The 50,683-nt window shown below is 59.3% G+C and carries 44 protein-coding genes and 6 pseudogenes (1 of these 50 running past the window's edge); 22 read left to right on the forward strand and 28 right to left on the reverse strand.

The annotated features are described in order from the left end of the window. The 5 genes from AACY08_RS21550 to AACY08_RS21570 form a co-directional block, all read right to left on the reverse strand. On the reverse strand, positions 1-688 hold the 5' portion of the coding sequence (locus AACY08_RS21550) for a hypothetical protein (protein WP_339471319.1). The gene continues 848 nt to the left of window position 1, outside the view; the window shows 688 of its 1,536 coding nt (coding positions 1-688); the start codon lies at positions 686-688; the stop codon falls past the left edge of the window. A 42-nt stretch (positions 689-730) separates the two neighbouring features. Beyond that, a complete protein-coding gene (locus AACY08_RS21555; protein WP_339471320.1) occupies positions 731-1,126 on the reverse strand; it encodes an InvB/SpaK family type III secretion system chaperone in 396 nt (131 codons plus the stop codon). A 146-nt stretch (positions 1,127-1,272) separates the two neighbouring features. Beyond that, positions 1,273-3,330, reverse strand: a complete 2,058-nt coding sequence (locus tag AACY08_RS21560) for a methyl-accepting chemotaxis protein (protein ID WP_339471321.1) — start codon at positions 3,328-3,330, stop codon at positions 1,273-1,275. Positions 3,331-3,611: 281 nt separating this feature from the next. Further along, positions 3,612-4,307, reverse strand: a complete 696-nt coding sequence (locus AACY08_RS21565; RefSeq protein WP_339471322.1) for a tRNA (adenine(22)-N(1))-methyltransferase — start codon at positions 4,305-4,307, stop codon at positions 3,612-3,614. Further along, a complete protein-coding gene (locus AACY08_RS21570; RefSeq protein ID WP_339471323.1) occupies positions 4,304-5,023 on the reverse strand; it encodes a FadR/GntR family transcriptional regulator in 720 nt (239 codons plus the stop codon). The genes AACY08_RS21565 and AACY08_RS21570 overlap by 4 nt, the downstream gene beginning before the upstream one ends. 337 nt (positions 5,024-5,360) lie before the next feature. Here AACY08_RS21570 and AACY08_RS21575 point away from each other — a divergent pair, with 337 nt between their 5' ends. Together AACY08_RS21575 and gudD are read left to right on the forward strand one after the other, a co-directional pair. Next, complete coding sequence (locus AACY08_RS21575) at positions 5,361-6,716, forward strand: MFS transporter (protein ID WP_339471324.1); 1,356 nt, start codon at positions 5,361-5,363, stop codon at positions 6,714-6,716. A 19-nt stretch (positions 6,717-6,735) separates the two neighbouring features. After that, positions 6,736-8,061: a glucarate dehydratase gene (gene gudD / locus AACY08_RS21580; protein ID WP_339471325.1), complete on the forward strand. Its 1,326-nt coding sequence runs from the start codon at positions 6,736-6,738 to the stop codon at positions 8,059-8,061. Positions 8,062-8,146: 85 nt separating this feature from the next. Here the strand turns inward: gudD and AACY08_RS21585 are convergent, their stop codons facing one another. Further along, the gene (locus AACY08_RS21585) at positions 8,147-8,515 is read right to left on the reverse strand and encodes an addiction module antidote protein (protein ID WP_339471326.1); all 369 of its coding nucleotides are present in this window, start codon (positions 8,513-8,515) and stop codon (positions 8,147-8,149) included. A gap of 251 nt (positions 8,516-8,766) precedes the next feature. Between AACY08_RS21585 and AACY08_RS21590 the strand changes: the two genes are divergently transcribed. Then, positions 8,767-10,788 (forward strand): FIST N-terminal domain-containing protein, encoded by a 2,022-nt coding sequence (locus tag AACY08_RS21590; RefSeq protein ID WP_339471327.1) that lies wholly within the window; start codon positions 8,767-8,769, stop codon positions 10,786-10,788. Between the two features lie 91 nt (positions 10,789-10,879). Here the strand turns inward: AACY08_RS21590 and AACY08_RS21595 are convergent, their stop codons facing one another. Continuing rightward, complete coding sequence (locus AACY08_RS21595; RefSeq protein WP_339471328.1) at positions 10,880-12,235, reverse strand: hypothetical protein; 1,356 nt, start codon at positions 12,233-12,235, stop codon at positions 10,880-10,882. Positions 12,236-12,347: 112 nt separating this feature from the next. After that, the gene (locus AACY08_RS21600; RefSeq protein WP_339471329.1) at positions 12,348-12,854 is read right to left on the reverse strand and encodes a hypothetical protein; all 507 of its coding nucleotides are present in this window, start codon (positions 12,852-12,854) and stop codon (positions 12,348-12,350) included. Between the two features lie 246 nt (positions 12,855-13,100). On the opposite strand from AACY08_RS21600, the gene AACY08_RS21605 reads away from it, so the two are divergent. From AACY08_RS21605 to AACY08_RS21615, 3 genes are all read left to right on the forward strand, one after another. Next, a complete protein-coding gene (locus AACY08_RS21605) occupies positions 13,101-14,135 on the forward strand; it encodes an alpha/beta hydrolase family protein (protein ID WP_339471330.1) in 1,035 nt (344 codons plus the stop codon). Between the two features lie 103 nt (positions 14,136-14,238). Then, positions 14,239-14,757 carry a DUF2569 domain-containing protein gene (locus AACY08_RS21610; RefSeq protein WP_339471331.1) on the forward strand — a complete coding sequence of 173 codons (519 nt, stop codon included), beginning with the start codon at positions 14,239-14,241 and terminating at the stop codon, positions 14,755-14,757. 54 nt (positions 14,758-14,811) lie between these two features. Next, on the forward strand, positions 14,812-16,206 hold the full coding sequence (locus AACY08_RS21615) for an aminotransferase-like domain-containing protein (RefSeq protein WP_339471332.1): 1,395 nt from the start codon (positions 14,812-14,814) through the stop codon (positions 16,204-16,206). Here the strand turns inward: AACY08_RS21615 and panB are convergent. Further along, positions 16,194-17,009 carry a 3-methyl-2-oxobutanoate hydroxymethyltransferase gene (gene panB / locus AACY08_RS21620; RefSeq protein WP_339471333.1) on the reverse strand — a complete coding sequence of 272 codons (816 nt, stop codon included), beginning with the start codon at positions 17,007-17,009 and terminating at the stop codon, positions 16,194-16,196. The two genes, AACY08_RS21615 and panB, sit on opposite strands and share 13 nt — an antisense overlap. A 150-nt stretch (positions 17,010-17,159) precedes the next feature. On the opposite strand from panB, the gene AACY08_RS21625 reads away from it, so the two are divergent. Continuing rightward, entirely contained in the window at positions 17,160-17,321 is a 162-nt protein-coding gene (locus AACY08_RS21625; RefSeq protein ID WP_339471334.1) for a DUF2986 domain-containing protein, read from the forward strand. Between the two features lie 232 nt (positions 17,322-17,553). On the opposite strand, the gene AACY08_RS21630 is transcribed toward AACY08_RS21625, so the two are convergent. From AACY08_RS21630 to AACY08_RS21665, 8 genes and pseudogenes are all read right to left on the reverse strand, one after another. Continuing rightward, the gene (locus tag AACY08_RS21630) at positions 17,554-18,351 is read right to left on the reverse strand and encodes a DNA/RNA non-specific endonuclease (protein WP_339471335.1); all 798 of its coding nucleotides are present in this window, start codon (positions 18,349-18,351) and stop codon (positions 17,554-17,556) included. A 133-nt stretch (positions 18,352-18,484) separates the two neighbouring features. After that, on the reverse strand, positions 18,485-19,504 hold the full coding sequence (locus AACY08_RS21635) for a sensor histidine kinase (protein WP_339471336.1): 1,020 nt from the start codon (positions 19,502-19,504) through the stop codon (positions 18,485-18,487). Positions 19,505-19,512: 8 nt separating this feature from the next. Further along, positions 19,513-20,820, reverse strand: a pseudogene (locus AACY08_RS21640) (RAD55 family ATPase). Continuing rightward, a complete protein-coding gene (locus tag AACY08_RS21645; RefSeq protein ID WP_339471338.1) occupies positions 20,817-21,251 on the reverse strand; it encodes a hypothetical protein in 435 nt (144 codons plus the stop codon). Before AACY08_RS21645 ends, AACY08_RS21640 begins: the two are co-directional and overlap by 4 nt. 167 nt (positions 21,252-21,418) lie before the next feature. Continuing rightward, a pseudogene (locus tag AACY08_RS21650) lies at positions 21,419-21,642 on the reverse strand (LysR family transcriptional regulator); the annotation flags it as partial. Positions 21,643-21,798: 156 nt separating this feature from the next. After that, entirely contained in the window at positions 21,799-22,257 is a 459-nt protein-coding gene (locus tag AACY08_RS21655; RefSeq protein ID WP_339471339.1) for an Hsp20 family protein, read from the reverse strand. 233 nt (positions 22,258-22,490) lie between these two features. Then, positions 22,491-23,359 (reverse strand): annotated as a pseudogene (locus AACY08_RS21660) (glutamine synthetase family protein); the annotation flags it as partial. An 84-nt stretch (positions 23,360-23,443) separates the two neighbouring features. Continuing rightward, positions 23,444-24,334 carry a LysR family transcriptional regulator gene (locus AACY08_RS21665; RefSeq protein ID WP_065873293.1) on the reverse strand — a complete coding sequence of 297 codons (891 nt, stop codon included), beginning with the start codon at positions 24,332-24,334 and terminating at the stop codon, positions 23,444-23,446. A 165-nt stretch (positions 24,335-24,499) separates the two neighbouring features. On the opposite strand from AACY08_RS21665, the gene AACY08_RS21670 reads away from it, so the two are divergent. The 6 genes and pseudogenes from AACY08_RS21670 to AACY08_RS30620 all read left to right on the forward strand — a co-directional run bounded on the left by AACY08_RS21670 (position 24,500) and on the right by AACY08_RS30620 (position 31,443). Further along, positions 24,500-25,582 carry a 4-oxalomesaconate tautomerase gene (locus AACY08_RS21670; protein WP_339471340.1) on the forward strand — a complete coding sequence of 361 codons (1,083 nt, stop codon included), beginning with the start codon at positions 24,500-24,502 and terminating at the stop codon, positions 25,580-25,582. A 43-nt stretch (positions 25,583-25,625) separates the two neighbouring features. Then, entirely contained in the window at positions 25,626-26,939 is a 1,314-nt protein-coding gene (locus AACY08_RS21675; protein ID WP_339471341.1) for a dicarboxylate/amino acid:cation symporter, read from the forward strand. Positions 26,940-27,068: 129 nt separating this feature from the next. After that, entirely contained in the window at positions 27,069-28,373 is a 1,305-nt protein-coding gene (locus tag AACY08_RS21680; protein WP_339471342.1) for a CitMHS family transporter, read from the forward strand. 95 nt (positions 28,374-28,468) lie between these two features. Continuing rightward, positions 28,469-29,713 carry an OprD family porin gene (locus AACY08_RS21685; protein WP_445262039.1) on the forward strand — a complete coding sequence of 415 codons (1,245 nt, stop codon included), beginning with the start codon at positions 28,469-28,471 and terminating at the stop codon, positions 29,711-29,713. A 59-nt stretch (positions 29,714-29,772) separates the two neighbouring features. Then, positions 29,773-30,585: pseudogene (locus AACY08_RS30615) on the forward strand (cache domain-containing protein); the annotation flags it as partial. A 102-nt stretch (positions 30,586-30,687) separates the two neighbouring features. Then, on the forward strand, positions 30,688-31,443 hold the full coding sequence (locus AACY08_RS30620; RefSeq protein ID WP_445262040.1) for a methyl-accepting chemotaxis protein: 756 nt from the start codon (positions 30,688-30,690) through the stop codon (positions 31,441-31,443). Between the two features lie 528 nt (positions 31,444-31,971). On the opposite strand, the gene glyA is transcribed toward AACY08_RS30620, so the two are convergent. From glyA to serC, 5 genes are all read right to left on the reverse strand, one after another. Then, positions 31,972-33,237, reverse strand: coding sequence for a serine hydroxymethyltransferase (gene glyA / locus AACY08_RS21695; RefSeq protein ID WP_305394087.1), 1,266 nt, complete (start codon positions 33,235-33,237; stop codon positions 31,972-31,974). Positions 33,238-33,263: 26 nt separating this feature from the next. After that, on the reverse strand, positions 33,264-34,445 hold the full coding sequence (locus AACY08_RS21700; RefSeq protein WP_339471345.1) for an aspartate aminotransferase family protein: 1,182 nt from the start codon (positions 34,443-34,445) through the stop codon (positions 33,264-33,266). Between the two features lie 29 nt (positions 34,446-34,474). Continuing rightward, positions 34,475-35,314 (reverse strand): YggS family pyridoxal phosphate-dependent enzyme, encoded by an 840-nt coding sequence (locus tag AACY08_RS21705; protein ID WP_339439585.1) that lies wholly within the window; start codon positions 35,312-35,314, stop codon positions 34,475-34,477. Further along, positions 35,314-36,546, reverse strand: coding sequence for a benzoate/H(+) symporter BenE family transporter (locus AACY08_RS21710; RefSeq protein ID WP_339471346.1), 1,233 nt, complete (start codon positions 36,544-36,546; stop codon positions 35,314-35,316). Before AACY08_RS21710 ends, AACY08_RS21705 begins: the two co-directional genes overlap by 1 nt. Before the next feature lie 127 nt (positions 36,547-36,673). Next, positions 36,674-37,756, reverse strand: coding sequence for a 3-phosphoserine/phosphohydroxythreonine transaminase (serC, locus tag AACY08_RS21715; protein ID WP_339471347.1), 1,083 nt, complete (start codon positions 37,754-37,756; stop codon positions 36,674-36,676). A 136-nt stretch (positions 37,757-37,892) separates the two neighbouring features. Here serC and pdxR point away from each other — a divergent pair, with 136 nt between their 5' ends. Then, positions 37,893-39,389, forward strand: a complete 1,497-nt coding sequence (pdxR, locus tag AACY08_RS21720; RefSeq protein ID WP_339471348.1) for a MocR-like pyridoxine biosynthesis transcription factor PdxR — start codon at positions 37,893-37,895, stop codon at positions 39,387-39,389. Between the two features lie 10 nt (positions 39,390-39,399). Here pdxR and AACY08_RS21725 read toward each other — a convergent pair whose 3' ends face one another. Further along, positions 39,400-40,698 carry a serine hydroxymethyltransferase gene (locus AACY08_RS21725; RefSeq protein WP_339427438.1) on the reverse strand — a complete coding sequence of 433 codons (1,299 nt, stop codon included), beginning with the start codon at positions 40,696-40,698 and terminating at the stop codon, positions 39,400-39,402. 239 nt (positions 40,699-40,937) lie between these two features. On the opposite strand from AACY08_RS21725, the gene AACY08_RS21730 reads away from it, so the two are divergent. The 5 genes from AACY08_RS21730 to AACY08_RS21750 all read left to right on the forward strand — a co-directional run bounded on the left by AACY08_RS21730 (position 40,938) and on the right by AACY08_RS21750 (position 45,487). Beyond that, positions 40,938-42,155 (forward strand): MFS transporter, encoded by a 1,218-nt coding sequence (locus AACY08_RS21730; RefSeq protein WP_339471349.1) that lies wholly within the window; start codon positions 40,938-40,940, stop codon positions 42,153-42,155. A gap of 155 nt (positions 42,156-42,310) precedes the next feature. Beyond that, positions 42,311-43,273 carry an AurF N-oxygenase family protein gene (locus tag AACY08_RS21735; protein ID WP_339471350.1) on the forward strand — a complete coding sequence of 321 codons (963 nt, stop codon included), beginning with the start codon at positions 42,311-42,313 and terminating at the stop codon, positions 43,271-43,273. Beyond that, complete coding sequence (locus tag AACY08_RS21740; RefSeq protein WP_339471351.1) at positions 43,270-44,322, forward strand: 2Fe-2S iron-sulfur cluster-binding protein; 1,053 nt, start codon at positions 43,270-43,272, stop codon at positions 44,320-44,322. Before AACY08_RS21735 ends, AACY08_RS21740 begins: the two co-directional genes overlap by 4 nt. 36 nt (positions 44,323-44,358) lie before the next feature. Further along, positions 44,359-45,060: a glutamine amidotransferase gene (locus AACY08_RS21745; protein ID WP_339471352.1), complete on the forward strand. Its 702-nt coding sequence runs from the start codon at positions 44,359-44,361 to the stop codon at positions 45,058-45,060. Between the two features lie 70 nt (positions 45,061-45,130). Next, positions 45,131-45,487, forward strand: a complete 357-nt coding sequence (locus AACY08_RS21750; RefSeq protein ID WP_065880860.1) for an antibiotic biosynthesis monooxygenase family protein — start codon at positions 45,131-45,133, stop codon at positions 45,485-45,487. A 164-nt stretch (positions 45,488-45,651) separates the two neighbouring features. On the opposite strand, the gene AACY08_RS21755 is transcribed toward AACY08_RS21750, so the two are convergent. From AACY08_RS21755 to AACY08_RS21765, 3 genes and pseudogenes are all read right to left on the reverse strand, one after another. Next, a complete protein-coding gene (locus tag AACY08_RS21755; protein WP_065874196.1) occupies positions 45,652-45,894 on the reverse strand; it encodes a hypothetical protein in 243 nt (80 codons plus the stop codon). A 12-nt stretch (positions 45,895-45,906) separates the two neighbouring features. Further along, the gene (locus AACY08_RS21760; protein WP_131699819.1) at positions 45,907-46,386 is read right to left on the reverse strand and encodes a hypothetical protein; all 480 of its coding nucleotides are present in this window, start codon (positions 46,384-46,386) and stop codon (positions 45,907-45,909) included. A 55-nt stretch (positions 46,387-46,441) separates the two neighbouring features. Beyond that, a pseudogene (locus AACY08_RS21765) lies at positions 46,442-46,578 on the reverse strand (GNAT family N-acetyltransferase); the annotation flags it as partial. Between the two features lie 382 nt (positions 46,579-46,960). On the opposite strand from AACY08_RS21765, the gene AACY08_RS21770 reads away from it, so the two are divergent. The 3 genes and pseudogenes from AACY08_RS21770 to AACY08_RS21780 all read left to right on the forward strand — a co-directional run. Further along, positions 46,961-48,097: a hypothetical protein gene (locus AACY08_RS21770; RefSeq protein ID WP_339471353.1), complete on the forward strand. Its 1,137-nt coding sequence runs from the start codon at positions 46,961-46,963 to the stop codon at positions 48,095-48,097. A gap of 130 nt (positions 48,098-48,227) precedes the next feature. Then, positions 48,228-48,614, forward strand: coding sequence for a hypothetical protein (locus AACY08_RS21775; RefSeq protein ID WP_339416436.1), 387 nt, complete (start codon positions 48,228-48,230; stop codon positions 48,612-48,614). A 75-nt stretch (positions 48,615-48,689) separates the two neighbouring features. Next, positions 48,690-49,419 (forward strand): annotated as a pseudogene (locus AACY08_RS21780) (IS3 family transposase); the annotation flags it as partial. A 255-nt stretch (positions 49,420-49,674) separates the two neighbouring features. Here AACY08_RS21780 and AACY08_RS21785 read toward each other — a convergent pair. Continuing rightward, positions 49,675-50,007 carry a hypothetical protein gene (locus AACY08_RS21785; protein ID WP_339471354.1) on the reverse strand — a complete coding sequence of 111 codons (333 nt, stop codon included), beginning with the start codon at positions 50,005-50,007 and terminating at the stop codon, positions 49,675-49,677. A 121-nt stretch (positions 50,008-50,128) separates the two neighbouring features. Beyond that, entirely contained in the window at positions 50,129-50,548 is a 420-nt protein-coding gene (locus tag AACY08_RS21790) for a hypothetical protein (RefSeq protein ID WP_339471355.1), read from the reverse strand. Between the last annotated feature and the right edge of the window lie 135 nt (positions 50,549-50,683).

Raw genomic sequence — 50,683 nt, forward strand, 5'->3', positions numbered from 1 at the left:
GGGTGTCAAAACTTTCATTGCGCCACGCGGCTTCATACTTATCAAATAGCGGTGCAGGAATGAAATGCTGTTTAAGAAAGTCGACTTGACGATCGGAGATGTCTGAAAACTTCTGGTATTTCTCCGGACTGCTGAAATAGTCTTGCAAGGCATACTTGGCGTAATAGCTCTCAAATGCTCGCCTGACCGGATCGTTTACCATGGCGAGCCTCATCGCCCCCTCGGCGCCCTGCGTTCCTTGATCGCTGACGAGTTTGGCCAGCTCAGCCCTACGTGCCTCCGGGTGCTTGATGAGCTGGAGCGCAGCCAGGATTTTTTGGGTTTGCGTTTCAACAGGTCCTGCAATCCTGAAGCGATTCAAACCCAGGCTCAACGCACCATCCTTAATGGATGCTTTGCCGGGCAAGATATAATCTTGAGAGTATTTTTCCACAATATCACTGTCTATAACGGCATTGTAGACAGCGCCATTTCTGACTTGCGCCCCCTCCACCAGAAAATGAACCGGATATTCCTCGTCTCCATTTTTTATAGTCAACGACGGCAACGTGTTGGAGGACACATCAATCGCCCTGTTCTTAATGCAGTCATAGTTTTTAATGAATTCAGTTTTTCCCAGTCCGTTACCTTCACTTTTTTGACCCACAGCCGTTCGTTGCACAGGTACCGCGCCCGCTTCAATGCCCATGACGTATCACTCATATAAAAGAGGTGGAATGCTGCTGAGTACTTAATTGAGCTTGTTATCGATTGACACCATCAAACTGTAGAATCCATCCAACGCGCCCTGCAACTTCTCAGGCGAGACAATGCAATCTACGACCAACAACGCTTTGACTTCATGGCCGTGCTGTCCTTTTCCGAAGACTGCCTGCCCCGTCACTACCCATGGCAATGCATGTTGCAGTAGACCGAGTAATTCCCGTGCATGAAAATCAATAGCGAAGTGCCTTTTCAACTGACTCCACATCCACACCCTGTCATTTTCAACAGTAATGATAATGGGATTAATCGTTTTGAAGTTAATTTCAATAGACGAATGAATATCGAAAGCACCAATGTGCTCCTTGGAAATTCCGATATTCAGCAGAGTCGCACGCAAAGTACTCGAGATATCAAAGTTCATACCTATAACCCCGTGGGATCGAAGGGCGTTGTTGTTGGCCGTGTTCCTTGGAGACCTGGATGCTGGCGTCACTCATCGGGTGCGCCAGGGTTCGGACAATAAGTGGTCAGTCGCTACGAAAGGGTTCCGCTAGCCAGCGTCGGCGCTTACGCCAATCGAAACCGTGCAGTGTTGTCACTCAGTGCCTGGCTGCCCTTGCTCAGCGTGTCGGCCGCCTGGTTCACCGCGCGCGCGCCGTCGAGCAGGCGCCCGGCGGCCTGGTCGACCTGCTGGATATTGCCGCTCACTTCATCCGCCGTCGTGGCCTGCTCCTCCACTGCCGTGGCGATTTGCGCCAAGGTGTCGGTAACGTTCTGCACCGCGCCCGCGATCTCGCCCAATCGAACGCCAAGCCCGGTGACCGATTGCGCATCCGTCAGCGCTTGTTCGCAGGCGGCGCCCATCAGCGTGACTGCCTGACTGACCGTCGCGCGCAGGCTGTCCACAGTGCCGGCGATCTGTGCGGTCGAGGCCTGGGTGCGTTGTGACAGACTGCGCACTTCATCAGCGACCACGGCAAACCCCCGGCCCTGCTCGCCGGCGCGGGCGGCTTCGATGGCGGCGTTGAGTGCCAGCAGGTTGGTCTGTTCGGCGATGCCCCGAATGGTATCGACCACCGATTGAATCTGCTGGCCCTGCTGGTTGACTTGCTCCAGCGCATTGGCGGTGTCAGTCAGGCGTTGATTGAGCTGCTGGATGCTGGCCGTGGTGCGCTGGCTGTCGCGACTACTGTCCTCGGCAATGCGCCGGGTTTGTTGGGCGCTGCTCGAGGCTTGTTCGCAACTGCGGGCAACGCCCACGGAGGTGGCGGCCAATTGGGTAGCAGCGGCGGCAATCTGGCTGATCTGGTGTTGCTGGTCTTCGACCTCGTTGAGGGTACTGCCCGATTGCGAGTTGAGGGTCTGTACCGCAGAGCCAAGCTGCTGGGTTTCGTGATTGACGCCTAGCAGACTGGTGCGCAATTGCACCACTGCGACGTTCAAGGCAGCGCTGATCGCGGCGAGCTCGTCGCGCCCCTCAACGGCCACTTCCACACACAGATTGCCGTCTCGCAAGGATTCGGCCAAGGTGGTGATACCGCTGGCGCTGCGTCGGATCGAGGCTTGCAGGCAAATGAACAGATACAACGCTGCCAACGCCAGCAGGCTGAAGGTCGCCGCCAACGGGATAAACTGCTGCATGGAACGCGTGTGGTAATAGCTCAAGCGCGCATCCAGCGAGGTCAGCGACTGGTTACGCAGTGCGGCCAAACCGTCGAGCATGCCGTCGACACTGGTTACGAAGGCCGCCGTGTCGAGCTTGATGGTGCCGCCGAACACGCCGTCGTCGAGCACTTTGAGTTCGTTGTCCAGCCGTTGCAGGCTGTTGTCGTACTGCGTGGTCCAGGGCTCTAGACCCACGTATTGCTTGGCTCTAAGGGGGGCAGCGGCCTTAACCAACTGGTCCCGTGCATCGCCGATGCGGCTGCGCAGGTCACGCATCTGCAAACGGCTTTGCAGGGTGAACTGCCCCGAGGCGATGGATGACTGACCCACACTGGCCATGCGGCCGATTCGCTCAATCAGGTCAGGCGTTTGCTGGGTGGAAATCTGCATCAACAGGTAGGTTTCCAACCACGGGTCGAGGATCAAGCCGGTATCCTGGGTGATCTGCTCGCGCAGGGTTTGCATCGCGGTCAGGGCCAAGGTGAAACGGTCGTAGCCGTCCGGCCACCAGCCTACGGTGCGCAGGGATTGGGAATCCATGCCCTTGACTGTGGCCTGTAAGGCTTCGAAGCGGGCCAGGATATCGGCGCTGGCGTTCTGGGACTTTAGTGAATCGCCCAACGCTTGCAGGCTTTGCAGGATCACTGGGAAATGCGCATCCACCTTGTCCATCGCCGCCTTCGCCGCCGGCGTCGGAGCGTGCAGGATATCTGCCGCTTTCCACCGCGCGGCCAGGTTGCGCTGGGCCGTCAATTGGTCATCCAACGCGTCCAAGGCTTTTAATTGCCGAACGCCGGACTGCTCGCTCGAGATCACGGTTAATTTGTCGCGATAGTCCGAGCCAATCGTCCATAGGCTACCCGCCAGGGGCAGCATGAACAGCAAGAACAGGATCTGGAACTTGCGCGCAAAGCCGAAACGACCCAGCAGGCGGATACCCGGTGATAAAAGGCTGTGCATGTCCGACCACTCTCCAAAAACGACCCACGCGGTGCACCGCTGGGTGAAGCCTTGAAATGACTAACGGCAAAATGCCATGTCATTGATTGGAAAGCCACAAGCAAAAAATGGGCCTATGAGGGAACGCCCCGAAATAGGCGGGCTCGCACCAAATAAACAACGAGAAACGCACGAAAATGGGGCAGAAACACTCACCCCCAGAGCGCCCCTGTAACTAATGGCGCAAACACCCGGCACAACCCCCATCCCTGTGGGGGCTGGAAAATTTGAATGAAGGTGTGTCAAGCCAGTAGCGCGGCAATCCACCTGGCCTGCTGGGAAATCTCCTGCCGCGTCTCTTCAGGCACCGCCTGCCGCGCGCGCTCCAGGCTGGCCAGGGTCTTTTGCTTTTGATGCAACATGCGCTGCCACTTGGCCAGGAACGCCGGACTGCGCGCCTGCATCTGCAGCGGGCCGAAGTACAGCTGTTCGGCGCTATAAGCCACCGGCCCAGCGCGCTCGGCGACGATGATTTCGTAGTAGAAGCGGTTCTCCCACAGCAGCTCTTCACTGAGGATGGAATAACCGTTATCCATCAGCCATTGGCGCACGGGTTGCTCGCCGCCGTTGGGTTGCAGGATCAGCCGTTCCTGGCCACTCAGGTAAGACTTGCCGTTTTCGAGAATGTCGCGAATCGTCTCGCCACCCATGCCGCAAACGCTGATCGCGGTGACGCCGTCACGGGGTTCAATGGCGGCCAAGCCATCGGCCAGGCGCACCGTAATCTGCTGCTCCAGGCCATTGGAGCGCACGGTGCGCTGCGCCGCATGGAATGGCGTAGCAGCCACCTCCCCCGCTACCGCCGCCACGATCAAACCACGGCGCATCAAGGCCACCGGCAAATAGCCGTGGTCGGAGCCAATGTCCGCCAGGCGCGCGCCAGTCGGTACGTTCGCCCCCACGCGTTCCAGGCGCATGGATAAAGTGTGTTCGTTCAACGGCCCCGCTCCCCCGAAAAACGATCCCGACTGTTGGTCAGGTGCAGCACCATGGCGGCGCGTGAGGCGTCAGGGTCCTGGCGTTTGATCGCGTTGAAGATCGCCTCGTGCTCCAGATTCGCCAGTTGCCCCAATTGGGCAAAGTCGGCGCCGCCACGCTCGTCACCCTTGAGTTGGGTGCGCGGGATCATCGCGTTCCCCAGGTGCAGCATGATCTCGGTAAAAAACGTGTTGCCGGTGGCCTCGGCGATCAGTTGGTGAAAGCGTTTGTCTTCTTCCACACAAGTGTCGTTGTTGGCCAGGGACGCCTGGTAATCGTCGAGCGCCTGGCGCATGTGGGCCAGTTGAGCGTCGGTTCGACGCACCGCTGCCAGCGCTGCGGCCTGTACCTCCAAGCCCAGACGCAGCTCGAGCATATTGCGCACGCTGGCCACCGTGTCCACATGCAGGCGCAAACCCTGCTGGGCGTGCAGCGCCAATACAAAGGTGCCGATGCCGTGACGGGTTTCCACCAGGCCAGACGCCTGCAGTTTCGAGAGCGCTTCGCGCACGACGGTTCGGCTCACGCCATGCTCAAGCACGATGGTGGATTCCGATGGCAATTTCTCACCGGGCTTCAACTGGCCAAGCAGGATGCGCTGGGTCAGCGCATCGACCACGCCTTGGGCAAGGTTGGTGGGGCGTCTTCGCGGGGGGGTTCCACTTTCAATGGGCATTGCTACAAGTCCACGGGGCTGAGCTGGAGGGAGCTTAACACCCCGCCCGGCGACGGGCCCGGGTTGATTAAAAAAACCATCAGCTTGTATGACAACCAATCATCACGCTCACGATTTTCACTCGAGCCATTGCGACTCTCCCAAACAATCAGACCGTTCAAAACCTGCATAAAACCTAGTAAAAACTATACATAAAACCAAAAATCTGATCTACGCAGGGTGTTATAGGCACAAAAAAACGCACCAACGCATTGCGATCTCGCGAAACCTACTTGTATGATGTCTATCAACAAGACACGCAAACCCGCATAAAAATAATCAGGGGGAGTTTTGAATTGTGAACAATTCAAGCCATGCATCTGCCGCACCAGAAAGCGATTCGGTCCTCGCACGCGCCGTGAGCAAAGTGAAGGGCCATGTGCTCCCACTGTTCGTGATCATGTTCATCCTCAACTACATCGACCGGGTCAATATCGGCTTTGTGCGCACGCACATGGAGCATGACCTGGGCATTGGCGCCGCCGCCTATGGATTCGGCGCCGGACTGTTCTTCATCGGCTACGCCCTGTTCGAAGTGCCCTCCAATATGCTGCTGCAGAAGGTCGGGGCGCGAATCTGGCTGACCCGCATCATGTTCACCTGGGGCATCGTCGCGACGATGATGGCGTTCATCCAGAACGAAACCCACTTCTACATCCTGCGCTTCCTGCTGGGCGTGGCCGAAGCCGGCTTCTTCCCTGGGGTGATCTACTACTTCACCCGCTGGCTGCCCGGCGTGGAGCGTGGTAAAGCCATCGCGATTTTCCTCAGCGGCTCGGCGGTCGCCTCACTGATTTCCGGTCCTCTCTCAGGCGCACTGTTGCAGATCGAAGGGTTTGGCTTCCACGGCTGGCAGTGGATGTTTGCCATTGAAGGCCTGGCCTCGGTGGCGCTGGGGTTCTTTGTGTGGTTCTGGCTGGACTCCAAACCCCACGACGCCAAATGGATGACCCGCGAAGAACAGGACGCATTGGTCAATGCCATCGACCAGGAACAGCGCGAACGTGAAGCCCTCACCACCGTCAAACCGACCCTCGGCACGTTGCTGAAAGACCGCCAGATCCTGCTGTTTTGCGCGCTGTATTTCTGCATTCAACTGACGATCTACGCGGCGACATTCTGGCTGCCGAGCATCATCAAAAAGATGGGCGACTTGAGTGATATACAGGTCGGCCTCTTCAACTCGATTCCATGGCTGATCTCGATCATCGCCATGTACACCTTCGCCTCGCTGTCGGGCAAGTTCAAGTTCCAGCAGGCCTGGGTGGCGGCGGCGCTGTTGATTGCCGCCGCAGGCATGTTCATGTCCACCATCGGCGGGCCGATCTTTGCCTTTGTGGCGATCTGCTTTGCGGCCATCGGCTTCAAGTCGGCGTCGTCGCTGTTTTGGCCGATTCCCCAGGGTTACCTGGATGCGCGCATTGCCGCCGCGGTGATCGCGCTGATCAACTCGATCGGTAACCTGGGCGGTTTCGTTGCACCGACCACCTTTGGCTTTCTGGAACAGACCACCGGTTCGATCCAGGGCGGCCTCTATGGCCTGGCCGGCACCTCGGTGCTCGCTGCGATCCTGGTGTTTTTTGCCAAGACGTCGCCCTCCGCCGTGCTGGCGCCAACTGTGCCTACGGGCGCCGCCCTCAGCAAACCTCTTTGAGCCCATTTAGGAACTTGCCATGAACACTCCCGTCGTTACCCACTTCCAGGTCATTCCCGTCGCCGGCCACGACAGCATGCTGCTCAACCTCAGCGGCGCCCATGGGCCTTACTTCACGCGCAATATCGTCATTCTCAAAGACAGCGCCGGCAATACCGGCGTGGGCGAAGTACCCGGTGGCGAGCGCATCCGCGAGACCCTGGAAGACGCCCGCAGCCTGGTGATCGGCCAGCCCATTGGTCAGTACCAGCGCGTGCTCAACAAGATGCGCAGCACCTTTGCTTGCCGCGACGCGGCCGGGCGCGGCCTGCAGACGTTTGACCTGCGCATTACGATCCACGCCGTCACCGCCATGGAAGCCGCGCTGCTCGACCTGCTGGGTCAATTCCTCGATGTCCCGGTGGCCGCCTTACTCGGCGAAGGGCAGCAGCGCGATGCCGTGAAAATGCTCGGTTACCTGTTCTACGTCGGCGACCGCAGCGCTACCAACCTCGCTTACCGCAACGAGGCCGACAGCGACGATGAATGGTTCCGCCTGCGCCACGAAAAAGCCCTGACGGCCGACGCCGTGGTGCGCCTCGCTGAGGCTGCCAACGCCAAATACGGCTTCAACGACTTCAAGCTCAAAGGCGGCGTGCTCAGTGGCGATGCCGAAATCGAAGCCGTCACGGCCTTGGCCGAACGTTTCCCGGATGCCCGCATCACCCTAGACCCGAATGGCGCCTGGTCATTGAAAGAAGCCATCCGCCTGTGCCGAGACCAGCACCACGTACTGGCCTATGCCGAAGACCCCTGCGGTGCCGAAAACGGCTACTCAGGCCGCGAAGTCATGGCCGAATTCCGCCGCGCCACGGGGCTGAAAACCGCCACTAACATGATCGCCACCGACTGGCGCGAAATGGGCCACGCCATCCAGCTGCAATCCGTCGATATTCCTCTTGCCGACCCACACTTCTGGACGATGCAGGGTTCGGTGCGCGTCGCACAGATGTGCCATGAATGGGGCCTGACTTGGGGCTCGCACTCCAACAACCACTTCGATATTTCCCTGGCGATGTTCACCCAGGTAGCCGCCGCCGCGCCGGGCGACATTACCGCCATCGACACCCATTGGATCTGGCAGGACGGTCAACGCCTGACCAAGGCGCCACTGAAAATCGAAGGCGGCTACGTGAAAGTGCCGAGCAAGCCAGGCCTGGGTGTAGAGATCGATATGGACGCCGTGGCCAAGGCCCATGAAGTGTACAAAGGCATGGGCCTCGGGGCGCGGGATGACAGCGTGGCGATGCAATTCCTGATTCCGGGATGGCGCTTCAACAACAAACAGCCGTGCCTGGTGCGGTAAGGCCAAAAACACGCAAACAAATATGGGAGCTGGCTTGCCTGCTCCCACACTCGAACTGCTTCGTGCTGAAGTGCGCGTTTTCGTATTAAAGTTTGCGGACGACTGCCGGTGTTTTTTGGATCGCAATCGGCTGCACAGTCAGCTCAACCCCTAACGCCATCATCAGCTTCTGGATCGTCTCATAGCGCGTTTTTGATCCGCCTTTCAGCGTTTTGTAAAGACTCTCGCGATTAACCCCCGCCGCCTCGGCCACCTTGTTCACGCCCTGGGCTTTGGTGACCTCCGCAAGTGCCTTCATCAGTACCTGTGGGTCTTGAGACTTCATGCTTTGCGCCAGATACGCACTGATGGTGTCCGGGCTGTCGAGGAAGCGCGAAGCTTCATAGACGCGGGTACCGGACGTATCAAGATCGAGGATCGGCATATCCTCGGGTTTGAATTTCGATTCGCTCATTTCATCGACCTCTCAGGGCATCAAGAATCTCTTTCGCCCGCTTCTCCGTGCGTCACCCACTCATCAAGATCTACAGGGCTAGTCATAGGCTTCCGCAAGGCCCCTGCCGTAGCTCGCGCGCATCCCGCGCCGGCCAAATGCGGCCATCTGTCGCATCCCGCCAACCTCCCCTCCTGCCCTCACCCCTCCCGCCGATAACCTTATTAACCGCATGCCAATACCCTGCGCCCCCTCCCGATTGAGCCCCCACCATGAACCCACTCGCCCTTCTCAAAAAAGCCCGGCCCGACCGTCAAGGCACCACCACGCTCACCTGCACCGCCAACGAACTGGAGCCGTCCTTAGCCACCCTGCGCATCAGCCCGACGCTCATCACCGGCTTCATCTCCCCGCACCTGGACATCGACCAAATCGCCGCCAAGCTCAAACGGCGCTTTCCCCAAAGCACCATCAGCCTGTGCACCACTGCCGGCGAGTTGTGCAACGCAGCCAAGACGCTTTACTGCACCACTGGCGAACGCTGGGACCGGATTGTGCTGCAGTTGTTCGACGACAGCGTGATCGCTGCCGCCGAGGTGGTGATGGTGCCGTTGGAGTGTGAGGACATTCGCAGTGGCGGCAAGCGCCTGGGGATGCAGGAGCGGATTGCCAAGCTGGTAAGCAATATCAAAGGGGTGCAGGTGCATACGCAGATCGATCATCGCGATACGTTGGCCTATGTCGTGTTTGACGGGTTGTCGGCGTCGGAGTCGTTTTTCATGGAGGCGCTGTATGAGTCCGGGCGTTTTCCGTGTTTATTCGTGGGCGGGTCGGCCGGGGGCAAGTCGGACTTCCAGAAGACGCTGATTCACGACGGCCAGCGCAGTTATCAGAACCATGCGCAGATTGTGTTCCTGAAGACGGCAGCCCAAGTGCGCTTTGGCGTGTTCAAGAGCCAGAATTTCAAGCCGGCGGATTTGACCTTCAGTGTGCTGACCGCGTCGGTAGAGGACCGCACGATTGACCAGGTGATCGACAGCAGCGGCAACATCAAGAACATGGTGCAAGCGCTGTGCGATGCGTTCAACTGCACGCCCCAGGCGCTGGAATCGAAGCTGGCGGACTACTCGTTTGCCATCCGCGTGGGCAGTGAGTTGTTCGTGCGCTCCATCGCGCGCATCGACTATGAGCAGCAGATCGTGCAGCTGTTTTGCGACGTGGCACCCGGTGAAGAGTTGGTGATGGTGCGGCGTACGCCGTTGCGTGAGGCAACGCGTTTGGACTACGAGCAATTTTTGCGCGGCAAGGGTGGCCAGCCGGTGGCGGGTATTCTAAATGACTGCATTTTGCGCCGGCTGAACAACGGCGCCGAACTGGGCAGCATGGCCGGCACGTTTGGGGATGTGCCGCTGGCGGGGTTTTCGACCTTTGGTGAAATCCTGGGGCTGAACCTGAACCAGACGCTGACCGCGATTTTCTTCTTTCGGGTGGCCAAAGGCGTCAGTTTCAATGACGAGTACGTCGACAATTTCATCGCCCATTATGGCGAGTTCAAGGCGTTTTTCCTGCGCCGGCAGGTGAAGAAACTGGCGGGCTTGAACCATGTGGTGGTCAAGCAAATTAACGCGTTCAAGAACAAAGACTTCACCGACACCCTGAATACCCGTGGGCTGGACCGCAATATCCTGCCGGTGTTCGAAGGCCTGGCAGACTTGGGCCAAGTGTTGGCGCAAGCCGAGCGGCAGCAGGAGGACATTGCTTCGCAGCTCAAGCATTACTCGGGTGAGTTGCATGCGTCGATGGATGATCTGGTGGGCACCATTGACCGGCAGAACAGCGTGTCTGCCCAGGCTGGAGCGACGGTGGAGGGGCTGTCGAGCCAGGCAGATATCGCAGTGGAAGGTGCACGCACGCTGGCGGGTTCAAGTTTGCGTATCCAGTCGATTGTGCAGGTGATCCAGCAAATCGCCGGGCAGACCAACCTGCTGGCGCTCAACGCCGCCATCGAGGCGGCGCGCGCGGGCGACCTGGGCCGGGGCTTTGCGGTGGTGGCGGACGAAGTGCGCAAACTGGCGGAGATCACGCGTAAGAATGCGGCGGAGATTAGTGTGGATATCGACCTGCTGTCGAGCGAGATCCAGCGCGTTGCCCAGCAGATTGAGGACCAGTCCACCGGGGTGGGCGCGCTGCGCGAAATGCTCGATGCACTGGAGGCGTCAAGCCGTGCGACTGAGGGGACAGCGCAACGCACGAAGACCCTTGCGGATACGTTGACTGGGCTTACGCACGCGTAAGCCTTAAGCGGAAGGCGCGGGGGTCTGAGTCGGCTGGGCTGCAATGCGCATGAGCAAAATGCGCTTGCAGTGCCTGGTGGACAGTGGCGCTTCAGGGTTTGAAGTTTTTCATCAGTTTGAACAGATGGCCGGGCCAGATCCAACGTGTTGTTGGCTGCTCGCGGGTGTCTGCCAGGGCGTCGAGCAAGGTGTTGTTGGGCGCTTCGCCAGCAGGAATATTCAAGGGCGAGCGCTGTTGCACTTGATCGCTTAGAGGATCAGTGGGCTTGTACAGCCTACCGGTGGACTTATCCATCAAATAGCCAGCGGTCTTGCCGTGCTCGGTGAGGTGCCAGACACCATTCACGGTTTCGGTAAGTGCTTTGAAGGGCGGGAGCCTTATGTTCTTGTCCGTGGTTTTAACGACATGGTCCTCGCGCTTGGCTCTTTTGAAGGTGGCGAACTCGCTGCCCAGTGGAGGTTGATCAGCGCCTTCACTGGAGAATTTTTTTACCATCCGCTCCAGGAAGGGTATGCCCCCAATATTGGAGAACGTTCCCTGGCTCGGACTCAGGATGTATCGTAAAAACCCCTGGTCGAGACGGGTACTGTTGATCGCCGAACCCTCCAGGATTCTTGACGCGTCTGCGGCGTCCTCTGGCTTGTAGTCGCACGTCACCTGGAACCCGTCCCAGTCATAGCGAACGTTGCTCCCCGCGAGTTGAAGGCCGTCGCTGTAATGACGGTAGGTGCCGAGTTCTATGGCCACTCGATCTACGAAATACAGGTCCGCACCTTCCGCTTTTGCATAGGCGTACATATCCGAGATCAAGGCACGGTCATCACGGTTGAGGAAATCGGCGTGGTTTTGAGTGCCGTTGTAGACAGTGGCGGGTGGCTTGGCAACGGGGGGTTCATTGCCGTTGTACAAGCGCGAAATCATGAGGTCGCGGCCGTTAACGGAAGCTGGGGCCGACTGGGTGGCGACCTTGGGCGCCGTTGATGCCAGCGCTTCCCACGCTGCACGTCGTTCATTGACGGTGAAGGAGCCGCCGTCATCCCCGGCAATCAGGCTGAGCTGATTGCGCGCGAGTTCTTTAAACGGGTTGCTGTCCGTACCGTTGACGAAACCAGTGGCGTGCCGCGCCCGTGCCAGGAGCTCTGGGGTTTCGGTGCTGGGAGTTTCCGTATCGTGCTGAGCTTTATTGGCGAGGTAATGGTCACCCGTAATCGAATGGAGTGGGTTGGCGCTCATCTGGCCGGCCCGGGTTTCAGCCCGTGTTGCAGCTTCGCTCAGCTGACGAGCCAGGATTGAGACGGTGCTGCTAGTAACGTCACGGATCGTAGCTGAAGCCACAGCCGTCTGATCGTTAGCGTGTGGAACCGTAGACAACGGAACGGCACTGACGGAACTACTTGTTGTCATGCGCCCGTAGGATGCGGATGCCTGAGGTTGAACAGTGATCATGGATGTTCTCCCAGCCCAGGAGGAAGCCGAAGCTACCCGGCATTAAATATACGTTGGTTATCTATTTAAAAATAAACTCGAAGCAACTTAATCCCCAGCAGCTTCCACTGAGTTAGTACCTGTATTTAAATACCACTGAGTCTACACCCGCAGGCCGAGTATAGCGGGGCGTCCCCCCGTATACATCATGATAGATTCTGACACGCGAGCCATTACCGAAAGACTGAACATTGAAGTCCGACAGTGTTCCGGAAGAGTTTGGAAGAATTTTCCTGCAGTCCTCTTGAGAACTGAAGGGGCGCGAGTAGCACAACTTCACATCCTCCATGATACTTTCAGGATAGTAAGTCGTATTCCATTGCACTTCCACTAACTGCTTGGGATCAGCGAGGGTCCCGGTTGGGAAATCAGAGCTCACAACACTGAAACTTGCAAACCCTACACCGGGACTGGTATCGGAATTGGATAACACGAGCACAGGGCCGGGCGCCTCAGACTTAGGAATAGACCTTTCCTGCGCCTGCACTCCTTCGTTAATGAAAATCACCAAAGCAGCAACCAATGCGAGCAGATATTTGCTTGGGCCTGAACGACGAACAAACACAATCGCGCTTTCCATAATCATCACCATAGCGTCAGGCGTTAACACATAACGTTCAAATCAATCCAACCGTAAGATTTACGCCCCCACCATTGCACGATTAATTAACCGAATAAAGCCACCCACTTCCTAAAATAACGAAGGATAACGCCGTCATACTTAAACGTAGGAATACGTCAGAAACTTCCTGGTCCAGCCTCCCCTCTATTAAAACTCCTTGTTTCAAGGCATGATGCGGCCCTCATATCAAGGATGATAAAAACTGTGAAAACCACCCTCACCGCGCTGCTACTGATTATCCTGGCGGCGCCTGTATTCGCCGAAACCCCACGTATCGGCTTCAAAAACGTCACCGTCCCGGATACGCAGCGCCCATTGCAAATGGTCGTCTGGTACCCCACCGCCGCCGCCACTAAACCCGAGCTGATCCGTGACGACGCAGTGTTCTTCGGCGCCCTCGCGGTGCCCGACGCGCCTGCGCAAAGCGGCGAACACCCGCTGGTGGTGCTCTCCCATGGTTACGGCGGTAACTGGGGCAACCAGGTGTGGCTGGCCAGCGCCTTGGCCCATCAGGGTTACATCGTGGCGGCGGTCAACCATCCCGGCACCACCAGCAAGGACCGCAGCCCGCAGGCTGCCGCACAGTTATGGCAACGGCCCAAAGACCTGAGCCGGGCCATCGATGCGGTGATCGCTCAGCCTAAGCAGTTCGGCGCGGTGGCGAAAAACCGGATCGCCGTGGTGGGTCACTCTATTGGGGGATGGACGGCCATGGAAATTGCCGGTGCACGCTTCGACCCGGACCTCTTCGCCCGCGACTGCAATGCACACCCGAAGTTGGGCGGCTGCATCGGCTACCAGCAGATCAAACCGGCCGAGACACCGGCTGCGAAGGCCCAACTGGCCGCCGCCCTGCGCGACCCACGCGTCGGCGCCGTGGTGACATTGGACCTGGGCCTGTCGCGCGGCTTCACCGACGCCAGCCTGGCCGCACTGCCGGTGCCGGCACTGGTAATTGCGGGGGGCGTGCCAACGGAGGATATGGACCCCAACCTGGAGTCCGCCGATATGGTCAAGCGGTTGCCTAAAGCCTCGACACACTACGTAGAGATCGCCGACGCCACTCACTTCAGCTTTATGTCGACCTGCAAGCCGGGCGGTATGGCGTTGATCGAAGAGGACTCGCCAGGCGATGGCATGATTTGCCGCGATGGTGAAGGGGCTCGCCCCAGGGCGGTGATTCAGCAACAGGTGATTGGGTTGATTACTGAATTCCTGGGAAAGTCTTTCCGAAATTGAAACAGGGATAAAACCTAGAAGATTATCAATGCAGTGAGCGCACCACGTTACCTTATGCACCACTGCTATACGATCATTTGAACACTTACTTATAGAGCGTGACATGCAAGAAAGCAGAAATTTAAAGGGACTACGAGGTTGGCTTATATTAGTTGGAATAGGCCTGTTTGCAACAGCTTTCCGCCTGACCAAGATGCTTCTCGAAGTGCATTACCCTATCTTCGCAGAGGGTACATTTACCGCTGTCACCACGCAGGCATCACCCTTGTATAACCCGCTGTGGGGGCCGATCCTGATTTCAGAAACACTTATCAACGCACTCATGGCTGCTACCTACGCTTATTTGATCTACCTGTTCTGCACAAAGCACTACTTGTTCCCCAAGGTTTATATAGCCGCAGTCGTTGTATCGGCTATTTTCATTCCTCTTGATGCATGGGCATGCTCGCTTGTTCTGGCGGATCAACCCATATTCGACTTCAACACAGCGAAAGAAATGGTACGTGCATTGATTGGCTTGTGTGTATGGGTGCCCTATATGCTTGTCTCTAAACGGGTCAAGGCCACGTTTGTAGAGCGCCGGCCAGAGAGCGGCGACACGCTCACGGCTGCCAACCTTTAACAGGGCACCCTGCTCGTGTTCTCTGCAATGGCGAGTCATGCGGCGCAAAGGGTTATGGATACACCTAAAAACGCCCCGTTCGCCTATCAAGCGGTGTACCGCTACCTCGTCGAGTTGATTGAGGCAAGCCCTTCGCAAGGCGACCACAAGTTGCCGTCGCTGCGCCAGTTGGCGCAGCGCCTCGGCGTATCGGTGTCGACCACCAAGTACGCCTACGCGCTCCTTGAGGATGAAGGACGGGTATACGCCAGGCCCAAGTTCGGTTACTTCACCCGTCTGCAGCCGACGGCTGTCTCAACTGAGCGCGCACCCAGCCTGCTCGATCAGGTCTTTGCCAATGCCCGCCAGCCGGGCATGCTGGCCCTGAGCAGCGACGCACCGGCCATGCTGATGTCGCTGGAAAACCCACTGCTGATGATTGAGCGGGAGATGGCCCGCCAATACCCGCGCTCACTGACACCGTTGTACCTGCCCTTTGGCGAACCGGAGCTGCGCGCTGCATTGGCCGAGCGCTACACCTGCTCCACTGACAACTACTGGCAGGCCGATCAGGTCTATGTCGGCGCGGACCTGCACAGCGTGCTGGCGTTGTCGCTGAACGCCCTGGGCTTGGCGGGCACAGTGGCGTTGGTGGAGTCTCCGTGCTCGTGGGCGATCCTGCGCCAGCTTAAAGCCGCGAACATCCGCGTGATCGAACTGCACCTTGACGCCGACGGGCGCTTCGACCTGCCTGCGCTTAATCAACTGCTCAAGCACGCACCCATTCGCCTGGCGGTGCTGTCATCCACCGTGAACATTCCCCACGGCAGCCGCATGCCGGCTGAGGATAAACAGCAGATCTGCCAATGGCTGGCGGAGCGGGATATCTGGTTGTTCGAAAACGACACCTACGGCGAGTTGTATTTCGCGCCCCGGCCGGCCCGCTATCGCGACGTTGCCGACCCGCAGAAACTGCTGGTGTTTTCGACCTTCGACAAGGTGATCGGCTCGGAGGCACCCTACGGCTATGTGCTGTGCCGTGGGTGTGGGGCGCAGTTGCAGCAGGCGTTCCTGGCGCGGGCATTTCGTCTGTCGCCGATCCGCCAGAAGGCGATTGCCAAGCTATTCACTTCCAAGCGCATCGACCCGCATCTGCACACGCTGCGGGCCTTGTTGCAGGACTGTATGACCCAGCTGAAAGGCCTGCTGGACGAACACGGCAAGGGTGCCTTTGAAGTGCAGATCCCGCAGGGTGGCGCGTGTTTTTGGCTGGAAGCCACGCGTCTGGTCGACATGCAGCGCGTGTTCGATTGCCTGCTGACAGAACGCATCGTCATCGCCCCCGGCGAACTGTTCAGCCAGCAAGGTGCCTGGAAACAGCATGTGCGCCTGAGCTTTACCCTCGATTGGAGCAAAGACATCGCCCAGGCCGTGGAGCAACTGGCCCGGGCAATTCGTCAAAGTCCGTAGCAGTGCCGCGCCTCAGGGAAACGACCGTGACGCACGTCTTCGGCAAACCGTTCGCAGGCATCGCGGATCACCGCGCCCACGTCCGCGTATTGTTTGACGAAACGCGGCATCTGCTCGCCGCCCAGGCCCAGCACATCCTCAGTCACCAGCACCTGGCCGTCGCAGGCCGGTGAAGCGCCGATGCCGATGGTGGGCATTGCCGAGTCGAGGGTGATCTGCCGGGCCACGCCCTCTGCCACCCCTTCGAGCAACAGGCTGAACGCACCCGACTGCAGATTGGCCCGTGCATCCTCGGCAATCCGCGCGCCGGTTTCGGCGGTGAGCCCCTGAGCCTTGAAGCCGCCCATCACGTTGACGAACTGCGGCATCAGCCCCACATGCGCCATCACCGGAACACCGCGCGCCACCAGAAACTCGACGGTGCCGGCTAACGCCTGGTTGGCTTCCAGCTTGACGGCGTCGCAGCCGGTGCGCGCCAGCACCTGGGCGCAATTGCGGAAGGCCTGTTCATTGGATTCCTGATAACTGCCAAACGGCATGTCGGCAATCACACAGGCCAAGCGCGTGCTATCGACCACGGCCCGTGTGTGGCCGATGATTTCTTCAAGTTGCATGCTCAAGGTCGAGGGGCGGCCGTACCCGACCATGGCCGTGGAATCACCGACCAGGATGAAATCGACCAAAGGATCGATCAGCTTGGCGATGGCGCTGGAGTAAGCCGTCAGGGAGACGATTTTCTGCTGGCCCTTCATGGCGACCAGTTGCGGGACGGTCATGCGTTTGGTGCGGGTGTGGATGCTCATCAGTGTCGTCCGTTGTGCGCTGGAGGACCCGATTATTGGCAAAAGGGAGGGCGATTCAATACACAGATTGGCGCTAAAAAGCGACTCAGGGAATGGCGTCGGTTTTTAAGCTGGTATCATCCCGAGCCTGTACAGCCCGGGTAGAAAGACATGAACCGCCAGAAAAAACTGAAGCAGCTCTTCAAGGCCAAGGCCAAAAAGGCCAGCGCCAAATTGGCGCCGAAGAGAAAGGATACGTACGTCAGCAAGGCAGACCGGGAAAAGCTGGCGGCTGAAGCGGCTCAAGAGCCAAGTACTTCCCAGGACAGCTGACTCAGCAACCGCTCAACGCCCAGGCGATCGAAAACTCAACCAATACCGCCAATCCCCCTGTGGGAGCTGTCGAGCTTTAGCGAGGCTGCGAAAGCGGTGGGCCAGGCGAGAAAGGGGCTGGCAATGCCGCCGCCTTCCCAGCCTCGCAGGGGCTCGACAGCTCCCACATGTGATCTCTGCTGCGGTGGGTGCTGCGCTCGCCGTGCCGGTCAGGAGAGTGGTGATGCGTCGGTCAACCCCTCCCCACCGACCCTGACACCGGAAGATTCCCCAGCAACTTGAGGCCGGTGCTCTTCACAAAGGTGTCGTAGTCCATCGGTTTCTGGAGGCGCGTCTCAGCGTTGGGTAGCACATACGCCCAGGCTCGCTTGCTTGAGGCGTCGTACACCAATTTAAACAGCCGCGTCGGCACCCAGACGTGGTTGTCGCCGATGGTGCCGTGGCCCGGGTCGAACAGCGGACCGGTGAATACATACACATCGCCGCCAGCACGCTTGGCAAACTTGCGCACGTCGGCCTCGACCTTGCTCCAGATCTTGCGGTTGTTGGTGGGGTCTTGCGGCACCATGTTCGACAGTGCGAAGGATTGGGCCATCGCGTGGGCATCCGGTGCGTCGGCGGCCGGGGCCTGGTGGCCGCGGTCCACAGCCGGGTGCTGGCTGCGGTAGTCACTCAACTCAGCACGCCCAGCCTTGGGGATGCGTGGGTCGGGGTAGAACTGGTTGGTACGCTCCTCGCCTTTCGCCTCTTTCAACTGCGCAGCATTCAGGCGTTCGACCACCACCAGCGGCGTCTTGCTGGTTTGCGAGTACAGCACTGCAAACGTGTCGGAACACAGCGCCAGAGGTGTCATTGACGCAGGGATGGTGGCGGTTTTGATCGGCGTATTGGCAGGGAAAAGATCAGCGCAACCATCAAATGAAGCGCGTTGCTCGGTGGGGGTGTAGGGGTTTGCCAGGTTGCGGGCTTCTACAGCGGTAGAGAGCAAAACAAGGGCAGACAGCCCGACTGCAATGTTGCGTAGGTACATGCTCTAGATCTTATGCTGAGGGTAAAACGGACGACAGGTTCCGAGGCACGGAACCTACAGGCGCACGACCACAGACAATCGTGCGGGGTGTATGGACCCTCATAAATCACTTTGGTGCCGCGCGCTCGCCCCGTTACGCCGTCAGGGGCAGCATCACCACAAATTCGCTGCCCTTGCCATGCCCATCACTCTTTCCCGAGACCGTACCGCCGTGGGCTTCGACCAGTTCGCGCACGACGGTCAAGCCAATGCCCAGGCCGGCGCTGTTGAAACCGATGGCGTGGGCGTCTTGCACATAAGGATCAAAAATGAACGGCAGGGCCTTGGCGGTCACGCCGATGCCATTATCGCAAATGCAGATCCTCAGTTGATCGGCCTCCACGGTGACCACCATCGAGATTCTGCCACCGGCCTGGGTGTACTTGGCCGCGTTGCCCAGCAAGTTGTGCAGGATCTGCGCGAGCCGCACGGGGTCACCGCTCATGATCAGGCTAGCGTCGGGAAACGCCACGTCGAACTGCTGATTTCGCGCGATCATCACCGGGCTGCACGCGTCGACTACGGCATTCAAGATGCGCAGCATGTCCACCTCGCGACACTGGATGCGCAGCTTACCGGTGCTGGCGCGCGAGACATCCAGCAGGTCGTCGACCAGTTCGGAAATATGCTGGACCTGGCCTTCGATCAACTCACGCATGCGCGGCAGTTGGTCGCTGGGCAGCCTGACCATGCGCTCGGCAATCAGGCTGATAGGCGTCAGCGGGTTACGCAGTTCATGGGCGACCATCGCCAGGATGCTTTTCTGCTGGCCCAGTGCAAGCTCGGCCGTGGCCTGAAGGTCCTGGGCACTGAGTGCAGCGATCACCAATTGCGCATTCGCCTCGCGCAGCTCCTGGAACAGCAGCAGCTCCTCGACCTGAGGCGCCGCGATCGCGTCGGATTGCGTCAGGAGTATTGCCAGCACCAGTTGCTGATTGGCTTCGATCAGTTGCTCGACGTGCTGGGCGTCTTCCAGACGATTATTCGCGTCACTCAGTTGATCCTGCAGCGCAGCCAATACCGCGCGGGCTTCAACGGTTTTGCGGCCGAGCAGGAAGAGTTCGTGGGCAGCATTGGCTACCTTACGTTCCTCCTCTCCAGCGCGGTCACTCATGAGTCAGCTCAAACATTGTCACGCCCTGTATGCCGGGTCGTCGGGCGACCGCCAAGAAGCCCCTCCTGATCGGGAAGCATCTCGCCGATCTGCAGGCCATCGTCAGTGATGTGGTATTGGCGTAACTCATCGCAGTGGGCACTGGCACGCAGTTTGACCACGGCCATGATGCGCAGCAGGCGGCTACGCACTTCAATGTAGCGCTGCACGATGATCGCATCGGTCAGGAACGCCGTGCCGTAGGGGCTGAAGCGCAGGTCGGTGTAGCGGTCTTCCAATTCCGAAGTCATCAACACGCTGACGCCGACGCGGGTCAACGCCGTGGCCATGCGCGACAACGACTCACGAAAGTCCGCCCGAAAGGTCGGCGCCAGGGCCAACTCGAAGCCCGACAACGAATCGATAACCACCCGCGTGGCGTTCATGCGCCTGATTTCACCGAGCAACTGCTGGACGATTTCGTCAATCGACAGGTCCGGCGCCCGGCTGTCCACCAGACTGACTTTGCCACATTTGATCAGGTCGATCAGTGTGGCGTTTTGCGAGCGGTTGGGCCGTTGCTCGAACACCGCAATAACACCGGTTTCGCCATTGCGCGCACCCTCGGCCAGAAACGTCGCCGCCAGAATGCTTTTGCCCGACCCCGAAGGCCCCGCAACCAACAGTGAGTAGCCCCGGCAAGGTCGGTTGGCCGCGCATCTTCATGATTTCCATCTTGCGCACCATCGAATCGCGCTCGACGCTCTGACGCAACCAGATCAGCCCATCGGCCACGGTGAAGATCGGATTGGTGTCGGTTTCGGTGAAATATTCGCCAATCAGGAAGGTGGTCCCTGCCAGGTCGTCATCAACATGCCCAACTGCTGAACGAACTGCGGGAGGTTGTTGTTGGGGTTGGTCTGAGTCTGGCTGGCCAGCACCACCGAACGGAAGGAATCGACAAACACCAGCGACGGCGAATGTGCCTCCACTTCGCTGACAATGCGCCGCAGCACTTCATCCAGATTACCGGCCAGGGTGTCATCGGCCAGGTTGATATAGCGGATCGATTGGTTGATCACATCAGTGTCGAAAAAGTCGAACTGCTGCTGATAACGCAGCATCTTCAGCGGCGGCTCGCCCAGCACGGTAAAAAACAGCGCGGGGCGTTCAGGGGTCGCAAGGGCAAACATCATTTGATGCGCCAGCGTGGTCTTGCCGCAGCCAGGTGGGCCGGCGATCAGGTTGAACGAAAATTCCGGCAATCCTCCGCCCAGCACCTCGTCCAGACCTGGCACACCGGTAGCCAGGCGGTTGATAGTTACTTTGGAGCTCATGGCGAATTTTCCTGCAAAGGGGTGTCGCTCAAAGAAGGTTCCCACACGTTGCGCAGTAACTGGGCGGTCAGCGAGGGCCCGATCAGCGAGGTCAGCAACGTGTAAAAGTTGATCAGCAGCACCTCACCGAAAAACAGCGCATCGGCTTCGCTTTGCTCGATCAATACAGTTTTGAGGCCGATCAGGTCCGGCGTGACCTGTACACGTTCGTACGTGCCGGCCAGCCGAGTGTGCTTCGAGGCGCTGAGGAGCAGGCTGCGGCGCAAGAGCGCCACAACCCCTTGCTGCCCGATGATGGGCGTGAGTGCTGCGTCCATGTCCTGCAATATCGAAATGATCGCCTCGGCGATGCCTGCGATATCAGCGGTGGGACCAACACGGTACGCCAGAGACGCTACGATCTGGCGGCTCTCTTCGCTTAGCGTGGACATGACGGGCTAATATCTGATGAATTGAGGTGCCAGCCAACACCCTATGGCGGTCGACCGAAGGTTTAATGAGCCATGGCCTCTCTATGGGCCCGTCGCCCTGGCTTAAAACCATGATCACGTGCCGCCCACGCGATCACCAGCGCTACGCCGATCAATACCAGCCACCCCACCAGACTGCTGTTTGCCAGCGCCTGCTCGACAATAAATGTGTAGGTCTGAAACAACACCGCCCCATGCGTGTGGCCAGGGTCAAGCCGCCCAGTACATCGTCAGAGCAACTGTAGCCCGCCTCCCCCGCATATTCCTGCGCCTTGCCGTCCACTTGGAATAGCCACGCGATGCGGCGACCATTGCTCGGCAGTTCGTACTGGATGCACTCATTGTTGGGCATAGGTGGTGGGAATGCTGATGCGCAGCAGCGCCCGACGGCACGGATTGGGCACCCATCACTTCCTGCTGAGATGAACCGAGCACTCGGAACACGCCCGCAGGCTAAAGTGAACCCAGGAATAAAGGCGCTCCGTGGAGCGCCTTTACTCTATTCACGTTACTGCTCGCTGATGGACTTAACATCAGCCTTGGCAGCACCACCAATCGCGATGCGCTTAGGCTTGGCTTCCTCCGGTACAACCCTGAGCAAATCAATGCTCAGCAAACCATTGGCGAGCTGTGCGCCCTGCACTTCAATGTGGTCGACTAGGCGAAACGACAAACGGAACGCGCGCTGGGCGATACCCTGGTGCAGATAGGTGATGCCTTCATTGTGTTCGCGCTTGCCGCCGGCGACGGTCAACACGCCTTTTTCCACCTGGATCTCCAGGTCATCCTCCACTAAGCCTGCGGCCGCGATGACGATCCGGTAATGATCATCACCGTGCTTTTCGACGTTGTGGGGTGGGTAGGTGGTACCGGCCTCGCTGCGAAGCGCCGATTCAAAAAGGTCGTTGAAACGGTCAAAACCGACAGAGTGGCGCAACAGTGGGGCCAAGGAAAGAGTAGTAGCCATTACAAAATCTCCTGAGTTTTCTCCAAGTGATTTGATACGCGACCCGGATTCGGCATCGCGTAAAGCCTAAGTAGGTTCAGGAGGAAATTTTTCAAGCATCGCCTATAAATTTTTTTACGGGCCCATCAGAGCGCTCCCCGCCATCCGTCACGAAGCAAAACCGCGGCAAGCTGGATGAGTTGAGCACGATGGCCGTCAGCGGTCCATTTCCAGGCAGGCTGACGGGCTAATATTCATGCGTGAGTGAGGTAGCAGCGCCAGTACCCTCTGCGACTTCAGCATTGAGTTGACGGAACTCGCGCCACTTGATAGCCAGAAACAGGTTCAGGAATTCAGCTCCCAGCGCCTCGCGTGCCCACGTTGAACGGTGCAATGCGTGCAACGCTGTAAGCCAGTCGGCGGGTAGAAAATCGGTCGCCTGTTCATAGCCATCGCCCTCAACCGCCGCGCCAGGGTCGCTTTGATGAGTGATGCCGTAGCGAATGCCCGCGAGTACTGCGGCCGCGGCGAGATAGGGGCTGGCATGGGGGCAAAATATTGCCAGCGAGTCAAACAAGGTTGCCATCATCCCCCCAATGGAGTGACGCAACAGCGGTGCGCCCTGTGGGTCTGCGCTCGCGTACAGATTGTGACCCTGCTCGTCGGCCAGGCTGACGTGCAAATGCATACCGCTACCCGACTGATCGCTGAACGGTTTGGTCATGAAGCACGCTTGCAGCCCATGTTTGTTGGCCACGCCTTTGACCCAGCGTTTGTAACGTACGCCTTCATCAATAGCGTGGAGTGCGTCGAAACGATGCTCCCGCGTCAAGTCGACCTGGCCCGCAGCGTACTCGGATATCGCCGTACGCACGGGTAACCCCTGTAGCGCGCAAGCCGCGTAAAGGTCATCAAGAAACGGTTGAAGCTGCTCGAGTTCGTATACGCCATAAACCTGAGGTGCAACAGGGCGTACGCCATTGGCCTGCAACGCCGGCTGCGGTCGACCGTTGACGTCGCGCTGTTGGTCCAGCAAGTAAAACTCCAATTCAACGGCCATTACCGGATGGAATCCATCGGCTTCCAGCCGTTCGATGGTGTTCGCCAGTACATGGCGAGGGTCGTGCTGTCGCGGCGAATTTGGCTCAGCAACAGTTATCTGGCAACGCTGGATCTGGTGCCGCAAGGATTGAGCTCGCGATATGCGTCATTGCGGCCATTGTTCAAGCAGTATTGAAACAAACTTTTCTGCCGCGGGAGAAAGTGATGCGCCGCGGCGGTAAACCAGACCCAGGGAGCGGTTCACTATCGGCTCAATCAACGGCACGCTGACCAAGGTGGGGTGATCATGCGCCGGCATGGCCAGGCTCGGCATCGCCGACACCCCCAGCCCGGCTTCCACCAGACCCAGCGAGGTCGAGAGGTGCTGGACCTCGTAGAACCATTGTGGACGCCAACTCAAGCCTGACAACGCGTGATCAAGCAACATGCGATTCCCGCTCAGGCGGCCCACCCCAATAAGACGGTAATCACTGAGCTCAGACCATGTGACAGCACTGCGTCCAGCGAGCTCATGATCACGCCGGCAGGCCAAAACAAAAGGTTCTATGACAAGGGGCACGAACTCAATATCAGGATGCTGCCCACTCATCATGTTGATACCGAAATCAGCCTCCCCTCGCAGTACCGCTTCAAGCCCCTCGTTTGCACTCAAGTCCAGCAGGCGGATGCGAATTTGCGGATAGCGCTCGTTGTACAGACGGATCACCGACGGTAGGAAATAGAATGCGGCCGTCGGGATGCACGCCAGGGTGACTCGGCCAATCTGGCGCTGTGCAAGTTCGCGGATATTGAGAATCGACTCATCGAAATCATCCAGCAATCGGCGCGCCTTAGGCAGGAAGTCCCGACCGACGCTCGTGAGGCTGACCTTGCGCGTGGTGCGATCCAGCAATGCGGTGCCCAGCCCCTCTTCGAGTTTTTTGATGCGACGACTGAGTGCGGGCTGGGACAGGTGAAGCGCATCGGCAGCTTCGTGAAAGCTGCCAAGTTCGGCGATCTTCACGAAAGATCGGATATCGTTAAGCTCATAATCCATGTCTTGCCTCACCAACAGAAGAAGTCGACCAATAATTTAAAGCAAATCCATCATTCGTCAAACGCAATAATTGCGTCAATTTTTGCATTGGAAACATTTTTTATTCTTTGAGACTCTTGCACCAAGAGCATCAATTACGTCAATTGATCAACAAGAGTCAGAGTCATGCAAAGAATTCCCTGTGTGCTGATGCGCGGTGGTACCTCCAAGGGGCCGGTGTTTCTCGACTGGGATCTGCCGGCCGTAATCACGGAACGCGACGAGCTACTGATCAACGTGATGGGCTCCGGCCATGAACTGGAGATCGATGGTATTGGCGGTGGCAGCCCGCAAACCAGCAAGGTCGCGATTGTCAGCCCTTCCCTGCACCCGGACGCGGACGTCGATTACCTGTTCGTCCAGGTGATGGTTTCGCAGCGCCGGGTCGACAGCGCACCCAACTGCGGCAACATGCTGTGTGCCGTCGGCCCGTTCGCCATCGAGCAGGGCTTGGTCAAAGGTACGCCGGGGCGCACTCGCGTGCGCATTCGCAATGTGAACACCGGGACCTTTATCCATTCCGAGGTATGCACACCGGATGGCAAAGTCAGTTACGAGGGCGACACCGCGATCGACGGTGTGCCGGGTACTGCGGCGCCGGTGCAACTGACGTTCCTTGATGCAGCCGGCAGCAAGACCGGCAAACTCTTCCCCACTGGCAACACGCAAGATGTGATCGATGGAATTGCGGTCACGTGCATCGACATGGCAATGCCCATGGTGCTGATCGAAGCCAGCCAACTGGGCAAGCGTGGCGATGAAAGCCCGGCAGAACTGGACGCCGATAAAGACTTCCTGCGGCGCCTAGAGTCATTGCGACTTCAGGCAGGCCTGGCGATGGGCCTGGGTGATGTCAGCGACAAAGTGATTCCAAAGCCGGTGCTGGTCTCGCCCGCCAACGCTGGCGGTACGCTCCAGGTTCGCTATTTCATGCCACACAACTGCCACCGCGCCCTGGCCATTACCGGCTCGATTGGTTTGGCCACCGCATGCGTTATAGAAGGCAGCATTGTCGCGCAGATGCTCGGCGGGATCAGTACGCCGCGCCTTGAAGCGGTGCGTATCGAGCACCCAAGCGGCGCAATTGATGTCGTATTGTCATACACCGGCGTCAAGGGTGAGACAATCCAAGCTTCAGTCGTACGCACCGCACGCAGGCTTTTCTCCGGCTACGTCTATGCCACGGACTCTCAACGCCTCGCCGGATAGCTCCGGCGATCGTTGGCATTTTTGCATCCGCACAATTCTAAAAATGGGTGATGCCATGAAAGTTGTTAAATCGCTCTACTTCCAGATTCTCTGCGCCGTGGTGCTGGGTATCGTCGTCGGACACTTCTGGGCCCAGCAGGCCATCGCGCTCAAACCGCTGGGTGATGCATTCATCAAACTCATCAAGATGATGATCGCTCCAGTGGTGTTCTGCACCATCGTCACCGGCATCGCCGGGATGAGCGACAAACGCTCGCTTGGGCGCCTGCTCAGCAAAACCATGCTGCTGTTCTTCGTATTGACGGTGATCAGCCTGGTGATCGGCCTGGTGGCGGTATATGTGTTCCAGCCGGGCGCCGGCATGAACATCGATCCCAGCCAACTGAGCACCAAGGGACTGACCCAGTACACGGAATCGGCCGCGAAACTTGGGGTTGTAGAGTTTTTCATGCACATCATCCCTGAAACCTTTATCGGTGCCTTCAGTAAAGGTGAAGTGCTGCCGGTGCTGTTTATCGCGGTGTTGTCCGGCTTTGCCTTGTCGTCGCTGGGCGAGCGTGGCAAACCGGTACTCGACGTACTCGAATCCGCCTCGCACATGGTCTTCAAGATTTTCTCTTATCTGATGCGCTTTGCACCGATCGGCGCTTTTGGGGCCCTGGCGTTCACCGTCGGCCAGTACGGCATCACCTCGCTGGGTTCGCTGGCAAAGCTGATCATGACCCTGTACATCGCCTGCGGCTTCTTCGTCTTCGTGGTACTGGGCAGCATTTGCCGTGCGAACGGCTTCAGCCTGTGGAAACTGCTGCGCTACTTTCGCGAAGAATTCCTGGTGGTACTCGGAACCTCCTCCACGGAACCTGTCATGCCGCGCATGCTGGAGAAACTCGAAGCACTGGGTTGCAAGAAAGGCGTCGTGGGCCTGGTACTGCCCACCGGCTACTCGTTCAACCTTGACGGTACGGCCATCTACCTGTCGTTGGCGGCGATTTTCATTGCCCAGGCCTGCAACATTGACCTGAGCCTGATGCAAATCATCACCATGCTGGCAATCATGCTGCTGTCCTCCAAAGGCGCCGCCGGCGTTACCGGCAGCGGGTTCGTGGCGCTGGCCTCGACCCTGACGGTCATTCACGACATCCCGCTGGCCGGCCTGGCGTTGCTGATCGGCGTTGACCGCTTCATGTCTGAAGCCCGGGCCCTGACCAGCCTGGCCAGCAACGCGGTTGCGACAGTGGTTATTTCGATGTCAGAAAATGCCTGTCACCGTGAAACGCTGAACCGGGCGCTCGACGGCAAATCTTCTGCGGTACAGGGAAAAGCCTGGGAAGACCTGCCGGTCGCCAAACGCGTCTAGCGAAAACTGAATAACGCTTACCCCTGACTGCCCCCCCTCCCCGCCAGGCGCCGTTGTGCCGCCCGGCGGGTCAGGGCTCGTGCGCCTCGGCGTCAGCCATTCTTACGATAACAACAAGAGAATCCTCCTATGCTCGCTTTCCTTGGCCTGGCCATGGTGGTCGTATTCACCTTCCTCATCATGACGAAGCGTTTGTCGCCGATCGTCGCCCTCACCGTCGTACCTATCGTCTTCGCCGTGATAGGCGGTTTCGGCGGCACCACGGGCAAGATGATGCTCGACGGACTGAAAATGGTCGCACCGTCTGCCGCACTGCTGCTGTTTGCCATCCTGTTCTTTGGCCTGATGATCGACGCAGGGTTGTTCGACCCGCTGATCCGCAAGATCCTCAAGCGCGTCAATGGCGACCCGATGAAGATTGCGGTGGGCACTGCTCTCCTTTCGTTGCTGGTTGCACTCGACGGCGACGGCACCACGACCTACATGATTACCTGCGCAGCGATGTTGCCGTTGTACAAACGTATCGGCATGAACCCGATGATCCTGGCGACTATCTCCATGCTGTCCCTGAGCATCATGAGCGGCATGACACCTTGGGGTGGCCCCGCGACACGGGCCATCGCAGCGCTGGGCCTGGATGCCGGCGAATACTTCGTGCCGTTACTGCCGACCATGATCGGCGGTGCCATGTGGGTGGTCTTTGTGGCTTTCATACTGGGGCGAGCCGAACGCAAGCGTATTGGCAACGTGCAACTGCAAAGCGGTGGCGGCGATTGCTACATCAACGCGATTCTTGAGAACACGCCCCACAAACGTCCCAAACTGGCCTACGTCAACCTGGTGCTGGTGATTGCGGTGATGGTGGCCCTGGTGATGGGGCTGATGCACTCCGCGATCCTGTTCCTGATCGGCTTTGTGCTCGCACTGATGATCAACTACCCGCAATTGGATATTCAGAAAGAACGCATCCTGGCGCACTCGGGCAACGCTATGACGGTCGTGCTGCTGGTGTTCGCCGCAGGGATTTTTGCCGGGATTTTTTCCGGCACCAAAATGGTGGATGCCCTGGCCCAGACGCTGGTCGATTGGATCCCTCCGTCCTGGGGCCATCTGTTTCCATTGGTGGTCGCGATCACCAGCATGCCGCTGACCTTCGTGCTGTCCAATGACGCCTACTATTTTGGTGTAGTGCCAATTCTTGCCAATGCGGCCGCCGCTTACGGCATCGACCCAGTAGAAATCGCGCGTGCGTCTATCCTCGGGCAACCTGTGCATCTGATGAGTCCGTTGGTCGCATCGACTCTGTTGCTGGTGGGAATGGTCGACCGAGACATTGGCGATTTCCAGAAAGCCACTGTCAAGTGGGCGGTGTTGACCTCCTTGGTCGTCACCGCGCTGGCCTTGTTGACTGGGGCCATCGGCCTGTTTACCTGATTCATCTCTCTGCTGCCTTCCAACGCGCCTCGCTCACGGGGTGCGTGTCGCCCTGCACGCCAAATAACAACAACGAGACGTTTGCCATGAACCCTATGTATACCCGTCGGGCCCTTTTTTGTGCATTGGGTCTGGTACCCATCGCCGGTGCCAATGCCGAAGGCTTTATTGATGACAGCAAGCTCAAGCTGCAACTGCGCAATGTGTATTTCAACGAGAACTTTCGCGATGAGCACGGCATGAGTTCACGTGCCGCGAGAACGGCAAAAAGCGAACGTACGGAATGGGCCCAGGGATTCTTGCTGGACTATCAGTCCGGATTCACTGCGGGCACTCTCGGCTTCGGCATTGATGCCCTGGGGCTCTACGGCGTAAAGCTCGACTCAGGACGCGGTCGCAGCGGTACCGGGCTCATGCCGCTTCATGACGACGGCCGCGCAGCAGGCGAATTTGCCAGCGCCGGCGCCACTGCGAAAGCCCGGTTCGCCAAAACTACCGTCAAGTACGGCACCCTGCTGCCCAAGACCCCGGTGCTGATTCACAACGACGCACGCCTGTTGCCCCAGACCTTTCAGGGCACCCAGGTCAGCAGTAACGACATCGAGAACCTGACGATCACCGGCGGGCACCTGGACCGTTTCAAATTACGCGACTCCACCGACAGCGTGCCGATTGTGCCGGATGGCTACAGCGACGAAAAGTCAGGCGACTTCAACTACGCCGGCGCCGAGTACAAATGGGGGAAAAACACCCGCTTGAGTTACTTCTACGGCGAACTGGAAAACTTTTACCGCCAGAACTTCGCTGGCATCCAGCACGACCTGCCGCTGGCCGGAGGCGTGCTGACTGGCGACCTGCGGTACTTCAACAGCGCTGATAGCGGCTCTGCCTACGCAGGCAAAATCGATAACGACATGCTCAGCGGGCAATTGTCCTACGCGATCGCTGGCCATACCGTTGGCGGGGGCTACCAGAGCCTGCGCGGCGATGCCGGTTTGCCCTACATCAGTGGCGCAAGCGTTTACTCGTTCAGTAACGCCGGCATTGGCAAGTTCATCGAGGAAGACGAAAAGACCTGGATGCTCAACTACGGCTACAACTTCGCCGCCGTCGGCGTCCCCGGCCTGACTTTCTCTGCGCGCTACTTGAGCGGCAATGACGGCAAGTCCACCACCACGGTCAAGGAATGGGAGCGCGATACCGAACTGGCCTACGTTGTGCAGGCCGGCACGTTCAAGGGCCTGGGCGTGCGCATGCGCAACTATGTGTACCGCTCGGAGTTCTCCCGAGGGCGCGACAGCAACCGCCTCTACCTCACCTATGACATCGCCCTCTGGTAAGTCGACGATTGTGGCCCATGCGGCCGCTTTCCTACAGGTTAAGGCGAGGAACCCCCAACATGCTGTTCAAAAACAAAGTACTGATCCTGGTGCTGGCTCCCGTGGTGCTGTTGTCCACGGTGTTGGCACTGACAACAAGCGCCACCCTGCTGTCGAGCGCCGAGCAGGAAGTCACGGTGACCCGCGAACGTCTGCTCGAAGAAAGCCGCGAACGCTTGAAGGACTACGCCACGCTTGCGCAAACCTCTGTGGCGGAACTTTATGCGCGGGCTGAGACCGGGGACCGGGCGACGCGCGCGCTGGCGATAGCGCGACTGTCCAAAATGAAGTACGGCGACGACGGCTATTTTATCGGTTACGACAGTCAGGTCGTGCGTCTGTTTCGTGGCGACAGTAGCGAAGGCGTCGGCACCAACATGCGTGACCGCAAAGACAAAAACGGGATTTACCTGAACCGGGAAATGGTTGCCGCCGCCAAGAGCGGTAGCCACTTCGTCAATTATTCGGGGGCCCTGATCAATACGGATAAAGTCGTTCCGAAACTGGCTTACAGCTTTTACCTGCCCGCCTGGGACCTGGTGGTGGTCACCGCGATCAATCTCGACAGCATCGAAAACCAGGTTACCCAGGTACGCGGAGAAATCCATCAGCGCGTGCGCAACCTTGTCTATGGGATAACCGTCATCGCCTTGATTGCGCTGAGCGTCATCGGCGTGCTGGCATTGATATTGGTGAAAAACAGCCTGCGCCCCTTATCGAGGATTCGCGAACACCTGGATGAAATCGCAGCCGGCGAAGGCGACCTGACACGGCGCTTACCCACCAGTCGCGATGAGTTCGGGCAGGTGGCAATGTCGTTCAATGCCTTCGCCGACAAGATTCACGGGCTAGTGAGCCAGATCGTCAGCATGGCCCGGGAGCTGAATGACTCGGTCACCCAAGTGGCCGAACAGAGCAAGTGCATCGATCACGCGATGGAGCAGCAACGCTTGGAAACCGACCAGGTAGCCGCTGCGATCAATCAAATGTCATCCGCCGCGCAAGAGGTGGCTGTCAGTGCCCAAAGCGCTTCGGATGCCGCAGCCGAGACCGATTTACAGGCGCAGCATGCCAGGCAGGTCGTCAACGAGAGCATCGTCCGGCTGGGTAGCTTGACCGAGGACCTGTCCGCAGGCGGCGTGTCGTTGAAAAGCCTGCAAGGCGATGTAGAAGGCATTGTCAAGGTGTTGGATGTCATTCGCTCGATCGCCGAGCAGACCAACCTGCTGGCACTCAATGCGGCTATCGAGGCGGCGCGAGCCGGGGATGCTGGGCGTGGATTTGCAGTGGTTGCCGATGAAGTGCGCGCGCTGGCCAGCCGGACACAACTCAGCACCCAAGAAATTCAAGCGATGATCGAGCGGCTTGACCAGGCCACGACAGAGGCCGTCACTGCGATGAGCCATTCTGGCGCGGCGGGTAATGGCGCCAGCCTGCACGCTGAACAGGCGGGCCAGTCGTTAGGCAAAGCGGTCGAACTGATCGTCACGATCAATGCGATGAACGCCCACATTGCCAGTGCCGCGCAAGAGCAGACGTCCGTGGCCGAAGAAATCAACCGCAGCGTCCACCAAATAGCCCGTGCGGTTGAAAGCGTCGCCGACCAGACGCAAAACGGCGTGCACACGGTCGATGAGCTATACGCCATCGGTCATCGCCTCGAAGGCCTGTTGAAGCAATTCAAGATTTAAAAGGCTGCTGAATGTTCCCCTACAACTGAAACTTGCTCACTTCAAGCTGCAGGCTGGTAGCGAGCCTTTTCAGTCCACCGCTTGTTTTGAGCAGATCTTGGATGGACATATTATTTTGCTCAGCCATTTGCGCTGAACGCTCTACGTTTCGGGGAGATACGTCTTCTGATAACGCGACCGAACTCAACGTCTCAACATCCTTGATCAACGCAACTCTGCAAGCCAAGACCGCACATCTGGACAATGTAACCCTGACCACCCGCCATTACGATCACATGAAAAGTTGATTCCACTTCCAACACGCAGTTGAAGCGGCAGCGCCCGGTGAGCCGTCAAATTGAGATCATTTTTTGGGAAGTACCACGCGCTGTGACTTTCGGGCTCACCGGGATCAATCTCCGGCAGATCATCACGACGCCCCCACTCCCCCAGATCGAACGCCTGATAAAGCTGGAAGCAGGGCTGCATGAGCGTCCTTTTCGGCAAAGAAGTGAATCAGGGGCCGTCCACGCGGCCCCCCAAACCCATTCAGCGATAAACCGGATAACGCCGGCACAGTGCGACAACCTGTTCGCGCACGTGGTGGCCGACCTTGTCACTGTCGCCATATTCCAGGGCGTCGAGTACGTCGCACAACCACCCTGCCACTTGCTCGCAGGCCTCGACACCGAAGCCCCGCGTCGTCACCGCCGGGCTGCCGATGCGCAAGCCGGAGGTCACGAAGGGTGAGCGTGGGTCATTCGGCACCGAGTTTTTATTCGCGGTGATGTAGGCGCTGCTCAATGCCGCATCGGCGTCCTTGCCGGTGTAGGGCTTGTCGGACAGGTCGATCAGCATCATGTGGTTGTCGGTTCCGCCCGAGACGATCTTGTAGCCGCGCTTTTGCAGCACCGCCGCCATGGCGCGGGCGTTGATCACCACTTGGGTCTGGTAGACGCGGAACTCGGGCGTCAGCGCTTCCTTGAACGCCACGGCCTTGGCTGCAATCTGGTGCATAAGCGGGCCGCCCTGCACGCCGGGAAACACTGCCGAATCGAGTTTCTTGTAGAAGGCTTCGTCCTGGCCCTTCGACAGAATCAAACCGCCCCGTGGGCCGCGCAGGGTTTTGTGCGTGGTGCTGGTGACCACATGCGCATGGGGCAGCGGGTCCGGGTATTCGCCGGCGGCGACCAGCCCGGCGACGTGGGCCATGTCGACCCAGAATATGGCGCCGACCTTGTCGGCGATGGTGCGCATGCGTGCCCAGTCCTTGTAGCGCGAGTACGCCGAGAAGCCGCCGATCAACATTTTCGGGCGCGTCTGCAGGGCAATTCGTTCCATCTCGTCGTAGTCGAGAAAACCGGTTTTCGGGTCCAGCCCGTAGGGCACGATCTTGTAATGCCGGCCCGAAAAGTTCGCCGGGTTACCGTGGGTCAGGTGGCCGCCCTGGGCCAGGTTCATGCCCATCACGGTGTCACCGGGGTTGATCAACGCGAGGAACACCGCCGCGTTGGCCTGCGCACCCGCGTGAGGCTGCACGTTGGCGTAGTCGCAGTTGAACAGGGTCTTGACCCGCTCAATCGCCAGCCGCTCGGCCACATCAACGTATTCACAACCACTGTAGTAGCGCTTGCCGGGATAGCCCTCGGCGTACTTGTTGGTGAGTACCGTGCTCTGGGTCTGCATGACCAGCGGACTGGCGTAGTTCTCCGACGCGATCAGCTCAATGTGGTCTTCCTGGCGATGCGCTTCGTTATGAATCGCCTCACGCAGTTCAGGGTCGAAAGCATCCAGGGTGAGCGTTGAGTCGTACATGGTGGGGGCGTCCTTGGTTAACAAATTCAAACAGCGGGCGACAGCAGGCGAATGACACGTGCGGCGATCTCGTCGATCTGTGTGTCATCGCAGATCAGTGCGGGCAACAGGCGCACGGTGGTGCCACGGGTGACGGTGATCAGCAGGCGTTGTTCTTCACGGGCGCGGTCGACCAGCTCGCCGCACGGGCGGTTGAGTTCGACGCCGACCATCAAGCCGATACCACGAATGGCCACCACCTCGGGATGGTTGCCCAGCGCCAGCTTGAGCGCGGCCAGCAGGCGTCGGCCGCTGGCCGCGGCGCGTTGTGGCAGGTGCTCACGCTGCATGATGTCCAGCACCGTGCACCCCACGCGGCAGGCCAGCGGGTTACCGCCAAACGTGGACGCATGGTGACCGGGGGAAAACAGCTCGGCGGCCTTGCCCCGCGCCAGGCATGCGCCTATCGGGTAGCCGTTGCCAAGTGCCTTGGCCAGGGTGATGACATCCGGCTCGATGCCCGCGTGTTGAAAGCCAAACCAGGCGCCGGTGCGGCCCATGCCGGTTTGCACTTCATCAATCATCATCAGCCAGTCGTGTTCATCGCACAGGGCGCGCAACCCTTGCAGGTAGCCCGCGAACGCCGCATGCACCCCACCCTCGCCCTGCACCGGTTCGACCAGCACTGCAACGATGTTGGGTGACCGCGCCGCGACCGCCCGAATCGCCTCGATGTCGTTGTACGGCACGCGCACAAAGCCGGGCATCAACGGTTCGAAACCGACGTGCACCGCCGGGTTGCCGGTGGCCGCCAGCGTGGCGAGGGTGCGCCCGTGGAAGCTGTTGTCCATCACCAGCACCTGCGGCTGGGCCACGCCTCGGGCATGGGCGTGCAACCGCGCCAGTTTCAGCGCGGCTTCATTGGCCTCGGCGCCGGAGTTGCAGAAAAACGCGCGCTCCATGCCGGACAACAGGCACAACCGCTCGCCCAGTTGCTCCTGCCACGGGATGCGAAACATGTTGGTGGTGTGCAGCAACTGCATGGACTGCTCGGCGATGGCGGCGGCAATTTCCGGGTTGGCGTGCCCCAGGCTCGTCACGGCCACACCGGCGATGGCATCCAGGTATTCAACGCCGTCGGTGTCCCACAGGCGGGCGCCCAGGCCTCGGCTGAACGAAACCGGCTGACGGGATGAGGTGTGCATCAGGTAAGCGGGTGCAGCGGACATTGCAGGCCTCCTATAAAGATCAATCAACGTTAAGGGGCGAGCGCCGGCAACTCGTCGTCGTTGCGCGGTCTGGCGTCGGCCGTGGGCCAGTAATAGGCATCGGGCATGGCGCGGGCACCGAAGATGGCTTGGCCGACGCGTACCACGGTTGCACCCTCTTCAATGGCAATTTCAAAGTCGCCCGACATGCCCATCGATAACTCCTGCAGCGACACGCCCTCGGGCACCTGCGCGAGCAAGCGGTCGCGCAATTCACGCAAGCGCACGAAGCAGGGGCGAACCCGCACCACGTCGGCGCAAAACAGCGCCAGGGTCATCAGCCCGCGAACCCGCAACGCTGGGAATGCCGGCAGCGCCGCGATGAACGCCGCCACATCCTCGGGAGCCAGGCCGTACTTGCTGGCTTCGCCCGAGGTGTTGACCTGCACGAACACATCCATCTGCCGACCTTCGAGCTGCAGGCGATGGTTCAGCACTTCGGCCACGCGCAGGCTGTCGAGCGCCTGGAATTCGCTGGCAAAACGCGCAACCTGCTTGGCCTTGTTGGTTTGCAGGTGGCCGATGACTGACCATTGCAGGTCGTGCAGGTCGCTCATGGCTTGCGCCTTGCGCTGGGCCTCCTGCACCTTGTTTTCGCCGAGCAGGCGGCAACCGGCGGCATAGGCCATGCGCAGATGGGCTTCGTCGAAGGTCTTGCTGACCGGCAGCAACCGCACGGTGGCCGGGTCACGCCCGACACGGTGGCAAGCATCGATGATGCGTTGCTGCACAGCGGCAAGGTTGCGACGAAAGTCCTCGACGCTGACCGCCTGCGGATAGCGACCATGGTCGGCGTGGAGCGTGGTGAGGTGTTCGGCTTGCCCAGTCATCAGTGGGTCGCTCCCTTGGTGGTCACCGCAGTGGTTTTTTCACGACGTGGCAGTTGTCCATTGAGTACCGCATACGCCGCGAGGCCGATGAGCAAGCCCCAGAACGCGCCGCCAATGCCAAGCAAGGTGATGTTGGCGGCGCACGCCAGAAAGGTGATCAGCGAGGCTTCACGGGATTTGACGTCCGCCATTGCATTGGCCAGGCTGCCGCCGATGGTGCCGAGCAGCGCCAGCCCGGCCAGGGTGGTAATGAACGTCGCCGGAAAGGCCATGAACACCGCCGCCAGGGTTACGCCAAAAATCCCCACCAGGATGTAGAACACCCCTGCCGCTACCCCGGCGATCCAGCGTTTGGAAGGGTCTTCGGACGCTTCCTTGCCGGTGCAGATCGCCGCCGTGATTGCCGCGATATTGAACGCATGGGAGCCGAACGGCGCCATCAGCAGCGAACCCAGCCCGGTCACGCTGAGAATCGGGTTGGCGCTGGTCTTGAAGCCGTCATTGCGCAGCACCAGCATGCCCGGCATGTACTGCCCTGTGAGGGTGATCAGAAACAGCGGCAACGCCACGCTCAGCAACGCATTGAGCGAGAACTCGGGCCGCGTGAATACCGGTGTGGCGAACTCCAGCGCCAGTCCGGAAAAATCCACTCGCCCCTGCATCAGCAAAAAGCCCAGCCCCAGCACCAGAATGCCGACCACCGCGTAGCGTGCGCTCAAGCGTTTGAACACGATGTAGGCGCCGATCAGCAGCCCCACCAACAGCGGGTCGACCGTCATGCTCGCGAATGCACCGATGCCGAACTGCAAGAGAATGCCGCCCAGCAGGCCCGCCGCAACGCCAGGCGGGATCAGGCGCACAGCCCTTTCAAAATAGCCGGATACACCCAGCAGCACGAACGCCGCCGCTGAAATCAAATACGCACCAATCGCCTCGGCGTAGGGCGTGGTCGCCAGGGCAACGATCAAGAACGCCGCCGCCGGGGTCGACCAGGCGGTGATGATCGGCTCGCGGCTCACCCAACTGAGGAACAACCCGGTCACACCGACGCCAATCGACACCGACCAGACCCACGACGCCGTCAGCTCAGGGCTGAGGCCGGCAACCTTGGCGGCCTGGAACACCAGAATGAAGGTGCCGCCGTAATTGACGATCACCGAAATCAGCCCGGCAACCACCGGGTGCAGCACATCCCGCAGACGCAGGGACGACTGGGATTGAGTAGAGGGCATAAGTCTTGGCTCCTTGCTGGACAATGGATCAGGCCGTGGCCAGGCGGTCATTTATAGCCGTTGAATGGTGGGGTTTGCCCCTACGCTTGCGCGCGGCAGACCAGACCACTTTTTCGCGCAGGGGCGGTTACCCATGTGCGCGTGCGAAGTCAGCCATAAAGTCAGTCAGCGCCTCGACTGCGGTTAACGAGACGGCGTTGTAGAGGCTGGCGCGCAGGCCGCCGACACTGGCGTGGCCTTTCAAGCCGTTAAGGCCGGCGTCTTCGGCGCGGCGCAGGAAGGTCTTCTCCAGCGTCGAATCCGCCAGCACGAACGGCACGTTGTTGATCGAGCGGTACGCCGGCTGCACCCGATTGCGGTAGAAACCGCCGCTCTCGTCAATGACGCGATAGAGCCGGCGTGCCTTGGTCTGGTTACGCTCATGCAAGGCCGGCAGACCGCCGTTGTGCTTGATCCACTTGAGCGTCAGGCCGGTGAGGTACCAGGGAAACGTCGCCGGGGTATTGAGCATCGACTGCGCATCGCTGATGTGGGCGTAGTTGAGAATGTCCGGAGTGAAGGCATGGGAGCGTTCCAGTAATGCGGGGTCGACGATGACCACCGTCAACCCGGCCACCCCCATGTTTTTCTGGGCGGCGGCATACACCAGGTCATGCCGGGCGACGTCCATCGGCTTGGACAAAAGGCTTGAACAGGCATCACACACCAGCGGCGCGGCGCTGTTGGGCGGGGCGATGAATTGCACGCCGTGGACCGTCTCATTCTCGGTGTAATGCAGGTAGGCGGCGTCAGGATTGAGGTGCCAGCTCGCTGCGTCAGGCACGCGGTCGAAGCCGGTTGCGCGGGCACTGGCCGCGATTCGCACATCGCAATAACGCCGCGCCGCTTCAATCGCCTTACCCGACCAGAGGCCGGTGTGCAGGTAGTCCGCCGTGCCTTTGTCGCCCAACAGGTTCATCGGCACCTGGGCGAACTGCAGCGAGGCGCCGCCTTGCAAAAACAGCACTTTGTACGCGTCCGGCACGCCGAGAATGTTGCGCAGGTCCTGCTCCGCCTGGCGGGCCACGTCCATGAACACGCGGGAGCGATGGCTGATCTCCATCACCGACATACCGGTGCCGGCAAAATCAAAAAATTCTTCGTGTGCCTGGGTGAGCACTTCCAGCGGCACCGCCGTGGGGCCGGCGCTGAAGTTGTGGGATCTGGCCATCGTCGCGTAACTCCTGTTCAAGAACACTCGCATCGTGCGGGCTCGCCACGCGCCGGGGCCGGGCTGGCGAGGGCTGGATTCTACGGATAGACTGGCCTGCCATTACAGGCCAATTCCAAAGGACGGAGCAGACCGCATGGCAAAAACCTTCGAGCTCGAAACCCTGAAAATGCGCCTCAACGACGTGGAGTTTCAACTGCTGGACTTGCACCAGCGCATCCAGCGGGCGTTGCGCGCACTGATCCTCGACGGCGCCCTCGGCCCCGGCCTGAAACTGCCTGCCACACGGGTGTTGGCAAAGTCGCTGGGGTGCGCCCGCGACACCGTCGAGAACGCCTACGTACAGTTGCATCGGGACGGGTTTATCGTGCGCCGCGAGGGTGCCGGCAGTTACGTCTGCGACACGGTCGGCGTCGAATTGCGCGGCGCCACACGCCGGCGCATCAAGGCCCAGGAAGTGCGCAGCAACGCCGCCGCACCCGGCGCCGAGCTGAGCCAGCGCGGGCGGATGATCTTCGAAACGGGCGGCGTCAGCGACCAGCAAGTCATCAAGGCCTTCGCCACCGGTTTGCCGGAAACCCGCAGTTTCCCCACGGATGTCTGGGAACGCCTGCAACGCCAGGTGATGAAGGACTATCGCGCCAACGTGCTCTTGCACGGCGACCCTCAAGGCGCCGAGCCGCTGCGCAAGGCGATTGCCACCTACCTGAACCTAGAGCGCGGGGCCAAGTGTTCGCCCGATCAGGTGCTGGTGCTGAGCAGCACGCGCCAGGCCTTGTACCTCTGCGCGCAGTTGCTGGTGGATGCCGGCAAGCCGATCTTGCTCGAAAACCCTGGCTATTACGGCGCACGCAAAGCCTTCGAGATCGCTGAAGCCAAGGTGCTGCCCATCGATGTCGATGAACGCGGCATCCGCACCGACCTGCTGTACGCCGACCGCAGCGGCGCCAACTGCGTGTACGTCACACCGTCGCACCAATACCCCACCGGCGTGACGCTGCCGCTGGAACGGCGCCTTGAGTTGATCAACTGGGCGGCAGAAAAAGGCAAGTGGCTGATCGAGGACGACTACGACAGCGAGTTCCATTACGACGGACAACCCACCGCCTGCGTGCAGGGCCTGGACAAGTATCAGCGCACGCTCTACATCGGCACGTTCAGCAAGACGCTCTACCCCGGCTTGCGCATGGGCTACATGGTGCTGCCCCACGAACTGGTCAAGCCCTTTGCCTACGCGCGCAGCATGATGGACGGGCATACGCCGCAAGTGCTGCAACTGACCCTGGCGCGGTTTATGGAAGACGGTCATTACAACGCCCACGTGCGGGCCATGCGCAAGCTGTATGCCGGGCGACGCTCGATCATGCATGACGCCATTGGCAAGTACCTGGGCGAGGTCGTCACCGCCCAGTTGCCACCGGGCGGCTTGCAGATTCCGTGTCTGTTGAAGGCGGGCTGGAGCGAAGAAAAAACCATCCGCCAGGCGGCCACCGCCGGCGTGCAATTGTCCGGACTCAGCAAGCTGTACGCAGGCGAACCGCAGCAATACGGCTGGCTGCTGGGCTACTCGTCGTTGACCGCGTATGAAATCGAAGCCGCCATGCTGCGCCTGGCCAATGCGCTGAAAATCTAGAGGCAGCCGCTCAGTAAGGCAGCTTGAAACGCTTGGTCAGTTCGCCGATGCCTTCGCGAATCGAGCGCTCGGTGCGGCTGTCGAGGGCGCCGCTGCGCACGCCGCCGAGCATGGCGAGGATCATGTCGCCGATCTCGCGAAATTCATCCACGCCCATGCCCCGCGACGTGCAGGCCGCGCTGCCGATGCGAATGCCGGAGGTGACACTGGGTTTGACCTCGTCGCCCGGCACGATATTTTTGTTCACGGTAATCCCGATCGCTTCCAGCGCCTGTTCGGCGACATTGCCGACCAGGCCCCACGGCCGCAGGTCAATCACGCCAAGGTGACAGTCGGTGCCGCCCGAGACCACCGACAACCCGCCTTCGGCCAAGCGCCCGCACAAGGCCTGGGCGTTCGCAATCACCGCATGCGCGTAGGTGCTGAACGCCGGTTGCAAGGCTTCGCCGAGCGCCACGGCCTTGGCCGCCAGTGTGTGCATCAGCGGCGCGCCTTGCAGGCCGGGAAACACCGCCGCATTGATTTTCTGCGCAATGCCCGGCTCGTTGCACAAGATCATCCCGCCGCGCGGCCCGCGCAGTGTGGTGTGGGTGCTGATGGTGGTGACGTGGGCGAACGGCACCGGCGACGGGTACGCTCCGCCCGCTACCAGTCCGGCGACGTGGGCAATGTCGGCCATCAGGAAGGCCCCCACTTCGTCGGCAATTGCGCGAAAGCGCGCGAAGTCCAGCGCCCGTGAATAGGCCGAAGCGCCGACGATGATCAATCGCGGGCGTTCCTGGCGGGCCATCTGCTCGACCTGGTCCATGTCGACCCGATGGGTCAGCGGATCCACGCCATAACTGAGGGCCTGAAACCAGCGCCCGGACATATTGAACGCCGCGCCGTGGGACAGGTGCCCGCCGGACTTGAGGTCCAGGCCGAGGATCTTGTCGCCCGGTGCCAGCAGCGCCAGAAACACCGCCTGATTGGCCTGGCTGCCCGAGTGGGGTTGCAGGTTGGCGTAGGCACAGTTGAACAACCGCCGGGCGCGCTCGTTGGCCAGCTCTTCTACCGCGTCGACGTTGCAGCAGCCGGCGTAATAACGGCGCCCCGGATACCCTTCGGCATGCTTGTTGGTGAGCACCGAGCCCTGGGCTTCAAGCACTGCACGGCTGACAAAATTCTCGGCAGCAATCAGCTCGATTGACTGCATCTGGCGTTGGCGCTCGGCGTCGATGGCACGCCACACATCCCCGTCCGCCTGGGCCAGTGCGACGCCACTGAGCACCGGCAGCGCGTGCCCGTCTCGATAAGCGAAATGCGGCATGGTCACTCCCTGTGAAAACGTCGATTGGCAAACGGCGTCTACCCTAGCGGCCCACGGCCCGCGTCGGTATACCAGTTTGCGCCAGCGTTGCAGACCACTGCGCGGCGCGGCGCCACGGCGCTAGGCCAGTAGCGCTGCAAAGTGGTCTGGTGAACCTCTGAACATTGGACTATCCCGCAAGACCAACACCTCACTAAGCTCTGCGCCGGTTTTGTCACCCCCATTCCCCAGGTTCTGCCATGACGTCTTTTCGTATCGGACTGCTGCCGCAGGTCGCAGCCGCGCACTTTGTCAGTCATCTGCACATCATGGTGCTGGCGGCGTTGTTTCCCCTCCTCCCGGCTTTTTTCGACGTCGATTACGTGCAGTTGGGCCTGGCCCTGAGCCTGTTCAACATCGTCACCGCGCTGGTGCAGGCGCCGATGGGATTTGCCGTGGACCGCTTCGGCGCACGCCGCCTGCTGCTAGCCGCGCTGGCAGTGGGCAGTGGCAGTTTCCTGTTGATTGCACTCGTGCCCAGCTACCTTTGCTTGCTGATCGGCATGGCGCTGGCCGGCGTCGCCAACGCGGTTTACCACCCGGCCGACTATGCCCTGCTGTCCCGCCATATTGACCCTGCCCACATTGGCAAAGCGTTCTCCGTGCACACCTTCGCCGGCTTCCTCGGCGCCGCCGTGGCCCCGGTGTTTTTGTTGAGCATCGCCGTGGCGAGCACGCCGGCCATGGCGTTTGCCGCCGCCGCAGGCGTAGGGTTTGTCGCGCTGGCGGTGTTGTCGATACCTGGCGCGGCACGGGCCCAAGTCAATTATGTGTCGCCAGCGGCCGACCCGGCGCCCCTCGACACGCGTCGGCGCTCGTTGCTTTCGCCCTTGGTGCTGAGCCTGACGTTGTTGTTCGTGCTGCTGAACCTGAGCACCGGCGCAATTGAAAAATTCTCGGTCGCGGCCCTTATGCAAGGCCAGGGCGTGGCCTTGACCTGGGCCAACTCGGCACTCACCGCGTTCCTGTTTGCCAGCGCCTTTGGCGTGCTGGCAGGCGGTGCACTGGCCGACCGCACCCGCCGCCATGGCGTGGTGGCCGCCAGCGCGTTTGCCCTGGCCAGCGGGTTGATACTGTTGGTCGCCACGGCGCACTTGAGCGAGCTGGCACTGCTGCTGGTACTCGGTGTAGCGGGTTTCCTGACCGGGGTGATCGCGCCGTCCCGCGACATGCTGGTGCGCGCAGCGTCGCCGAAAGGCGCCGAAGGCAAGACCTTCGGCATTGTCTCCACCGGCTTCAATATCGGCGGCACCCTCGGCCCGGTCGGGTTCGCCTGGCTACTCGACCAAGGCCACCCCAACTCGATTTTCTGGGCCAGTGCTGCCTTTATGGGCCTGACGGTCGCGCTGACCCTGATGCAGGAACGGCACTTGGCCAAAACCCGGAAAATGCCCGCATCACACCCGCAATTCAGCTGACCTGGAGCAATATCCCCGGCGTTTTTTTTGCCGCAGACTTGAAGGGCAACGTCCCGCATTTATTACGCAGCAACCCCCTTGTGGGCCCCGTCATGTTTGCACAGGACTGCGCGGTTAACCCGAACACCAATAGTTGTTTTCCTTGGAGTTAAAACATGGACCGTTTGAATTGTGGTACCGATGACGTGGTAAAAAACATGCTCGCCAAGTTGTCCGGGCTCTGGAAAACTCGCGCTGCCGTGAACAATCCGCAACCGGATTACTGGGGCCTGGCCTTTGACCCGAAGAAGCAGGATTTCAGCCTGTCGCTGCTGCCGTTCCGTCATCACCAGGCCTGGCTCGAAGCGCCCCAGGACCTGCAATCCAAGTGCCTGTCCTACGCGTGGGGCATCTACAACCTCAAGACGATCTACATCGAGTGCGACGTGGTGGTGCCCGCCTGCGAGGACATCATCAAGACCCCGCCACACAGCCACAATCGCGCCCTGCTGCAGGACGTGATGTCCCAGGCACTGCTGGACGAAGCCCTGCACACGCGTATGTCGATCATGGCCTGCAACTACATCTACGATATGCGCAAACTGACCCCGCTGGATTTCAGCGCGTTCAACCTAGTGACCTGGCGCGAAGCCCTGCTGGCCAACTGCACGGCCGAATGGGAGCGCCGCCTGACCCGTTTTGGTGTGGCGTGCGCGAGTGAAACGCTGATCACCGATTACCTCAAGACCATGGCCGAAGACACCAGCATCCAGGCGGTGTGCCACGAGGTCACACGCACCCACGCCATCGATGAATGGAGCCATTCCAGCGTGTTCAGTTTTGTCGCCTCCGACATCGTTCATGGCCTGAGTCGCACCGAGCGCGAGTACCTGCGCTCAATCATCCTGCGCACCGTGCAGATGTTCGCCAACAACGAAATGGGCGCATGGGCCAAGGTGTTCTCGATACTGCAGATGCCGCATGCCAGCGAGATCCTGCATGACGTGGGCGACAACAACGAAATCAGCGTATACACCGACTCGCTCCAGGCCCTGATCGACCGTATCGGCCTGACCGGCAAAGGCCTGAGCAGCGCCGAACACGCCATCGAAACTTTGAGCGAGAAGGCCCGCGCATGAACGCCATGACCCCACTGCAGGCCCGTTGCGAACGCGTGACCATTGAAACCGCTGCGATCAACGTCTTCAGCCTGCGCGCCGTGGGCGCCCACGCCGAGTTCCTCGACCGCCTGGAACCCGGCAAGCACGTGGCGCTGCGCTTTCCGGACGCTACGGGCACGCCCCAGCAACGGCTGTATTCGATCACTCGCAGGCAAGGCCCCGACGGGTTCGAGATTGCGGTCAAGCGCGAAGGCCATGGCGGGGTCTCGGACCAGTTGCACGCTACCTTGCAGGAGGGTTCGCAGGTCGCGGTGGAGTTTGTGGCCGGGGACATCAGCCTGGGGTCGATCATCGGCTGCAAGCACGTCGGCATGCTCGCTGGCGGCATCGGCATCACCTTGCCAATCGCCTTGCTGCGCGGCCTGCTGGAACGCGCACGACGTGGCCTGGCGGTGCCCGAGGTAAGCCTGCTGTTGTGTGTGCCGACGGTGGCCGACATTCCCTTCCTGCATGAGTTGCTGGACCTGGAACTGAACACCCGCTGGTTTTCGCTGCATGTCTTCATTACCCGCGAAGCTGCACGCAGCAACGGCCATTTCAGGGCCGGCCGCCCCACCGCCGCCGACCTGAACCTGCTGGGTAACCCGGACACGTTGGTGATCTGCGGCAGTCAACGTTTTGCCCAAGGCTTGCGCGACCAAACGCTGGCGCTGTTTCCGGACAGCCAATTGCTGATCGAATCCTTCTCCCCGCCGGTCAGGGCCGCGCAGGCGCAACCTGCGACCAGCGATGCGCTGCGCCTGCACATCAGCCACACCGACGAGTTGCTGGAACTGCCCGCCGGCAAGAGCCTGCTGGAGATGCTCGAATCCAGCGGCATTGCAGTGCGCAGCCTGTGCCGCGCCGGGATCTGCGGCCACTGTCGGATCAAATTGTCCGAGGGCGAATACACCCTCGAGCCCGACTTTTGCCTGACCGATAAGGACAAGGGAGAAGGCTTTGCGTTGGCCTGCTGCACCTTCCCGCAATCGGGGACGATCAAGGTCGACCTCAACCCCACTGCATAAACCGTCACGCCCTTATTTCAACCGCTGAGTGTTTCCATGAAAACTGCTATTGCACTGCGCCACATTCATTTTGAAGACGTGGGCACCTTGGATGTGGTGCTGGCCGATGAAGGCTACACCCTGATTTACCTCGACCCCACCGTGGACACCATCTATAGGGAGCAGGTGCTGCAGGCCGACTTGCTGATTGTGCTCGGCGGCCCGATTGGCGCGTATGACGAGGACCTGTACCCGTTTCTGCACGACGAACTGGAGCTGGTGCGCCAGCGCGTGGCGTCCGGCAAACCGTTGTTGGGCATCTGCCTGGGCGCACAGCTGATCGCCCGCGCCATGCACGCCAAGGTCTACCCGTTGGGCGTCAAGGAGATCGGTTTTTCCGCGTTGACCTTGACTCCGGCCGGCCAGGACTCACCGCTCGCCGCGCTGATGGACACGCCCGTGTTGCACTGGCACGGCGACCAGTTCGATGTGCCCGACGGTGCCGTATTGCTGGCCAGCACACCAGTGGGCGCCCACCAGGCGTTTGCCGTGGGCCGCACGATTCTGGGCCTGCAGTTTCATCTCGAAGCCAACACCACCCACATCGAACAGTGGCTGGTTGGCCACGCCAGCGAACTCGCCCACGCCGGCATCGACCTCGTCGCACTGCGCGCCACGGCCGCTGGCCTGGGCGATCGCCTGACCCACGCTGCTGGCAACGTGATGCGCGCCTGGCTAAACAACCTGGGCCCCCGTTAACCCACTGACGGCGGGCAACCGCCGCGGTTTAAAACCACCTGAAAAAACCGTCAAGGATGAGGAGTCAATCATGATCGTCGTGTTATTCGAATTGCAGGCACTACCGGGCCAGGGCGAGACCTACGTGGACCTGGTCAATAAGCTGACCCCGTTGCTGGAACCCATGGACGGGTTTATCTCCGTCGAGTGTTTTCAGAGCACGCTGAACCCCAAGAAGGTGATGTCGGTGACCACCTGGCGCGATGAGGAAGCCGTGGTGCAGTGGCGCAACGTCACCGCGCACCTGTCTGCACAACGCGCCGGGCGCGACAAGATCTTCGACGATTACCGCGTTCGCGTGACTTCGGTCATTCGTGATTACGGCCTGCGGGATCGTGAGCAAGCGCCGTATAACGTCGTTGTTGATGGAGCACACGCCACGGCGTAACGCCATGCTGATCGTTCCCACGCGGTGCTTGGGAACGATCATGGGTTGGGCGCTGGAGGGCTGTCGCCGAGAGAGCGCTGCCGTAAGCATCACAACAAATGTTTGCGCCGCTGCTTCCTGTATGACAGGCATTGGAGCACTAAACCGCGGAGCCCCTGCCACCTTCAACCCATCTGCTCGAACCGCCGCCGCTTTAGGAACAACCCCACCCCCAGTGCAACGGCAAAGATCGACAGCAACCCCAGGTCAAATCCAAGCAAGCGGATGTGGCTCGCCGCAACGCAGCCGACCGCCCCCATCGCCACCAGCAGTACCCCTAACCACTTGCGAAGCGGGTACGACTTAAGAAACCGATCGAGCAGAAAGAACAGCACCAGAGCAGCGACCAGTTGGGTAATGTCAGACATGGGTTTCTCCCGTCAGGTCTTGATGATCAGTGTCGAGGCGGTACGTTGCGGGCCGATACCGCCGTTCACCTGCGCCTCGATGCTCACCAGTATGTCGCCTGCATGATAGGTGGGCAGGGTTTCATTCACGTACATGCGCACACCGGCGCCGACGGGGGCCCCCACGTAGGGGGAGGCAACGTAAGAGGTGACGCCCGCGAAGGCCGAGGCCGCCAAGTTGGCGATTCTGGTGCGCTGGGCGTTGAGCACATCGCCCTGCTGCCGAGTCAGCGGCTTGGAGATGCCGATCATCATCAGGCACGGCAGGTTCTTGGCCAGCATCTTGTCGTACACCTCGACGACCTTGCGGTTGACCTCGTAGTGCGCGCTCTTCGCCTCACCAAAATGCAGCTCGCGCAGCCGCCCGCGTTCGCTGTCGGTGAGGGTGATCTGCGAGACGTTGAACACGATCCCGTGATTGCCCATGTATTGGAAAGTCCCTTCGAACTTCATCGCACGCATCCTTTCGAGCCAAAGGCGGGGATTGTCTAGAAGGAGGGCGCTGGATTCAAATCATTTCACCTGGCTGGCAAGGTGCACAGCGCGGCGTAAGGTGCTGACGGTCATAATAATTGTCGAATTCACTGCTTTCGACGAAAACGAAGCCATGGCGGGTGTAAAACGGTTCGAGGCACTTTCTTTGAGGGGCCAATCATTTCGTAAAGTATCCTCCATGCTTGGCGGGAGCCCGATATAACTATCGGGCACTCGCTGTAATTTCATTTAACAATGATGCCTTCACAGAATCCTCGAAAACTTTGCTTCGACTTCCCTCTAAATTTGGCAACCTGCATTGAAAATATAGGGGTTCGCGTCTTGCTTCACCCCGCTAGAAATAAAATGCAATAACCCCCGCATTCTCGCGCTGCCAATCCACGACTTATCTTTCGCCCTCCTATCAATGGATGCAGGCCGCTAGGCTTCCCCTATCAGGACGATAATCGATGCGCTTGATTCACTGGCACGACCGCGAGCGTTTAGGAATAACCTTCAAACAAATCGAGTCGCCTTTTTTGCGGCCTCCGACGTGAGAAGCGCATTTGAGGGACGGTCATTCTCAACCATCAGCGGGCTTGATGTCCGCACGTTCGGTAGAGCCTGGGGCCAGCAAGAGATTCTGGACGCGGTTGAAAGTGGTCATCTGTTATTGGTGACTAACGCGCCCTTCAGCCCACTGAGCAACGACACCTCCGGTAAGTACTCATTCATCACCGACAAAGGCTGGGCAGGTCGCTTCCATAAGCGCCGATCAACCGAACCGACGCCTCTACCGGTCAGCAAGCCAATGCGTACTAGCCCTCAGCCCCAAGAGCCGGGCTTTTACGTCGTACCGGAGAGCACAACGGCCGACGCGTTGAAAAAGACCCTTTTCCAGTCACCCAGCCCCGCAGTGCTGGATAAATTCCAATCGCTGAACCCCAATCTCAGCGAAGTCAAAGCCGGCTCGATGATCGTGCTCAGCGACCCGAACAACTTCCAATGCACCCGCGAAGAAAGCAGGCTGATGGAAGCAGCAGCGCACACCAATGAATCCCTGGCCCCACTTAGCGCGGACGAGGCGAACTTCATGATGCGCCACCGTGAGGAAATCCAAAGTTTCCTGGCCCTCGGGTCAACTGCCATTGGCGTAGGCGAAGCCATGTTTGCCCGAAATCTGGACGACCTCAAAAACGTCCTACAGGAAATCGAGGCGCTGCATCAGCGGGCGTTCCTCAAGGATGGGCATTTACGATCACCTGAGTTTTTCAGTGAACGCAAACGCCTGCTCGCCCAGCTCGATACCCACCTGACATCCTTTGTGCGTAAAGGCACAGGCCTGCCTGATCATCCGAACCTGAAATTTGCATTAGGCATTTCAAGTCGAAGCCTCGTGCATCGCTGGACGCAGGCAGGGACACCTGGGCAGATCCCAGGGTATGCCACCCACATTAAAGGGATATCCAGAGCAGCTAAAGCCATCAAGTATGGCGGCTGGATCGGCATGGCTGTAGGCGCGGGAGCGTCCGCTCTGAAGGTTCAGAATGTCTGTTCGGCTGGTAATAAGGGGGCATGCGAGAAGGTCAAATACACTGAAACAGGCAGTTATATCGGCACGGTTGCCGGAGGCGCCGCAGCGGGAGCGTTTTTAACAGGCTCCGTGGTCAGCGCCTATGCGTTGCGCTAGGCGTGCCGACTGTGGGAGCCGCGACCTTGGCATGCGGCATTGTGGTGGTGGGAGCCGGATCTTTTGCTGGGGGAACTGTTGTGGGCACCGCAAGTGAGAAATTTGGCGAAGTCATTTATGAGAAGACCAAATGACCGCTACCGAAACCCTTTTTGGATACCTGTCTGGCGGCGTTGTGCTGGGTATTATTGCTTGGATAGGGTTCGCACTGCATATGGCTTATACCCAGATGGATTTAATGCTGAATCACTTGACTAAATGCCCCGCGGTTCTGGCTAGAGCCCCGCTCAAAGATGGCGGCCCCTGGGGCAAACTGCTGCTCGTGGGTGGGCTTTCTGGGATCGTCACCTTTCCAAACGGTCTTCTCAAAAGAGGTCAGTTAAACGCGGAAGATTTGAGAACCTTCCCAGCACCACTTAAGCGAAAGCTGGCAATCCTGCAGTGGAGTGTCATAGGGCTTTTGAGCTTTGCTCTTCTGCTGTGGACCGTTGGCAAAGTAGTGGGTTGGCACGGCTAAAGTCCGGGTTGTGTAGTGATCTAATTTCCCCGGACACCCCGATAGGTGGAAAATGCACCTATTGAGGAGTTCTCCATGACCGGCAAACGCAAAGTATTCGACGACAGCTTCAAGCTGGAAGTTGTAAAGATGATCAAGGACCAAGGCCTGAGTGTTTCACAGGTTTGTCGTGATCTTGATATTGGTGATACGGCCGTTCGACGCCGGGTACAACAGTATGAGGCCGAGAAGTTGGGGCAAGCCGGGATCGGCAAGCCACTGACCTCTGAGCAACAGCGTATTCGCCAGTTGGAGCAAGAAAACCGTCAGCTCAAGATGGATAACGATGTATTAAAAAAAGCCACCGCCTTCTTTGCCCGCGAGCTGAAGTAACGTACCGCTTGGTTCGGCAGCTGCAACAGAAGGCTTATTCGGTGGCGTATGTGTGCCGTTTGTTGGGGGTTAGTCGATCCGCCTTCTACGAGGCCAACAAGCGCGCTGAGGCTCCTGCATCGATCTGCCCCGTTGCTCTGCAACTCAAGGCGTCGTTTGCTGAAAGTGGCGGCGTTATGGCAGTCGCCCATTGCGTAAAGCGTTAAGCGCAAAGGGTATGGAAGTAGGCATTTACAAGATTCGCCGCATGATGCGCGTCAACGGCCTGCGTTCGGCCTGGAAGCGTAAATTTGTGCACACCACCGACAGCAAACATGACCTGCCGATTGCTGAAAATGTATTGAACCGCCAATTTGAACCCGAGGCGGCGAACAAGGCCTGGGTAGCAGATATTACCTACATCCGAACCCGTAGTGGCTGGTTGTATCTGGCTGGAACTAATTGGGGGTCAGACCCCATTTACCCCGCCCTAACCGCCAACAACTCAGGGAAAAGGCCAGTCAATAGAAACAGAGATATTTCTGCCTTGAGATTGTCGATGTCGTGGGAAATAGGGGTCAGACCACCATTCTCATTTTTTTAAAGAGCAATGTTGCTGACCTTTGTAAAAACGTGGTCTGACCCCGATTTCTCCGATACGAGACTTTTACAGATAAATCAACATCAGCACGACAATACCAATGTGATACTACCTCAAGAACATATCGATATCGTCTAGAGCATCCGCAATTTGCCCTGAGATGATGTTGTCATCTAGATGTTCACGAAGAGCAATGAGTACTTTTTCTTTATCAAGCTGGCGGTGAATCCTTGCTATATGTCCAAGACAAGTTGCTGCAAGCCCTCTAACATCAGGGCTTTCGTTGCTGAGGAATTCTAAGCATTTATTCTGTGCCCATCTCCAATCAGAATCATTTAAAGCAACGGAGACAAGTTCCTCACAAATGCTCTTAACATCCCTCGAAGCAAAAGCTTTTTCTAAAGTTTGCTTATTATAAGGTTGGAAATCTTGATAGTTCATTATCGCTTCCCACCAGTAAGAATATTACCTTTACGATCAGCCATACCTGCCTGTTGCAGGGCTTTTTGCATGTCTGGATGCAAATCACTCCAAGAGCGGACATGGCCGTGATAAGTCGTATCTAGCGTTTTGTCAAAAACAACAAAATCTTTAGAATCGTAGTCAATTCCGACTCGGCGAGGGGATGTCGGTTTAACTTGAATCGAAAATCTAGCGCTTCTTGACCATTAACCGGAGCACGACTCTTAACTGCATTATCGACTTTCCCGTGGTAGGGAGCAGCTTCATAGTCCAATCGGCGCATGGCGCCTGCACTTTCACCGGCAGCTCCTGTCGCTTTTGCACCACTTCCACTTGCCGACCCCACACCCGCCGACGGCTTCGGAGCACCACCACCTCCGAGCACAGCGTAGGCCGCCATGTTAATACCATCCCCTATCGTCTTTTTCAATGCGGCTTCTAGCCACTCACACTTGCCCCCGCAATTGTCGATGATCTCTGCATAAAATTCGGCAGACTGTTCGTAGGCTCCACCGACCATAACGTCGTGGGTCTTGAGCTTCGGAACTAATTGGGGTCAGACCCCATTTACCTCTTTAATCAGGAGGCCTCGCCCCGCGTGAACCGTTACAGCCCGGACATTCGAGCCTCGAAACTAATTTAAACTAATTGGGGG

Origin of the sequence: Pseudomonas sp. EL_65y_Pfl1_R83 (assembly GCF_963970695.1) — a bacterium.
GTDB lineage: Bacteria > Pseudomonadota > Gammaproteobacteria > Pseudomonadales > Pseudomonadaceae > Aquipseudomonas > Aquipseudomonas tritici.

What these genes read in the sequence shown, in the direction of transcription:
- AACY08_RS21585 (WP_339471326.1), bottom strand. Translation starts at nt 8,515, where the DNA reads ATGAGCGAATCGAAATTCAAACCCGAGGATATGCCGATCCTCGATCTT.
- AACY08_RS21755 (WP_065874196.1), bottom strand. Translation starts at nt 45,894, where the DNA reads ATGTCTGACATTACCCAACTGGTCGCTGCTCTGGTGCTGTTCTTTCTG.
- AACY08_RS21775 (WP_339416436.1), top strand. Translation starts at nt 48,228, where the DNA reads ATGACCGCTACCGAAACCCTTTTTGGATACCTGTCTGGCGGCGTTGTG.
- AACY08_RS21700 (WP_339471345.1), bottom strand. Translation starts at nt 34,445, where the DNA reads ATGTCCGCTGCACCCGCTTACCTGATGCACACCTCATCCCGTCAGCCG.
- AACY08_RS21635 (WP_339471336.1), bottom strand. Translation starts at nt 19,504, where the DNA reads ATGAGTGACCGCGCTGGAGAGGAGGAACGTAAGGTAGCCAATGCTGCC.
- AACY08_RS21705 (WP_339439585.1), bottom strand. Translation starts at nt 35,314, where the DNA reads ATGACTGGGCAAGCCGAACACCTCACCACGCTCCACGCCGACCATGGT.
- AACY08_RS21600 (WP_339471329.1), bottom strand. Translation starts at nt 12,854, where the DNA reads ATGGAAAGCGCGATTGTGTTTGTTCGTCGTTCAGGCCCAAGCAAATAT.
- AACY08_RS21710 (WP_339471346.1), bottom strand. Translation starts at nt 36,546, where the DNA reads ATGCCCTCTACTCAATCCCAGTCGTCCCTGCGTCTGCGGGATGTGCTG.
- AACY08_RS21665 (WP_065873293.1), bottom strand. Translation starts at nt 24,334, where the DNA reads ATGGATTATGAGCTTAACGATATCCGATCTTTCGTGAAGATCGCCGAA.
- AACY08_RS21645 (WP_339471338.1), bottom strand. Translation starts at nt 21,251, where the DNA reads ATGTCCACGCTAAGCGAAGAGAGCCGCCAGATCGTAGCGTCTCTGGCG.
- AACY08_RS21555 (WP_339471320.1), bottom strand. Translation starts at nt 1,126, where the DNA reads ATGAACTTTGATATCTCGAGTACTTTGCGTGCGACTCTGCTGAATATC.
- AACY08_RS21615 (WP_339471332.1), top strand. Translation starts at nt 14,812, where the DNA reads ATGGATACACCTAAAAACGCCCCGTTCGCCTATCAAGCGGTGTACCGC.
- AACY08_RS21625 (WP_339471334.1), top strand. Translation starts at nt 17,160, where the DNA reads ATGAACCGCCAGAAAAAACTGAAGCAGCTCTTCAAGGCCAAGGCCAAA.
- gudD (WP_339471325.1), top strand. Translation starts at nt 6,736, where the DNA reads ATGAACACTCCCGTCGTTACCCACTTCCAGGTCATTCCCGTCGCCGGC.
- AACY08_RS21760 (WP_131699819.1), bottom strand. Translation starts at nt 46,386, where the DNA reads ATGAAGTTCGAAGGGACTTTCCAATACATGGGCAATCACGGGATCGTG.
- AACY08_RS21750 (WP_065880860.1), top strand. Translation starts at nt 45,131, where the DNA reads ATGATCGTCGTGTTATTCGAATTGCAGGCACTACCGGGCCAGGGCGAG.
- serC (WP_339471347.1), bottom strand. Translation starts at nt 37,756, where the DNA reads ATGGCCAGATCCCACAACTTCAGCGCCGGCCCCACGGCGGTGCCGCTG.
- AACY08_RS21670 (WP_339471340.1), top strand. Translation starts at nt 24,500, where the DNA reads ATGCAAAGAATTCCCTGTGTGCTGATGCGCGGTGGTACCTCCAAGGGG.
- AACY08_RS21590 (WP_339471327.1), top strand. Translation starts at nt 8,767, where the DNA reads ATGAACCCACTCGCCCTTCTCAAAAAAGCCCGGCCCGACCGTCAAGGC.
- AACY08_RS21610 (WP_339471331.1), top strand. Translation starts at nt 14,239, where the DNA reads ATGCAAGAAAGCAGAAATTTAAAGGGACTACGAGGTTGGCTTATATTA.
- AACY08_RS21675 (WP_339471341.1), top strand. Translation starts at nt 25,626, where the DNA reads ATGGGTGATGCCATGAAAGTTGTTAAATCGCTCTACTTCCAGATTCTC.
- AACY08_RS21595 (WP_339471328.1), bottom strand. Translation starts at nt 12,235, where the DNA reads ATGATCACTGTTCAACCTCAGGCATCCGCATCCTACGGGCGCATGACA.
- glyA (WP_305394087.1), bottom strand. Translation starts at nt 33,237, where the DNA reads ATGTACGACTCAACGCTCACCCTGGATGCTTTCGACCCTGAACTGCGT.
- AACY08_RS21685 (WP_445262039.1), top strand. Translation starts at nt 28,469, where the DNA reads ATGTATACCCGTCGGGCCCTTTTTTGTGCATTGGGTCTGGTACCCATC.
- AACY08_RS21680 (WP_339471342.1), top strand. Translation starts at nt 27,069, where the DNA reads ATGCTCGCTTTCCTTGGCCTGGCCATGGTGGTCGTATTCACCTTCCTC.
- AACY08_RS21570 (WP_339471323.1), bottom strand. Translation starts at nt 5,023, where the DNA reads ATGCCCATTGAAAGTGGAACCCCCCCGCGAAGACGCCCCACCAACCTT.
- AACY08_RS21730 (WP_339471349.1), top strand. Translation starts at nt 40,938, where the DNA reads ATGACGTCTTTTCGTATCGGACTGCTGCCGCAGGTCGCAGCCGCGCAC.
- panB (WP_339471333.1), bottom strand. Translation starts at nt 17,009, where the DNA reads ATGAGCATCCACACCCGCACCAAACGCATGACCGTCCCGCAACTGGTC.
- AACY08_RS21655 (WP_339471339.1), bottom strand. Translation starts at nt 22,257, where the DNA reads ATGGCTACTACTCTTTCCTTGGCCCCACTGTTGCGCCACTCTGTCGGT.
- AACY08_RS21560 (WP_339471321.1), bottom strand. Translation starts at nt 3,330, where the DNA reads ATGCACAGCCTTTTATCACCGGGTATCCGCCTGCTGGGTCGTTTCGGC.
- AACY08_RS21735 (WP_339471350.1), top strand. Translation starts at nt 42,311, where the DNA reads ATGGACCGTTTGAATTGTGGTACCGATGACGTGGTAAAAAACATGCTC.
- AACY08_RS21740 (WP_339471351.1), top strand. Translation starts at nt 43,270, where the DNA reads ATGAACGCCATGACCCCACTGCAGGCCCGTTGCGAACGCGTGACCATT.
- AACY08_RS21725 (WP_339427438.1), bottom strand. Translation starts at nt 40,698, where the DNA reads ATGCCGCATTTCGCTTATCGAGACGGGCACGCGCTGCCGGTGCTCAGT.
- AACY08_RS21630 (WP_339471335.1), bottom strand. Translation starts at nt 18,351, where the DNA reads ATGTACCTACGCAACATTGCAGTCGGGCTGTCTGCCCTTGTTTTGCTC.
- pdxR (WP_339471348.1), top strand. Translation starts at nt 37,893, where the DNA reads ATGGCAAAAACCTTCGAGCTCGAAACCCTGAAAATGCGCCTCAACGAC.
- AACY08_RS30620 (WP_445262040.1), top strand. Translation starts at nt 30,688, where the DNA reads ATGGAGCAGCAACGCTTGGAAACCGACCAGGTAGCCGCTGCGATCAAT.
- AACY08_RS21785 (WP_339471354.1), bottom strand. Translation starts at nt 50,007, where the DNA reads ATGAACTATCAAGATTTCCAACCTTATAATAAGCAAACTTTAGAAAAA.
- AACY08_RS21790 (WP_339471355.1), bottom strand. Translation starts at nt 50,548, where the DNA reads ATGGTCGGTGGAGCCTACGAACAGTCTGCCGAATTTTATGCAGAGATC.
- AACY08_RS21745 (WP_339471352.1), top strand. Translation starts at nt 44,359, where the DNA reads ATGAAAACTGCTATTGCACTGCGCCACATTCATTTTGAAGACGTGGGC.